This window comes from Cupriavidus sp. 05T42 (genome assembly GCF_056396345.1).
On the sequence record NZ_JBFTLH010000009.1, the window covers coordinates 1 to 57,671 of the forward strand.

The window sequence follows — 57,671 nt, forward strand, 5'->3', positions numbered from 1 at the left end:
CCCCGGCACCGGCTCCCGCGGCGGCTCCGGCCCCCGCACCCGCGCCCGCAGCGGCCCCGGCGCCTGCGCCGGCTGCCGGCGGTGGCGGTATCGTGGAAGTCAAGGTGCCGGACATCGGCGACTACGACGCCGTGCCGGTGATCGACATCCACGTGAAGGTGGGCGACACGATCAACGCGGAAGACGCGCTGGTCACGCTGGAATCGGACAAGGCGACCATGGACGTGCCGAGCCCGCAGGCCGGCACCGTCAAGGAAATCAAGATCAAGGTGGGCGACAACGTGGCCGAAGGCACGCTGATCGTGGTGCTGGAAGCCGCTGGCGCTGCCGGCGCTGCGGCGGCTCCGGCCGCCGCCCCGGCTCCGGCCCCGGCTGCTGCTGCCCCGGCCCCGACGCCCGCCGCGGCTTCGGCGCCGGCTCCCGCCCCGGCCAGCTCGGMACCCGCCCCGGCCGCCCAGGGCGTGACCGGCAAGGCCGCCCACGCCAGCCCGTCCGTGCGCAAGTTCGCGCGTGAACTGGGCGTGGAAGTGTCGCGCGTGCCCGGTACCGGTCCGAAGGGCCGTATCACGCAGGAAGATGTGCAGGGCTTCGTCAAGGGCGTGATGAGCGGCTCGACCGCCGCGCCGGCCGCAGCGGCTGCCGCTGGTGGCTCGGGCGTCGGCCTGGACCTGCTGCCGTGGCCGAAGGTGGACTTCACGCGCTTTGGCGAAGTGGAGAACAAGCCGCTTTCGCGCATCAAGAAGATCTCGGGCGCCAACCTGCATCGCAACTGGGTCATGATCCCGCACGTCACGAACTGCGACGAAGCGGACATCACCGACCTCGAAGCCTTCCGCGTGCAGCTGAACAAGGAAAACGAGAAGTCGGGCGTCAAGGTAACCATGCTGGCCTTCATGATCAAGGCCACCGTCGCGGCGCTGAAGAAGTTCCCGAACTTCAATGCCTCGCTGGACGGCGACAACCTGGTGCTGAAGAAGTACTTCAACATCGGGTTTGCGGCGGACACCCCGAACGGCCTGGTCGTGCCGGTCATCAAGAACGCGGACCGCAAGGGCGTGCTCGAGATCAGCCAGGAAATGGGCGAACTCGCCAAGCTGGCGCGCGACGGCAAGCTGAAGCCGGACCAGATGCAGGGCGGCTGCTTCTCGATCTCGTCGCTGGGCGGCCTGGGCGGCACCTACTTCACGCCGATCATCAACGCGCCGGAAGTGGCCATCATGGGCGTGTGCAAGTCGTACATGAAGCCGGTCTGGGACGGCAAGCAGTTCGCGCCGCGCCTGACGCTGCCGCTGTCGCTGTCGTGGGACCACCGCGTCATCGACGGCGCCGAGGCGGCCCGCTTCAACACGTACTTCGCCCAGCTGCTGGCGGACTTCCGCCGGATTCTGCTGTAAGCACGGCCCACGCGCGCKCCGGCGGCCTCGGTTGCCGGCGCGCGGGCCTGTACGAACTGCAAGGGGCGAACCATGACGACATGCGTAGTCGTAAGGAAGGGCGCCGAGGTAGCCATTGCGGCAGACGCGCTGGTTACGTTCGGCGACACGCGGCTGTCGCGTGCCTACGAGCGCAACCAGAAGGTGTTCCCGGTGGGCGAGAGCTTCGTCGCGCTGGCCGGCACCACCGCGCACTTTCCGGTGATGCGGGCGCTGCTGACCGGCATGGGCGACGAATGCCGCCTGCTGACCCGCGACGATGTGTTCCGGACCTTCCTCAAGGTGCATGAAAAGCTCAAGACCGAGTACTTCATCAACACCAAGGAAGACGAGGACGATCCGTACGAGTCGTCGCAGATCGTCTGCCTGATCGCCAATCCGGGCGGCATCTTCGGCGTCTATTCCTACCGCGAGGTGTTCGCGTTCGACCGCTTCTGGGGCATTGGCTCGGGGCGCAACTATGCGCTCGGGGCCATGCACGCGGTCTACGACCGGCCCGGCATCGGCGCCGGGGAGATCGCGCGGATCGGCGTGGACGCAGGCGTGGAGTTCGACAAGAGTTCGGCAGGTCCCATCGACGTGCATACCGTGCGGCTGCAGGCGCAGCCGGCACCCGCGCCAGTACCGGATGGTTCAAACGGTGAGAACGGCGCGGATGGCGGGGCGGCAACCAACAACGACGGCGCGGCCTGAGCCCCAGGCGGGCAGGGCGCGCATCCCAGGAGGAAAAGTATGAGTGTGATCGAAGTCAAGGTGCCGGATATCGGCGATTTCGACGCGGTGGAAGTGATCGAAGTACTGGTCAAGGCCGGCGATACGGTCGAGGAAGAGCAGTCGCTGATCGTGCTGGAGTCCGACAAGGCCAGCATGGACGTGCCGTCGTCGTCGGCCGGCAAGATCGTGGACATGAAGGTCAAGGTGGGCGACAAGGTGGCCAAGGGCACGGTGATCTGCACCGTGGAAGCCGGCGCCGCTGCTGCCGCTGCCCCGGCACCTGCCGCCGCTCCCGCACCGGCTGCTGCCGCCGCTGCACCGAAGGCCGCTCCGGCCCCGGCGCCGGCCGCCGCCACGCATGCGGGCAGCGCCGACATCCAGTGCGACATGCTCGTGCTCGGCGCCGGCCCCGGCGGCTACTCGGCCGCGTTCCGCTMGGCGGACCTCGGCATGAACACCGTGCTGGTGGAGCGCTACGGCTCGCTCGGCGGCGTCTGCCTGAACGTGGGCTGCATCCCGTCGAAGGCGCTGCTGCACAACGTGGCCGTGATCGACGAAGCCAAGGCGCTGGCCGCGCACGGCATCCTGTTCGGCGAAGCCAAGATCGACCTGGACGGCCTGCGCCACTACAAGGAAACCGTGGTCGGCAAGCTGACCGGCGGCCTGGCCGGCATGGCCAAGGCCCGCAAGGTGCAGGTGGTGCGCGGCATCKGCACGTTCCTGGATCCGCATCACCTCGAAGTGCAGGAAACCGAAGGTGACGCCAAGGCCCCGACCGGCAAGAAGACGGTGATCCGCTTCGAGAAGGCGATCATTGCCGCCGGCAGCCAGGCTGTGAAGCTGCCGTTCGTGCCGGAGGACCCGCGCATTGTCGATTCGACTGGCGCGCTGGAACTGCCGGACATCCCCAACAAGATGCTGGTGATTGGCGGCGGCATCATCGGGCTGGAAATGGCCACGGTGTACAGCACGCTCGGCGCGCGCATCGACGTGGTGGAAATGCTCGACGGCCTGATGCAGGGCGCGGATCGCGACCTCGTCAAGGTCTGGGACAAGATGAACAAGCATCGCTTCGACAACGTGATGCTGAAGACCAAGACGGTGGGCGTGGAAGCCAAGCCGGATGGCATCTACGTGAAGTTCGAGGGCGAGGCCGCGCCGGCCGAACCGCAGCGCTACGACCTGGTGCTGGTGTCCGTCGGCCGTGTGCCGAACGGCAAGAAGATCGGCGCCGAGAAGGCTGGCGTGACGGTGACGGACCGCGGCTTTATCGAGGTCGATAACCAGCTCCGCACGAACGTGCCGCATATCTTCGCCATCGGCGACATCGTCGGCCAGCCGATGCTCGCCCACAAGGCGGTGCACGAGGCACACGTGGCTGCCGAAGCCGCGCATGGCGAGAAGGCGTACTTCGACGTCAAGCAGATCCCGTCGGTGGCCTACACCGATCCGGAAGTGGCCTGGGCCGGCCTGACCGAGGAGCAGTGCAAGGCGCAGGGCATCAAGTACGGTAAGGGCACGTTCCCGTGGGCCGCCTCGGGCCGCGCCATCGCCAATGGCCGCGACGAGGGCTTCACCAAGCTGATCTTCGACGAGGAAACGCACCGGATCATCGGCGGCGGTATCGTGGGCACCCATGCGGGCGACCTGATCAGCGAAGTGTGCCTGGCCATCGAGATGGGCGCCGACGCCGTGGATATCGGCAAGACGATTCACCCGCACCCGACGCTGGGCGAGTCGATCGGCATGGCTGCCGAGATCTACGAAGGCGTCTGCACCGACGTGCCGCCGCCGCGCAAGCGCTAAGCTTCGGCCGCAACGAGAAAACCCGCCGCGATGGCGGGTTTTCTTTTGGATCGAAATTTAGCAATTAACCGCCAGGAAGGGCCGCCGACTGCCTGCCGCAAGCGGGTAGGGCTGGCAGCGGAGGGGTTGTCTATCCGGCATGGCGCTCCCGGGGCCGATCTCCTAGCATCGTTGGGTGAACACGATGCGGAAGACACACCTGCTTGCCGCCGCGCTGTGCCTGGTATTCCTGCCCGGCGCGGCCTGGGCGCAGTTCGAAGAACCGGGCGCCAGGCCGACCATGGGCCAGTCGGGCAAGGACGTGATCTGGATTCCGACGCCCCAGCCGCTGGTGAACCAGATGCTCGACATGGCGAAGCTGACGCCCCAGGATCGGCTCGTCGATCTGGGTTCCGGCGATGGCCGCCTGGTCATTACCGCCGCCAAGCGAGGCGCCACCGCGCGTGGCATCGAATTCAACAACGAACTGGTCGAGCTGTCCCGACGCACCGCCCAGGCCGAAGGCGTGGCCAGTCGCGCCACCTTCGAGCGGGCKGACATCTTCAAGTCGGATTTTTCCGATGCCACGGTCGTCACGCTGTTCCTGCTGCCAAGCGTGAACCTGCGTCTCCGTCCCACGTTGCTGGGGATGCGGGCCGGCACGCGCATCGTCTCGAACTCGTTCGATATGGCGGACTGGCGGCCGGACGAGTACGTGCCGAGCGTCGAGGCCTGCCCGGGGCCGTGCGGCGTCTACCTGTGGCTGGTGCCGGCGAGGGTGGCGGGGATATGGGCGATGGGGAACAAGCTGCTGGTGCTGTCGCAGACGTTCCAGAAGCTGGAAGGCGTGATGCGCGAAGGCGAGCGGTCGACGCCGATCTGGGACGGCCGCTTGCGCGGCACGGAGATCGTCTTCACCATCGACGACGAGCGCTACGTCGGCCACGTGGATGGCCGCGAGATGCGGGGCACCATCGAGGGTGGCGAGCCGTGGCGCGCCACGTTCCTCAAACCATAGAGACGAAAAAAAACCCGGCCCCTCGTCAGAGGGGCCGGGTTCTTGCCAACCCGTCGCAGCGGCCGGAGCCGATGCGCGGGGCGGGCGAGGGCGCTACCGCTCAGGCGGTGGCAGCCGGCTTCTTGGCAGCCGTGCGGGCCGTGGCCGAGGCTTGCTGAGCAGCCTTGGTTGCGGCGGTGGCGGCAGCCTGGAAGTTGGTTTCGGCCATTTCCACGGCTTGCTTCGTGGCCTTCTGGACCGACTCGTACGCGTTGTTGGCGGCCGAGATGGCCGACTTCACGATGGCGACGGTCGATTCCGAACCGGCCGGGGCGTTCTTGGCGAAGTTCTCGACGAGCGCTTGCACGTTCTTCGTGCCTTCGGCCAGTTGGGCTTCGGCCACCTTGGTGAACTCGCTCTGCGTTTCCRAGGCGATTTCATACAGGTKACGCGAGTACGCCAGGGTCTTTTCGGCAACCGGCTGCACCAGCGAAGCCTGGATGGCCAGCAGTTCCTGGGCATCCTTGGCGGACAGGGCCTTCTTGGCGTTGTYGACGTTTTCGGCAAAGGTGGCCTTGACCACTTGCAGGTTCAGTTCGACAAGCTTTTCAACGCCTTCGAATGCTTTGGTGGTCAGACCGAACAGGGTTTCCAGATTGGCTTTTTGTGCGGCTGCAACTTGTTCCGGGGTCAGGATCATTGCTGGTCTCCAGTGGTGAACTTCAAGGTCAAGCAAAATAGAAATTAAGCCGCCCGAATGTCAAAGCCATGAACGCGATGTCCTGGCCAGCCCGAGCGATATATTGGTGTGCGGTCGAATCGGACCTCGTAAAAAGCTTTGATGCGCCGCAACAATTCCTATTCTAAGGGCAGAAAAAAGCCTGTCAAGCAGTTTTGCTGCACTGCACAAAAAATAGCAGACATTGAGCAGACATATGCGTCGTAATGACCACGTATAGGGCGCCAGGCAAGGGTTTATCCCGATGCGGTCACCATGATGCAACGCGGGGAAGGTCTGCTGTTTGATACGTTTTCACGCAATGCGGAACGCGGTGCTACCATCGCAGACTGCCCGGTCGGTAAATGGTCACGCACCGTCACTTCCCGGGAATTTCCCGCCCGATCCTCGCCCGATCCGCCCCGATGCAAGCTTTTTACGCCGATCACTTCGTCCTGCCGCTGCCGCCCGGCCATCGCTTCCCGATGCGCAAGTACAGCATGCTGCGAGACGCCGTGGTGCGTGAGGTGCCGGGCCTGACCCTGCACGAGGCGCCCCGCGCCGACGACGCGGCGCTGGCACTGGCCCATACCGCCGACTACATCGCCGATGTCTCCTCCGGCCGGCTCGATGCCGCCCGTCAGCGCGAGATCGGCTTCCCGTGGTCGCACGAGATGGTGGAGCGCTCGCGGCGCTCGGCCGGCGCGACGATGGCCGCCTGCCGCAGCGCGCTGACGGAGGGCATCGCGGTCAACCTCGCCGGCGGTACCCATCATGCCTATGCCGACAAGGGCGGCGGCTTCTGTGTGTTCAACGATGCCGCTATCGCCGCGCGCCAGATGCAGCGCGAAGGGCGCGTAAGCCGCGTGGCGGTGATCGACCTCGACGTGCATCAGGGCAACGGCACGGCGTCGATCCTGCGCGACGACCCGAGCGTGTTCACGCTGTCGCTCCATGGCKAGAAAAACTACCCGTTCCGGAAGGAGGCGAGCGACCTCGACGTCGGCCTGCCGGACGGCTGTGACGACGACACCTACGCGGCTGCGCTGGCTGGCGCGCTGGACACGCTCTACGCGCGCTTCGATCCCGAATTGCTGATTTACCTCGCCGGCGCCGATCCCCATGAGGGCGACCGCCTGGGCCGGCTGCGCCTGACCTTGGCCGGCCTGGCCCGGCGCGACACGCTCGTGTTCGAATCCGCGCTCGCKCGGCGCCTGCCGATGGCCGTGGCAATGGCCGGCGGCTACGGCAACCAGATCGAGGACACCGTGGCCGTGCACACCCAGACCGTGCGGCTGGCCGCGCGCCACCACCAGCGCTACGGCGCCGGGGCGACCGCCGCTGCGGMGGCAGCTTTTTGAGATCGCAACAAATCCCAACAACAACGTCGATGCCGATGAAGCCACAACCGGACACCCGCAGCGCCTACGCGCATTTCCAGCCGATCACCACGCGCTGGATGGACAACGATGTCTATGGCCACGTGAACAACGTTGTTTACTACAGTTATTTCGATACCGTCGTGAACACCTACCTGATCCGCGCGGGCGTGCTGGACATCGAGGCGGGAGAGACCATCGGGCTGGTAATCGAGACGCAATGCAACTATTTCTCGTCGCTGTCGTTCCCGGACACCGTCGTGGCCGGCCTGCGCGTGGCGCGGTTGGGCAACTCGAGCGTGCGCTACGAGGTGGGCCTGTTCTGCAACGACGATGAGGTGGCCGCTGCGCAGGGCCACTTCGTCCACGTCTATGTGGATCGCGCGACACGCCGCCCGGCAGCGCTACCGCCCGCATTGCGCCAGGCGCTGACGCCGCTGGTGCGGCCGAGCGCGGCGTGATCAATAAAACACAATAACCCGGAGACCTTCGAAGCATGTCCAACCATGGCGCTGCCCCCCGCGACACCCTTGAAGTCACCTCCGCCACCGGCGATACGTCCGTGACCGATTCCGCGGCGATCGTCGATCGCGCCATCACCACGCGCCGCTCGATCCGGGCGTTCCTGGATACGCCAGTACCGCGCGAGACCGTCGAGGACATCCTCGCCGTGGCCAGCCGCGCGCCGTCCGGCACCAACACCCAGCCGTGGCGGGTCTACGTGCTCGCGGGCGACGCCAAGGCGCGGCTCTGCGCCGATGTGCTGGCCGCCTATGACGACCCGGAGCGCGACACCAAGTACCGCGAGGAGTATCCGTACTATCCGCGCGAGTGGGTCAACCCGTACCTGGCGCGCCGCCGCAAGGTGGGCTGGGACCTGTACGGCCTGCTGGAGATCAGCCGGGAAGACAAGGCGCGCATGCACGAGCAGCACGCCCGCAACTTCCGTTTCTTCGATGCGCCGGTCGGCCTGATCTTCACGATCGACCGAATCATGGAGCAGGGCAGCTGGCTCGACTACGGCATGTTCCTGCAAAGCATCATGGTGGCTGCGCGCGCCCGCGGGCTAGACACCTGCCCCCAGGCGGCGTTCACGCAATTCCACGGCGTCCTGGCCAGCCAACTGCAGCTGACCGAGAACGAGATGGTGGTGTGCGGCATGTCGCTGGGCTACGCCGACCCGGAGGCGACGGCCAATCAATTGGTCACGGAGCGTGAACCGGTGAGCGGGTTCGCGCGTTTCCTCTCATGACTTCGCGCCGGATTGAGGTTTCCCCTGATGAGGTTTTCACAAAAGCCACCGATATTGATGTTAGGGAAACTGTTTCTTATCTAGGTGCGAAGCGTTGTGCGCAGTTGTCGACAAACAAGTGCAAACGACAATCGCTGGCGCGAGAAATGGCCAATACGGCACATTTCCCGTAATGTGGAATTGTTTGCGAATCGAACTTTAAAGAGCCTTCGTAAGTCTTTAATCTTGCTAACAATTTCTTTATTTCCTAAACTAGCGCCATTCCACCAAATGCCGCGCTGAACAGATCATGTTCCGGTCCCAATCCTTTATTTCCCGACTCTTCAGCATGCCCCTGACCGCCATCGCCACTTCGGCGCTGGTGTCGGTGTCCATGCTGGCCGCGCCGGTGACGTACGCAGCGACGAAGTCGACTGCGACGAAAACCTCGGCCAAAAAGCAGGTAACTGCTTCCAAATCCACTAAAAAGGTCGCAGCCGCGAGCGAGAAACCCTCGTCATCGCGGAAGGTGATCGTGCTGCGCCACGGCAAGAAGACCGTCGTGGCCAGTCGAGCGCAGCCGGTTCGCGCGGCCTTCGTGCCGTCGAAACCGACGCTCGCAGAGTCCATGGGCCTGCGCGATACGGAAGACGCGCTCGCGCTGCGTTCCTCCGTGGCGCTGGTGCTGGACCAGAACACGAACGAAGTCCTGTTCCAGAAAAATCCGACGGCGGTGCTGCCGATCGCCTCGATCACCAAGCTGATGACGGCGCTGGTGGTCATGGACTCGCACCTGCCGATGGACGAAGTGCTGACGGTGAGCGAGGAAGATCGCGACACCGAGAAGCACAGCAGCTCGCGCCTGCGCTTTGGCACGCAGCTGACCCGCCATGAAATGATGCTGCTGGCGCTGATGTCGTCGGAAAACCGTGCCGCTTCGGTGCTGGGCCGCAGCTACCCGGGCGGCCTGCCGGCGTTTGTGGGCGCGATGAACCGCAAGGCGCGCGAACTCGGCATGAACGACAGCCACTTCGTCGATTCGAGCGGCCTGTCGAGCAGCAATGTGTCGAGCGCGATGGACCTGGCCCGCCTGGTCAACGCCGCTTACCGCAACCCGACCATCCGCGAATTCTCGACCCAGACCGAGCATGAAGTGAACGTGCTGGGCCGTCCGCTCCATTACGTGAGCACCAACCGCCTCGTGCKCGGCGGCAACTGGGAGATCGGCCTGCAGAAGACCGGTTTCATCTCGGAAGCCGGCCAGTGCCTGGTGATGCAGGCCCGTGTGAACGATCGCAACGTGGTGATGGTGTTCCTGGACTCCGTGGGCAAGCTGTCGCGCTTTGCCGATGCCACGCGCGTGCGCACGTGGCTTGAGCACCAGCCGTCGGTGCAGGGTCCGCAACGGCCGTTCCCCAACTCCCCAAACCTTACGCAGGGTCCTAGCGCGCCGCACGCGGCGCACGCGATCCTGGCCTCGCAGCAGGCACGCGGCACCTGATTCAGGTAGCCGCCGCCAATTGAAAACGCGCCGCGGGGCAGCCCGTCGGCGCGTTTCTTTTTGGGCGATACGCGCGTGAGGCGCGCTCGTGGCGCGATCAGGCCGACACGGCGTCCGCCACGTAGCCCATGCCGCGCGAGATCTGCAGCGCGGTGTCCCTGAGGTTCTGCAGCCAGCTGTCCTGCAGGCGGTCTGCCGGCGCGGACAGCGACAGCCCGGCCACCAGCCGGCGCGAGTCGTCATAGATGCCGGCCGCGATGCAGCGCACGCCCAGCTCCAGTTCCTCGTTGTCGCGCGCATAGCCGTTGGTGCGCACCCAGCTCAGTTCGCGCTCCAGCTTGGCGATGTCCGTGATCGACGTGCCCGTATGCCCGGCCAGCCCGGTGCGCGTGGCATAGCTGCGCACGCGCCCGGCCTCGTCGGCAGCCAGGAACAGCTTGCCGACCGAGGTCAGGTGCAGCGGGGCGCGGCCGCCGATGGCGCGCACCACCTGCATGCCCGAGCGCTCGCTGTAGGCGCGCTCGATATAAACGATCTCATCGCCCTGACGCACCGACAGGTTCACGGTCTGCCCGGTGACGCGGTGCAGCGCGCGCATCGGTGCGAGTGCGGCATCACGCACAGAGAGCCGCGCCTTTACGAGATTCCCGAGTTCCAGCAACCGCATGCCGAGCCGATAGCTGCCGGGGTCCGAGCGATCCACGAAACGGCACGCCACCATGTCATTGAGAATGCGGTGCGCCGTGGAYGGATGCAGGCCGGTGGCCAGCGACAACTCCTTGAGACTGACGGGATCCGCGTGTTGGGCGAGCGCATCCAGCAACGTCATCATGCGTTCGATGACCTGGATCGAGGTCTTGCCGGGTGCCTTGTCTGCTTCTGCCATAGGAGGAAATGTTGCCGTGCGGCAAATTAAGCGTTTGCCTGATTCTATCTCGCATTGTGAAAATTTCAATAGGTGAAATGCAATTACCGAGATTCCCTTCCAGTGGTGGCGCCGCTTTCGCATGAGCGGCATTGCGCGCGGAGATGAACAAGTTTGCGGCGCGTGCTGCCCGCAGCGGCGCGGTGGGGGCGCATAATTGCGAGGTTTCGGGTCTGGATAAAAGGAAGCGATGCGAATCGGACTGTTCGCCACCTGTCTGGTGGACCTCATGCGCCCGGAGATCGGGTTTTCGGTGCTGAAGCTGCTGGAATCGGCGGGTTATGAGGTCATGGTGCCCGAGGCGCAGACCTGCTGCGGGCAGCCCGCGTACAACTCGGGCGAGCGCGCCGTCTCGCGCGATCTGGCCGAAAAATTCCTGCGTGAGTTCGAGATGTTCGACTACGTGGTGATCCCCTCCGGTTCCTGCGGCGGCATGGTCCGCGCGCACTACCAGGACCTGCTGCGCGACGACCCCGAACTCCACGGCCGTTACGAGCGCCTGCGCGAACGCGTCTACGAACTGACCGATTTCCTGGTCAAGGTGGCCAAGATCGAGACCGTCGACTCGGCATTTTCCGGCCACGTCACCTATCACGACTCCTGCTCCGGTMTGCGCGAACTCGGCGTCAAGCAGCAGCCGCGCGCGCTGCTCGGCAAGCTGCCCGGCGTGCAGTTGACCGAGATGAAGGATTGCGAGGCCTGCTGCGGCTTCGGCGGCACGTTCTCGGTGAAATACGGCAATATCTCGACGGCCATCGTCGACGAGAAATGCGCCAACATCCAGGCCAGCGGCGCTGATGCCGTGGTGCTGGGCGACCTTGGCTGCATGCTCAATATCGAAGGCCGGCTGCGCCGGTCCGGCGATACGCGCACCCGCGTGCTGCACATCGCGCAGGTCCTGGCGGGCGACGCCTGACCGATCGAACCTCGGCAAAATACGATGCAAGTCCACAGCATGGAATTCAAGGCGCGGGCCGGGCAGAAGCTCGCCGACCAGCGCCTCCAGCAGAACCTCAAGAAACTGTCGACGAAGTTCGTGACCGCGCGGGCCGATGCGATCCGCGACATCGACTTCGACGCCACGCGCGCCGCGCTCAAGGAGCGCCGCAACCGCGCGCTGGAAAACCTCGACGTCTGGCTCGCCAAGTTTGAAGAAAACGCGACCAAGCGCGGCGCCACGGTGCTGTTCGCCGAGACCACTGCCGACGCAGCCCGTCTGGTGGCCGAAATCGCGCAGAAGCATGGTGTGAAGAAGGTCATCAAGAGCAAGTCGATGGTGACCGAGGAGATGCGCCTGAACCAGGTGCTGGGCGAGATGGGCGTGCAGAGCATCGAGACCGACCTGGGCGAGTACATCCTCCAGATCAACGATGCCGAGCCGCCGTCGCACATCATCGCGCCCGTGATCCACAAGGACAAGGACGAGATTGCCGACCTGTTCGCCAAGGTGCACCACAAGCCGCGCCTGACCGACATCCCGCAGATGACCCGCGAAGCGCGCGAGGTGCTGCGCCCCGAGTTCCTGTCCGCCGACATGGGCGTGACGGGGGGTAACTTCATCATTGCCGAGACGGGCTCGGTGGCCGTGGTGACCAACGAGGGCAACGAGGGCATGTGCACGGTCATGCCGCGCGTGCACGTGGCCGTTACCGGCATCGAGAAGGTGCTGCCGACGCTGGAGGACCTGGCTACGGTGATGCGGCTGCTGCCGCGCTCGGCCACCGGGCAGGCGATCTCCAACTACTTTTCGCTGCTGACGGGCCCGCGCGCCGAGGGCGAGCGCGACGGCCCCGAGCATATGTACTTCGTGATCGTCGATGGCGGCCGGAGCGGCCTGATCGGCGGCGAATTCCAGGAGATGCTGCGCTGCATCCGCTGCGGCGCCTGCATGAACCACTGCCCGGTGTACCAGAAGATCGGCGGCCATGCCTATGGCTGGGTCTACCCGGGACCGATGGGCAGCGTGCTGACGCCAAGTTATGTCGGCCTCGCCAATGCCATCGATCTGCCGCAGGCCGCCACACTTTGCGGCGAGTGCAACAGAGTGTGTCCCGCCTCGATCCCGCTGTCCGACCTGCTGCGCAAGCTGCGCGAGAAGCAGATGGAACGCGGCCTGCGCCCGTGGCAGGAGCGCCTGTCGCTGCAGGTCTGGGGCTATGTGGCGCGCCGCCCGGCGCTCTACGCCTTCGCCACGCGCATGGGCGCGCGTCTGCTGGCGCGGATGGGGGGCCGGAATCGGCTGATTGCCAGCCTGCCGATGGCGGGCAAGGGCTGGACCGACTCGCGTGACATGCCCGCGCCGAGCGGCCGGACCTTCCGCGAGTTGTACAAGGAGAGGAGGGCGCGCGCATGAGTACGCACCAGGACAACCAGCGCGCGCTGAACGCGATGCGCGAGGCTTTGGCCAGCCATGTGGCCGGCACCATGCCGGTGGCGGACCTCGTCGGCGCATGGCGCGCGGCGGCCACGTCGCTGACGCTGCCGCCGGTATTCGGTCAGGCGATGGAGGAGTTGCTGCGCCGCCTGGAGATGTCGGCGGTGTTCGCGCAGGATAGCTGCTCGTTCTCGAGCACGGCCGTCACGGACCAGCTCAAACGCTGGCTGGACAAGGCCGAGGCGTCGTAAGCGTCGTAAGCGTCGTAAACGACAACGGCCGGGGAGCGCCCCCGGCCGTTATTCCATCMCGTTCGACTTAGCTCAGCAGCAGCGCGTCGTCATCCAGCTGCTCGTGCCGGGTCTGCTCGAACATCCGCAGCAGGTCGGGCACGTCGAGGCCCTTGCGTTGGTCGCCCGACACATCGAGCACCACCTGCCCCTGGTGCAGCATCACCGTGCGATCACCGTAGTCCAGCGCCTGGCGCATCGAGTGCGTCACCATCATCGTCGTCAGCTTGCTTTCCGAGACGATGCGCGCGGTCAGTTCCAGCACGAAGGCGGCGGTTTTCGGGTCCAGCGCGGCCGTGTGCTCGTCGAGCAGCAGGATGCGCGACGGCTGGAGCGACGCCATCAGCAGGCTCACCGCCTGCCGCTGGCCGCCGGACAGCAGGCCGATCCGGTCCGTCAGACGATTCTCCAGCCCGAGGTTCAGCAGCCGCAGCTTGTCGCGGAACAGCTCGCGCGACGCCTTGTTCAGCGCCGGGCGGAAGCTGCGCCGCGAGCCGCGCGCCATGGCCAGCGCCATGTTTTCCTCGATGGTCAGCGCCTCGCAGGTGCCGGCCATCGGGTCCTGGAACACGCGGGCCACCAGATGGGCGCGGTCCCAGGCGGGCTGCCGGGTCACGTCGATGTCGTCGATGGTGATGCGGCCGCTATCCACCATCTGGTCGCCGCTGACGGCGTTCAGGAAGGTGGACTTGCCGGCGCCGTTGGAGCCGATCACGGCCACGAACTGGCCGCTCGGGATCTCCAGGTTCAGGCCGCGCAGCGCGCGGTTCTCGATCGGCGTGCCGGGGTTGAAGGTCAGCTTCAGGTCTTGTGCGCGCAACATCTCAGGCACCTCCGTTCTTGCGGCCAAACAGCTTCTTGCGCGTCGCCGGCAGCACCAGCGCCAGCGTCACCAGCGCCGCCGTCACCAGATTCAGATCCTGCGCCTTGAGGCCAATGAACTCCGTGTTCAGCGCCAGCGCGATGAAGAATCGGTACAGGATGGCGCCCAGCACCACGGCCAGCGTCACATAGACCAGACGCCGCGCCGGCAGGATGGTCTCGCCGATGATCACGGCGGCCAGGCCGATCACGATGGTGCCGATGCCCATCGAGATGTCGGACCCGCCCTGGGTTTGCGCGAACAGCGCGCCGGCCAGCGCCACCAGCCCGTTGGAGAGCGCCATGCCGGCCAGCGTGGCACGGCCCGTAGGCACGCCCTGCGACCGCGCCATGCGCGGATTGGCACCRGTGGCGCGCATCGCCAGGCCCAGTTGCGATGAGAAGAACCAGTCCAGGCCGACCTTCGCCACGATCACCACCACCAGCAGCACCAGCGGGCGCAGCAGGTAGTCGGGCAGCCACTCGGGCTGGAGCACCGTGAACAGGGTCGGCTCGGTAATCAGCGGCACATTCGGGCGACCCATGATGCGCAGGTTGACCGAGTACAGCGCGATCATCATCAGGATACTGGCCAGCAGGTCCATGATCTTGAGCCGTACGTTGAGCCAGCCGGTGATCCAGCCGGCCACCGCGCCGGCCGCGATGGCGGCGAGCGTGGCCAGGAAGGGGTCCTGGCCGGCGGAGATCAGCGTGGCCGCCACGGCGCCGCCGAGCGGAAAGCTGCCATCGACGGTGAGATCGGGGAAGTTGAGGATGCGGAACGAGATCAGCACCCCGAGGGCCACGAGGCTGAAGATCAGGCCGATCTCCAGGGCGCCCATAAGGGAAAAGAGGGACATGGGGAAATCCTGTTGCGGGGGACCGGCCGGGCTGTCGCGCGGCGGGTAGGCGGCGCGTGCGCTGCGGTCCGGAGGCCCCGGCCGGCCGGATAGGCCGGGCCGGGGCCGGAGAGCGTCAGGCCGCGCAACCCCTCGGGGGCGGCGCGGCCCGTTGCGGGTCTTACTTGATGACGGTCTTGGCTTCCTTGACCAGTTCCGGCGCCAGCGTCACGCCTTGCTTGGCGGCGGCGCTGGTGTTCACGAACAGTTCGAGGTTGTCCGAGGTCTGCGAGGCAATCGCGCCGGGCTTCTCGCCCTTCAGGATGCGCACGACGACCTTGCCGGTCTGGTGGCCCAGGTCGCTGTAGTTGATGCCCAGCGCGGCCACGGCGCCACGCTTCACGCTGTCCGTGTCAGCGGCCACCAGCGGAATCTTCGACTCGTTGGCCACCTTCACCAGCGCCTCGTAGGCCGAGACCACGTTGTTGTCGGTGTTCGTATAGATCACATCGACCGTGCCGATCAGGCTCTTGGCAGCCGGGCCGATGTCCACGGTACGCGGCGCGGCGGCTTCCTTGAGCGTCAGGCCCTGCTTGGCCAGCAGTTCCTTCAGTTCCTTGACCACCACCACCGAGTTGGCTTCACCGGGGTTGTAGACCATGCCGACGGTCTTGACCTTGGGCACCACGCGCTGGATCAGGGCCACCTGCTTGTCCAGCGGCAGCTTGTCCGAGACCCCGGTCACGTTGGTGCCAGTAGCGCCCCAGCCCTTGACCAGCTGGGCGGCCACGGGATCCGTCACGCCCGAATACACCACCGGCACCGTCTTGGTGGCGGCCACCACGGCCTGTGCGGACGGCGTGGCGATGGCGACGATCGCGTTCGGCTGGTCGCCGACGAACTTCCGGGCGATCTGCGCGGCCGTGCCGGTGTTGCCCTGCGCGCTCTGGTATTCCCACTTCAGGTTCTTGTCGGCGTCGTAGCCGGCAGCCTTCAGTTCGGCGCGCACGCCGTCGCGGATGGCGTCGAGTGCCGGGTGATCGACAATCGACAGCACTTTCACGGTCTGGGCCTGCACGGCGCCGCCGTACAGCACGGACAGGGCGACCACGCCGCCGAGAATCGTTTGGGTGGATGCCTTGAGGCGCGACTGAAGACGCTGCATGTAATTGTTCTCCCCCGAGGGTTCGGTACTTTGGAAGCCTGCGAGGATACCATTTTCGGGGCTCTCGCGGCTCCCTTTTAGTGCACCGGTCGGCCATATCCTGCTGTTAAACGCCTCGGGGGACAAGGCGTGCCGCAAATTATTGCGCCAGAAAGCCGATTATCGAGAATGTGTTGCGGTGCAGCATCCTCAGCCGGCAACGGGGTGGCGCAACGCGGCGGCACAGTCACGCACCAGGGAGGGGCCGCGATAGATCAGGCCGCTGTAGACCTGGACCAACTGCGCGCCGGCATCGATCTTCGCGCGCGCGTCGGCGCCGCTGAAGATGCCACCCACGCCGACGATGGGCAGGGCATCGCCCACCACGGCGCGCAGGGCGCGCACCACGCGGGTGGAGGATTCGAAGACCGGACGTCCCGAGAGGCCGCCCGCTTCCTCGGCATGGGGCAGGCCCTGGACCGCCTCGCGCGAAATCGTGGTGTTGGTGGCAATCACCCCGTCGATGCCGTGCCGCACGAGCGCATCGCCGATATTGCCGATCTGGTCGTCGTCGAGGTCCGGGGCAATCTTCAGGGCCAACGGCACGTAGCGCTTGTGCTGCTCGGCCAGGCGCTGCTGGGCGGTCTTCAGCGTGGAGAGCAGGCTGTCCAGCTCGCTGGCGCCCTGCAACTGGCGCAGGTTCTTGGTATTCGGCGACKAGATGTTCACCGTCACATAGCTCGCGTGCGGATAGACGCGCTCGAGGCAGTAGAGGTAGTCGTCAGCCGCGCGCTCGATCGGCGTATCGGCGTTCTTGCCGATATTGAGACCCAGCACGCCACCCTCGGCCTTCCAGCGCGACGCCTGGACGTTGGCCACGAAGGCATCCACGCCGCCATTGTTGAAGCCCATGCGGTTGATCAGCGCATCGGCCTGCGGCAGCCGGAACATGCGCGGACGCGGGTTGCCGGGCTGCGCGCGCGGCGTGACCGTGCCCACCTCGATAAAACCGAAGCCGAACGCGGCAAGGCCGTCGATGTACGCGCCATCCTTGTCGAGACCGGCCGCCAGCCCCACTGGGTTCGGGAAGCGCACGCCCATGACGGTGCGCGGATCGGCGGCGATGGTGTTGCCAAGGCAGCCGGCCAGGCCCATGCGCTGCGCGCGCATGAGGTTGTTCAGCGTGAAATGGTGGGCATCCTCCGCATCCATGGAGAACAGGGCGGGGCGAAACAGGGGATAGAGCGCGTTGAGCACGGGGAGGGGGCGCGGCCGGGGCCGGCGCGAAGTCGGTACCAGGGCGGCATTGTAGCGTGCGGCAGGCGCTACTCCTGGGCGGGCCCCGGTTGGGGTGGGGCGGCTGACGTGGTGACGGGCGCGGTGGCCTCGTCGTCGAACGGATGCCACTGGTTGCCCGTGAGCACCTGGAGCGGCCGGAAGCGCGCCTTGTAGGCCATCTTGCGGCTGTCGGCGATCCAGTAACCCAGGTAGAGGTGCGGCAGGCCCAGCTCGCGGGTCTGGTTGATCTGCCAGAGGATGTTGTAGGTGCCGTAGCTCGCGCCGACGGCCATCGGGTCATAGAAGGTGTAGACCGACGACAGGCCGTCATCGAGCACATCGATCATGCTGACCATGCGCAGGCGGCCCGCCTCGGGCGAGCCCGGCGGTTCGCGGAACTCCACCAGCCGCGAGTTCACGCGGCTTTGCAGCAGGAACTGCTCGTACTGGTCCCGGCTGTCCTGATCCATGCCGCCGCCTGCGTGACGCATCGACTGATAGAGCAAATACAGCGCGTAATGCTCCTCGACGTAGGTCAGCGGCGCCACCAGCGCCTGCAGGTTCTCGTGCTGGCGCCAGGCGCGGCGCTGGCTGCGGTCCGGACGGAACTGGTCCACCAGCACGCGGCACGGCGTGCAGGCGCGGCATTCGTCGCAATAGGGGCGATAGGTGAAGATGCCGCTGCGGCGGAAGCCGGCGCGCACCAGCCGGGAGTAGACATCGGCATTGATCAGGTGCGCGGGCGTGGCCACCTGCGAGCGCGCCATGCGGCCATCGAGATAGCTGCAAGCGTAGGGCGCCGTTGCGTAAAACTGCAACGCGGAGAGCGGAAGTTCCTTCAGCTTGCTCATGGCTCGCTCATGACAAAAAGACGGAGGCGGCGGACACCGCGTGGCAGCATCCTGTCTGGCAGTCTATCAGAGCAAGCCGGGCGGCGTGTGCAACGCGGTGCAGATCCGCTGGCGTTGCAATGGCCGGGCGATGTTCATATAGTGGTCGGGCCGCTTGAGAGGCGTCCCACTTTTCTCGACATTGGCGACCTTCACGGCCAGCGGAAGGTCCGGGAAGCCAAGCTCCAGATAGCGGCGCGGCGTGTTGCCGAGCCGGATGGCGAGCCCCATTACCGTGTTGGCCTTGTCGGTCAGCAGCGTGGCACAGGTGGTCTTGAGAACGAGATCGTAATTGGGGTCTTTCATCCGGCAGGTGAACGGCAAGACACGCGAAGTAGCGAGTGTCTGCCCACCTGCCTTCAGGCGGATTTGCGCTGCGTCAAATAGCTGGCGCCCAGCGCGCCAGTACCGACTTGTCAAACTGCCACGGCGCGATGTCGGGCTGGGCGGTGGCGGCCCGGACGTGGGCGACGAAGTCCGCGCGCGGGATCGGGCTGGCGCCGAGGGAGGCCAGGTGGTCAGTTTCCTGCTGGCAGTCGATCATCGTCACGCCGTGCTGGTCGAGGAAGGCACAGAGTGCGGCCAGGGCGATCTTGGAGGCGTCCGTGCGCTGCGCGAACATCGACTCGCCATAGAACATGCGGCCCAGCGCCACGCCGTAGAGGCCGCCCACACGCTCGCCCTGGTACCAGCTTTCCACGGAGTGGGCGCGGCCGGCGMGGTGCAGGGCGCCGTAGGCGTTGACGATGTCGTCGGTGATCCACGTGCCGAACTGGCCGTCGCGCGCRGTCATGGCGCAGGTGCGCATCACGGCGATGAAATCGTCGTCGACGCGGATTTCCCAGTCCGGGTCACGCAGGGTACGGCGCAGCGTCTTGCGCAGGGTGGCCGAGACCTTGAGCGCCTGCGGAGCCAGCACCATGCGCGGGTCGGTGCTCCACCAGAGCACCGGCTGTCCTTCGGAATACCAGGGGAAGATGCCTTGCCGGTAGGCCAGCAGCAGCCGCTGCGGCGAGAGTTCGCGACTGGCGGCGAGCAGGCCGGGCGCATCGCTGGCCGGGCCGAGCGCCCGCTCGACAGGCGGAAACGGGTCCTGTGGGTCCAGCCAGGTGATCATGGGGCGGGCAGGGCGTTGCCCGCGTTCAGGGGGTAACGGGCGGTGTGGCGGGCGACGTGGCCGGTGACACCTCGGTCGCCGGCAGCGGCGTGGCACGGCTGGTCAGCGGCCGCATCGGCTTGTCGATGTCCAGGCTGTGCAGCCGGAAGCTGCCATCGGCGATCCGGCCCGCCGCGCGGTCGGCGAAGAAGCAGCGCAGCGTGTGGATGACGGTGGGGAAGGCCAGGTCGTCCCAGGGCACATCGGCTTCATCGACCAGCTTGACCTCGAGGCTTTCCTCGCCCGGGGCGATGTCCAGGTCCTGCAGCGTCGCCAGGTAGAACAGGTGCACCTGGTGCACGTGCGGCACGTTGAGAATCGAGAACAGTTCGCCCACTTCCACGCGGGCGCCGGCTTCCTCGAGGGTCTCGCGCGAGGCGGCCTGGGCCGTGGTCTCGGCAATCTCCATGAAGCCGGCCGGCAGCGTCCAGAACCCGTAGCGGGGCTCGATGGCGCGCTTGCAGATCAGGATCTTGTCTTCCCAGACGGGGATCGTGCCCACGACGTTGCGGGGATTGACATAGTGGATGGTGCCGCAGCCGTCGCATACGCTGCGCGGGCGATTGTCGCCTTCGGGTACGCGCAGGACAACCGCATGACCACAGTTCGAGCAGAATTTCATGAGGGGCGTCCGGGAGGAATGGCGCCAAGTGTATCACCGCGCCGCCCGGCCGCTGCGGGCGCGATGTGCGCTCCTGGGGCGCACATCGCGCTGCCTCGGAGGGAGGTGGCTACTTGCGCTGAGTTGCCTTCGCGCCCCCCGTCGCGCCCGGGCTGGCGGTCGGCACCCAGTCCTCGGGGCGGTCTGGCGGCACGATGTCCGCCTTGCCCTTCCTGGGGTCCGGCAGGTTGACCGGCGCGGGCCGGTCGTTGCGGTGGCCCTTGGCGCCGTGTGCCGGCTTCTGGGCCGCCGGCTTGGCCGAGGTTTCGGCGAGGGCCGCGCCGCCCGCCAGCGTGGCACAGGCCGCCGTGCAAGCCGCCGCCCAGATCGCCATMGATTTCGCGCTACGCATGGTCATGTTGGGTTCTCCTTCCGTTGCGTGTGAGAAGCACCCTACGGACCTCGGGCGTCCGCCGCCATGGATTGACCTGGCGATGTGATGCAAGGTGCATCCTCGGCGCCATGAACATGATCGACATCAACTCTGTGGCGATTACGCCCCCTGCGACCTCGCCTGAACGGACCGCGATGCCTACCATCGGCCGCTCCTTTCCAACGCGGAGCAGAAAGATGAGAACAAGACACGTGGTGCGGTTGAGCGCAACCGCCCTGGCCCTGGCCATGTTCGTGGGGACGAGCATCCCCGCCATGGCCGTGACGGCGGCGAAGGAGAATGCCGCCACCCGCAGCAAGCCCCGGCCCAATCCCTTCCTCGCTGCAGAGGCGTACGCGGTGACCCATTTCGACCCCGCTCAGACCGATGTGATGCCTTACGCGCTCCCGCGCGGCACCTTCCATGTCGATCTGCGCAAGGCCCCACGCGTGCAGGCCGGGCCGATCAGCATCATGACCCTGGCCACGCCGTCGCCGCGCTATATGTGGGCGGCCTCGTCGGGCGGGGTTTCCTATGTGGATGTCAGCGATGGCGGCTGGCGCGAGGTGGCCAGGCTGCCCGATCCAGACGCGAAGCCGCTGCCCGCCGGCCTGCTCGACAAGATCCTCGCCGAACCGCTGGACGATGTCGCGCGCGTGGAGAAGGCGGTCAAGACCGACCTGGCGCTCGACCGCAAACGGATCAGCGCCAATATCTACGTGGTGTCCGGCAAGGATGGCGTGCTGTATGCGACCAATCGCTCCGCGGTCCGCGCCTATGGACTAGTCGATCCGAAGCGCCCGGAAGCGGGCATCAAGCTATTGCGGACGATCGATCTCAAGGATCGCCTGACGGCGGTGGAGAATGCCGGCGGCGTGATGCTGAACATGACATATGACGGCCATCTGGTGGTGGGCGCCGCGCAGTCCATCCGCGTGCTCGACCGCGACTTCAAGCCCGTCGGCGATGCGTTCCAGTTCCCGGAAGGCGAGATCGTCTCCAACGCGATGGCGGTCGACGAGAAGAACGGCATCTATATCGCCTCCGACAAGGTGATGCGCAAGCTTGTGTGGACCGGGAAGACGCTCTCCCGCGATGCCGCGCACGGCGCCTGGGAATCGGCCTATGACTCGGGCCAGACGCCGATGCCCAGCGTGAAGTTCGGCAATGGCACGGGCTCCACGCCGACCCTGATGGGCTTCGGCGACGATGCGGACAAGCTGGTGGTCATCACCGACGGCTCTGACCGCATGAAGCTGGTGGCCTTCTGGCGCGACGAGATCCCGGCCGGCTTCACGCAGCGGCCCGGCACGAAGTCGAACCGCATCGCCGATCAGATTCAGGTCACCTGCGGGCTGCCCGCCAGCACGCCCTACGTCCAGTCCGAGCAATCGGTGGTGGCGCTGGGCTATGGCGCGTTCGTCGTGAACAACATCCGGCCGAAGGGTGTGGCGGATCGACTGGTCGATGTGCTTGCGGGCGGCCCGGCGCTGACGCCGGCGGCGGGCGCGGAGCGCTTCGAGTGGGATACGAAGACCAAGGCGTGGCGCTCGGTGTGGACGCGCAACGATGTGGTGTCCACGAGCATGGTGCCGACCGTGAGCGGTCCGTCGCGGATCGTGTTCGTGAACGGCTATACCAAGGCGGACGGCTGGGAAGTGACTGGCATGGACTGGGAAACCGGCAAGACAGTCCATCGCTCGATCTTCGGTCAGGACAATCTGGGTAACGGCGCCTATGCACTGATCCAGTCCTTGCCGAATGGCGACCTGCTGTTCAACAGCATCGGCGGCCCGACGCGTGTGAAGTACCAAGCGACCGCCAAGTAAGAACGGCGGCCGGAAAACAAAAAACCCGCCTGATTGGGCGGGTTTTCTTGTTGCAGCGTGTTCTGCTGCGTATTCGTTCCGGCGGTTGGTTGCGGGGGCAGGATTTGAACCTGCGACCTTCGGGTTATGAGCCCGACGAGCTGCCAGACTGCTCCACCCCGCGTCCGTCGAAGCTGAGAGTATATGACAACCGTTTGCGCAATGCAACACCTTTGCCTCTCGCTTCTGATGAGTGCCGTGCAACCGGCACCCATCTTCCAGTTAGAGCACGCGAAGGGGTCCGTGGTTCAGGTCGATTTCGGGGTTTCGGTTGTGCGCTGCCACAGCGTCGCTTCGAACTCGAAGCTGTCGCGCTGCTGCAGGTCGTCGCGTTGCCAGATCACGCGGTCGGGGCGCACGGTCAGCATCCACGTGGTGGTGGCGAGCGGGTTCGGCTGGTCGAACGCGCGTGGCGTCAGCACCGCTKCGCACGGGCCGCGCTCGGGGTCGCGCACGGAGGTGTAGCGGATCAGGCCCAGCCCGGCTTCTCGCGCCAGACGGCCGAAGTCCTGGCAGGGCGCGTGGTCGTCGGGATCGGTCCAGCGCGGGTCGTCGTGGAACGGGGCGGCGTCCAGCGCCACGCCGTCGGTCTTCACGCTGACCTGGAACAGCGTCTGCGCGCGGGCGTCGATGCGGGGCAGCGCGGGGCTGTCGAGCAGAAAGCGCCAGCGCCAGTAGCCCAGTTCGGCACAGGCTGTGCGAATGGCGTCGGCGCCATAGAACACGCCCGGGTCCTGTCCGCCGCGAAAGCGCGAGCCCCAGGGCGAGGGGGGATATCGGAAGGGCGTGAAGATCAGATAGTGGAGGTGGCGCGCGTCGGGGGGTACTGCGGGTTTGCCGGCGTCGAGCACGGCTTCGAGCACGGCCTGTTCCTCGAGGCTGTCCACCAGGGGCATGGTCGAGACCACATGCTGGGCCTCCACCGCCCGCCACAGTTTGAGCGCGAACGGCTTGCGCTCAGATGCGACCGCGGGTGGCGTCCAGGTAGTGAACGACACGTACGAGCCCTTCAGTCGTGCGAATCAGCTCGAGCGGCTTGCCGCCAAGCGAGAGGTTGTCATGGGTGAGCCACAGCCGCGCCTGCTCGTCGTGGCCGAGGATGGCATCGAGCGAGCGGAACAGGCGCACGAACAGCACACCGAACTCCCACTCCTTGCGGTGCGCATCGAGCACATAGCCGCCGGACGCCATGCGCGAGACCGACGCCGTGCTGATGCCGAGCACGCTGGCCACGATGGCCTGGCTGATGCCAAGAAAGCCGGCCGCGCGCATCACGGCCTTGGTGAGCGTGGCGCCGGGGTTCACGCCGCCGGCGGGCTCGGTGTCCGGAATCTGATGAGATTGCATCGCCTTTGCTCCTTTCTTGGGAAACATTATAGGCGGTGTATTTCAGAAGGAAAGGCCGTGACATAGGCTGTAAAGTGCCTAATACGTCTCAATGTGGAGCCGTCCCTCCGCGCGCAGCGTGGCCTCCAGGTCCGTCCAGGACTGGCCCGCCGCCGCGCAGACCTCGCCGAAGGCGGCCAGCACGCCTTCCTCCATCCCCTTCAGGCCGCAGATGTACACATGGCCATGGGGGTCGGCAAGCAGCGCGGCCACCTGCGGGCTGGCTTCGCGGATCGCATCCTGCACATAGCGGCGCGGCATCTCGGCATCGCGCKAGAAGGCGAAGTGAATGTCGAGGAAGTCCTTGGGCAGCTTCAGCAGCGGGCCGAAATAGGGCAGTTCACGCTGGTTGCGCGCGCCGAAGAACAGCAGGCGGCGCCCATCGAAACTCGCCATATTGCGACGCATCCGCTCGGTCATCGCCCGCATCGGTGCGGAGCCGGTGCCCGTGCAGATCATCATCACGCTGGCCTCGCGATGGTTGGGCATCAGGAAAGTACTACCGAAGGGGCCGACGACCTGCACCGTGTCGCCCTTGGCCAGGTCGCACAGGAAGTTCGACGCCACGCCGCGTACCGGCTGCCCGTCGTGGTCCTGGTCCACGCGCTTCACGGTCAGCGCGAGGTTGTTGTAGCCGGGGCGCTCGCCGTCGCGCGGGCTGGCCACCGAGTACATGCGGATGTAGTGCGGCTTGCCCGACGCATCGGTGCCGGGCGGCACGATGCCGATGGCCTGCCCCTCCAGCACCGGGAAGAACTGGTTGCCGAAGTCGAGCACGATGTGATGGATGTCGCTCGACGCCTCTTCGGCCGTCAGCCGATAGTTGCCGGCCACCGTGGCCGACACCGGCGCGCGCACACCGTGCAGGTTGATATAGGGATGCGCGGCCGACCACGGCGCCTTGGGCGAGGTATGCCGGCTGGTTTCCACGGCCTGCACGTCGGTGGCGGGCGCCTTGCCAGTGCCGGCGGCGGCCTGGGCCAGGGCCTCGGCGGCCGTGGCGGTGGCGGACGTCGCCGCGTCGATCTCGGCCTCGGGCAGCGGCACCTGGGCTGGCAGCTCGTCCCAGAGCAGTTGGGCGTCGATCGGATAGGCCTCGCCGCGCAGCATCGTGCGCCAGTTGTCGATGGCGCCCGTGGGGCAGGGCGACAGGCACGCGTTGCAGCCGTTGCAAACCTCGGCCTTGACCACGTAGTTGCGGTCGTCGTGGGTGATGGCGTCGATCGGGCAGGTGTCTTCGCAGGTGTTGCAGCGAATGCAGATTTCCGGATCGATCAGGTGCTGCTTGATGATGTCGGGGGCGCCCATGTCGGCCTCTTATCCAGTGATTCAGCGATCTAGTTGAAACGGACGTATTCGAAATCMACCGGCTGGCGGTTCACGCCCACCGCCGGCGGGGCGATCCAGTTGGCGTAGCGGCCCGGCTCCACCACACGGCCCATCAGCGAGGCCACGAAGGCGCGGTCCGCGTCGGTGGCCAGCCAGGTGTCCGCGTTGGCCTGCCAGGCGGCTTCGCTCAGCACCTCGCCGGTCGGCGAGACATGCACATTGGCGAAGGTGCCGATCTTACGGTTGAACGCCTTGTGCGGCACGGTCAGCCGGAACGGAATGCCGGCCTTCTCGATMACCTTGTTCCAGCGCGCCACGCCGCCGACCGAATCCTTGATGTAGTCGTCGCGCAGCACCTCGTTCAGGGCGTTGAGCATCGGCACCTCGCGCTCGGCCAGCTTGCCGTCGCGCACGTCGAGGATCCGGTACACGTCGCCCTTGAGCACGTGGTCGTCGCCGCGCTTGCCTTCCTCGAAGCGGCCCTTCAGCCCGGCGCTGTAGAAGGTGGCCGCGTTGGAGGACTGGTCGGCGCCGAACAGGTCGATCGTCACGCTGTAGTGGAAGTTCAGGTAGCGCTGGATGGTCTCCAGGTCGATCACGCCGGCGGCGCGCACGTCGGCCGGGTCCTGGATGTCGCGCTCGCGCATGACCTCGCAGGTACGCTGGATCACGCGCGAGACGCCGCTTTCGCCCACGAACATGTGATGGGCTTCCTCGGTCAGCATGAAGCGCGTGGTGCGCGCCAGCGGGTCGAAGCCGGACTCGGCCAGCGCGCAGAGCTGGAATTTGCCGTCGCGGTCCGTGAAATAGGTGAACATGAAGAAGGCGAGCCAGTCCGGCGTGCGCTCGTTGAAGGCGCCCAGGATGCGCGGATTGTCCTCGTCGCCCGAGCGGCGGCCCAGCAGCGCCTCGGCTTCCTCGCGGCCGTCGCGGCCGAAGTGGCGGTGCAGCAGGTAGACCATCGCCCAGAGGTGGCGGCCTTCCTCCACATTGACCTGGAACAGGTTGCGCAGGTCATAGAGCGACGGCGCGGTCAGGCCCAGGTGGCGCTGCTGCTCCACGGACGCCGGCTCGGTATCGCCCTGCGTGACGATGATGCGGCGCAGATTGGCGCGGTGTTCGCCCGGCACCTCCTGCCACGCGGCCTGCCCCTTGTGCTCGCCGAAGTGGATCTTGCGCTCGGCGTCCGCCGGTTGCAGGAAGATGCCCCAGCGGTAGTCGGGCATCTTCACATGGTCGAAGTGAGCCCAGCCGGACGGGTCCACCGAGACCGCCGTGCGCAGGTAGACATCGTAATTGTGCGAGCCATCGGGGCCCATGTCGCGCCACCAGTCGAGGAAGGCGGGCTGCCAGTGCTCCAGCGCGCGCTGCAGGGCGCGGTCATCGGAGAGGTTCACGTTGTTCGGAATCTTCTGGCTGTAGTCGATGCTCATGGCCGGGGTCTCCTTGGGTCTGGTTGTCGTTCGGTCGAAGGGGGCGGTCAGACCCGGTCCCAGTCGAAGCGTGCCTTGTTGCCGGTGCCGAATACCTTGAGCGCGCCTTGCTCGCCCACGGCGTTGGGTCGATTGAAGATCCAGTTCTGCCAGGCGGTGAGCCGGCCGAAGATGCGTGTTTCCATGGTCTCGCGCGGGCCGAAGCGCAGGTTGGCTTCCAGGCCGGTGAGGGCGTCGGGGGAGAGGCTCGCGCGTTCCTCCAGCGCGATGCGGATCTCGTCTTCCCAGTCGATGTCGTCCGGCGCGGCCGTCACCAGCCCCAGCGCCTCGGCCTGCGCGCCGTCCAGCGGCTGGCCGACTTGAGCGCTCACGGCCTCGATGGCGGCGGTGTCTTCATAGAAGCGCGCGGCGAGCCGCGAGAGGCCGTTCGGCATCGGATATCGCCCGAAATTGGCGTCATGGGCGACCAGGCGCGGGGCGGTGTCGGGATCATCCGGCAGTTGGAGCATGTAGCTGCGGTCGGCGGCCAGCGCCAGTTCGAGCAGCGTGCCGGCGAAGCAGGAGGTCGGCTCGATCAGCGCGAACAGGCTGCGCGACGAGACGTCCAGCCGCGCCAGCGTCCGGCGCAGCATGCCGATGGTCTCGCGCACGAACCAGTGGCTGGCGTGGGCCTCCATCAGCGTATCGGCGGCCAGCACCTCGGCCGCATCGCCCTCGGTCTTGAGGATCCACATGCCGATGTCGAGATGATTGGTGCGCAGCGTGAGGATGGCGTCATCGAGTTCGCGCGCCATCTTGAGCGGCCACCACTGGGCGCCGGCGGCCAGGATCGCGTCGAGGTCGCGCGGCTGGTCGGCGGCGGGTGCCGAGACCGTCAGCGTGGCGCGGCGCGCCGTGGTGTCGATTTCCACGCGCACGGTGTCGTAGCGGTAGCCATCGGCGTTGTCTTGTCGGTCGAGGGGCGTCAGCGTCACGCCCTTGGCGTCGGCGGGGCGGTCGCTCTGGGCGGCCAGCGCCTGCGCCCGCTCGCGCACGTGTTCGGCGAAGCGCGCGGGTTTGACGACATCGTCCACCAGCTTCCAGTCCTTGGCGCGCTGGCCGCGCACGCCCTCGGTGGTCAGGCAAAAGATGTCGGCGTGGTCGCGGCGCACGCGGCGCTTGTCGGTCACGCGCGTCAGGCCGCCGGTGCCGGGCAGCACGCCCAGCAGCGGTACTTCGGGCAGGCTGACCGCGGAGGAGCGGTCATCCACCAGCAGGATTTCGTCGCAGGCCAGCGCCAGTTCGTACCCGCCGCCGGCCGTGGTGCCGTTGCAGGCGGCGATGAACTTGATGCCGGAATGGCGGCTGGCATCCTCGATGCCGTTGCGCGTCTCGTTGGTGAACTTGCAGAAGTTCACCTTCCAGGCGTGGCTGGACTTGCCGAGCATGAAGATATTGGCGCCCGAGCAGAAAATGCGGTCGCGGGCGCTGGTCAGCACCACGGTGCGCACTTCGGGATGCTCGAAGCGGATGCGCTGCAGGGCGTCGTGCAGTTCGATATCGACGCCAAGATCGTAGGAATTCAGCTTCAGCGCGTAGCCGGGCCGCAGGCCACCTTCCTCGTCCACGTTCATGGACAGTGTGGCGACGGGACCGTCGAAGGTCAGCAGCCAGTGGCGATACTGGGACGGATGGCGCGCAAACGTAACGGGGGCCGGGACCGACATGGGGCGTGTCTCCTTGATGCACTATAGTGCCTTCATCTTTGAGATGAAATATAGTGCATCGACGGAGGCGATGCAAGGCCCGATGCAGACCGGCTGGCTTGTCGACGTTCAGCCGATAGCGGGCATCTGCGCGCGCAGGGCCTGAAGTGAGCTGTTGGCGTCCTGGCCGCTGGTGTCGATCGACACATCGGCGCGCGAGTAGAGCGGCGTGCGCGCCTGGAGGATGCGGCGCAGGTCGGTCATKGCCTCGCGGTTGCCTTCCATCGGCCGCATATCGCCCTGCGCCACCACGCGCGCCATATGTTCCTCGGGCKAGGTGCGCACCCAGACCGTGTAGCAGCGCGCCAGCAGCAGGTTGAAGGTGGCCGGCTCGGAGACCAGGCTGCCCGGCGTAGCCAGCACCATCGTGTCGTGCTCGCGCAGCACACGCTCCAGCGCGCGCATTTCGTAGCGACGGTAGGCGGCCTGGCCGTAGAGCGAGTGGATTTCGGAGAGGCTCGCGCCGGCTTCCTGCTCGATCGCTGTGTTCAGTTCGACGAAGGGGATGCCCTCGGCCGCCGCCAGCGCCCGGCCCAGCGTGGATTTGCCGGCGCCGCGCAGGCCGATCAACGCGATGCGGCGATGCCGCGCATCGCGCGATTCCGCCGGGGACAAGGCGTGGCGGGCMGCTTCGCGCACGCGGGCGAGGTCGCMGGCAGGCAGTTGCGCCAGCCATTGCACGAGCTGCGAGAACTCGGCGGCGCGCTGGCTGCCGGGCTGCTCCGCGCCGCCCGCCGGATCGGCGTGGCCATCCACCTCAGCCAGGACCACGGGCAGCGGCACGTCCAGCGCGCCGGCCACGTGGCGCAGCAGCAGTACCGAGGCGTTGCCGGTGCCGGTTTCCAGATTGGCGAGGTAGCGTTCGGACACCCCCGCGCCACGCGCGAGGTCCTTGCGGGACATGCCGCGTGCCGCGCGCAGCGAGCGGATGCGCTCCCCGAGGTGCGTCAGATAGGGATCGCGCTCCGCGGTCCGGTTGTCKGCATTCGCTTCGGCATTCAGTGACGGTTCGGGGTCGCGACGCATGGGAAAAAGTTCGGGATGAGGCCAGCCAGGGCGGCATTATACGTGCGACAAAGTGCCGGTCGGCGGGTGCTGCATACTGTTATATAGTGCATACCCTCGCTTGCATAATAGTCGATGTGAAATAAAATGCATCGACATCGGCGGCGAAGACCGCCGGTCACGAGACAGCCAGAACAAGACCATCGCTGTAGCCGATCCCGCCGCACCCGTCGAGCCATCGCCGGGGCGGCCAGAKGAGTGGAGACATGACGCCCCCGACCCCCAGCGCCGAGACGGTCGTCGCCGCGCTGCCCGCCCGTTACAACGCGGCCGATGACCTGTTGTCGCGCCACCTCGCCGCTGGCCGTGGCGCCAAGGTGGCCTATATCGACGATACCGGCCCGACCACCTTTGCCGAACTCGACGCGCGCTGCCGCCGCTTTGCCGGCGCGCTGCGCCAGGCGGGCTTCCGGCGCGAGGAGCGCGTGCTGCTCTGCGCGCTCGATACCATCGATTTCCCGACCGTGTTTCTCGGTTGCCTGCTGGCAGGCGTGGTGCCGGTGGCGGTGAACACGCTGCTGACCGTGGACGACTACGCCTACATGCTCGACCACAGCGGCGCGCGGGCGGTGGTGGTGTCCGCGCCGCTGCTCGGCACGATGCAGGCGGCCATCGACAAGGCGGGCATCCACGTCGATGTGATCATTGCTGCACCTTATGTCGAGAGCACCGGCTTGCCGACCGTGGCCGCCATGCTGGATAGCGCGCCGCCGCTGACGGAAGCCCTCGCCACCGGCCCGGACGACATGGCGTTCTGGCTCTATTCCTCCGGCTCCACGGGCCGCCCGAAGGGCACGGTGCACACGCACGGCAACCTGTTCCACACCGCCGACCTCTACGCGCGGCAGGTGCTCGGCCTGCGCGAGGACGACGTGGTCTTCTCGGCCGCCAAGCTGTTCTTCGCCTACGGGCTGGGCAATGCGTTGACGTTTCCGCTGTCGGTGGGCGCCACGACCGTGCTGATGGCCGAGCGGCCCACGCCGCAGGCGGTGTTCCAACGCCTGGCCACGCACCGTCCTACCGTTTTCTGCGGTGTGCCGACGCTGTTCGCCGGCCTGCTCGCCGCGCCGGACCTGCCGCCGCGTGATGCCGTGGCGCTGCGCGTCTGCACCTCCGCCGGGGAGGCGCTGCCGCGTGACATCGGCGACCGCTTCCTGGCCCACTTMGGCTGCGACATCCTCGACGGCATCGGCTCCACCGAGATGCTCCACATCTTCCTGTCGAACCAGCCCGGCAGGGTCCGCTACGGCACCACCGGCCTGCCGGTGCCCGGCTACGAACTGAAGCTGCTCGACGAGCGCGGCGAGCCCTGCGCGGCGGGCGAAATCGGCGACCTCTATATAAAAGGGCCCTCGGCGGCGCTGATGTACTGGTGCAATCGCGAAAAGAGCCGCGACACCTTCGTCGGCGCCTGGACCCGCAGCGGCGACAAGTACCTGCGCGATGAAGCGGGCTACTACACCTACGCCGGCCGCAGCGACGACATGCTCAAGGTCGGCGGCATCTACGTCTCGCCGTTCGAGGTGGAGGCGGCGCTGGCCCAGCATCCGGCCGTGCTGGAAGCCGCCGTGATCGGCGTGGCCGATGCCGCCGAGCTGGTCAAGCCGAAGGCGTTCGTGGTGATGCGCCCCGGCCACCAGTGGCACGACGGCATGGCGGCCGAGCTGCAGGCCTTCGTCAAGTCGCGGCTGGCGCCCTACAAATATCCGCGCCAGATCGAGTGCGTGGACGAGTTGCCCAAGACCGCCACGGGCAAGATCCAGCGATTCCGGCTGCGCCAGCGCGAAGACGCCGCGCGGCACGCCTGAGGGGCCGCCATGGAGACTACCGTGGACACCGCGCTGGTCAAGGTGCCGTTCGACGGCCGCACACTCGACATCGAATACCAGTGGATAGCCGCGYGCCGGAAGCATCGGCCCCTCGTGGTCTTCCTGCATGAGGGCCTCGGCTCAGTCAGCATGTGGCGCGATTTTCCGCGCAAGCTGTGCGAGGCGGGCGATTTTCGCGGGCTGGTTTTCTCGCGCTACGGCTACGGCCGTTCCACACCGCGCCCGCCGGAGGAGCAGTGGGGCGTGGATTTCATGCACCGCCAGGCGCGCGAGGCGCTGCCGGCCCTGTTCGATGCCCTGGAGATCGGCCCCGGACGCCGCCACGGCAAGCCCTGGCTGCTGGGCCACAGCGACGGCGGCTCCATCGCCCTGATCCACGCGGCCAGCTTCCCGGACGATGTGGATGGCCTGACCGTGCTCGCCCCCCACATCATGGTGGAAGACATTTCGGTACACAGCATCGCCGCCACGCGCGAGACCTACCTCCACACCGACCTGCGCGCCCGGCTGGCGCGCCACCACGCCCACGTGGATTCCGCCTTCTGGGGCTGGAACGATATCTGGCTCAACGCCGATTTCCGCCACTGGGACCTGCGCCCGATGCTCGACCATATCCGCTGCCCGGTGCTGGCCGTGCAGGGCGAGGACGACGAGTACGGGACCATGGCGCAGATMGAGGGTATCMATCGATATGCCCCGCAGACCGTGCTGCTTAAACTCGCGCGCTGTGGACACTCGCCCCATCGCGACCAGGCGGGGGCGTTGACGGCGGCCTCGGCGGCGTTTATAACGGCACATACTTCAACCTTAAAATAATTCGACCCCGGGGAGGAAGCACCCATGCAACGCACCGCATTGCGCAGGCCGCTGTTTACATCGCTCGTCACCTCGATTTCCGCCACGCTGCTGGTCGCCGGGGGCAGCGCGCTGGCGCAGTCAGCCCAGCCGGCACAGCCGGCCCCGGGCGGCAAGATCAAGGTGGGCTTCATGCTCCCGTACACCGGCACCTATGCGGCGCTGGGCTCGGCCATCGAGAACGGGTTCCGCATGTACGTGCAGCAGCAGGGCGGCAAGCTGGGCGGGCGCGACATCGAATATTTCAAGGTGGATGACGAATCGGACCCGGCCAAGGCCCCCGAGAACGCCACCAAGCTGATCAAGCGGGATCAGGTCGACGTGGTGGTGGGCACGGTGCATTCGGGCGTGCAGATGGGCATCGTCAAGGTGGCCAAGGAAAACAACACGCTGCTGATCATTCCGAACGCCGGCGCCGACGAGGCCACCGGGCCGCTGTGCGGGGCCAATATTTTCCGTTCCTCGTTCTCGAACTGGCAGCCCGGCTATGCCATGGGGCAGGTGCTGGCCGAGCGCGGCATGAAGAAGGTGGTGACGCTGACGTGGAAGTACGCGGCGGGCGAGCAGTCCGTGAAGGGCTTCAAGGAAGCCTTCGAGGCCAAGGGCGGCAAGGTCGTGAAGGAGTTGAGCCTGCCGTTCCCGAACGTGGAGTTCCAGGCGCTGATCACCGAGGTGGCCTCGCTCAAGCCGGACGCCGTGTTCGTGTTCTTCGCCGGCGGCGGCGCGGTCAAGTTCGTCAAGGACTGGCAGGCGGCTGGGCTCAAGGACAAGATTCCGCTGTACGGCTCCGGCTTCCTGACCGATGGCACGCTGGAGGCCCAGGGCACGGCGGCGCAGGGGCTGGAAACCACGCTGCACTATGCCGATGGCCTGACCAACGCCCGCGACAAGACCTTCCGCACCGACTACGCCAAGACCTACAAGCTCCAGCCGGATGTGTACGCGGTGCAGGGCTACGACGCCGCGCAGCTGCTGGCCGCCGGCGCCAATGCCGTGAAGGGCGATATGTCGCGCAAGCCGGACGTCATCAAGGCCATGGAAGCCGCCAAGGTCGACAGCCCGCGCGGCGTGTTCACGCTCTCCAAGGCCCACAACCCGGTGCAGGACTTCTACCTGCGCAAGGTGGACGGCCGCGAGAACAAGGTCAGCGGCGTGGCGGTGAAGGCCCTGGCCGACCCGGCGCGCGGCTGCCGCCTGTAAGGCGCCGGCGCACCGCCGGCGTGAATCGAGACTGGCCCCAGCATGGACATCGTTTCCTTCCTCATCCAGTGCCTGAACAGCGTGCAGTACGGGCTGCTGCTGTTCCTGGTCGCCAGCGGGCTGACGCTGATCTTCGGCATCATGGGCGTGATCAACCTCGCCCATGGCAGCTTCTACATGCTGGGCGCCTACCTGGCGTTCACGCTGGCCAGTCTCACCGGCAACCTGTTTATCGCGCTGCCGCTCGGCATCGTGCTGGCCGTGGCGTTCGGCTACGTGCTCGAATGGGCGTTCTTCAGCTACCTCTACCAGCGCGACCACCTGCAGCAGGTGCTGATGACCTACGGCCTGATCCTCGTGTTCGAGGAGCTGCGCAGCATCCTGGTAGGCGATGACGTCCACGGCGTGACGATTCCCGGCCTGCTCGACGGCGCGCTGCCGATCGGCAACGACATGACCTATCCGGTCTACCGGCTGTTCATCTCGGCCGTCTGCCTGCTGGTGGCGGGGGCGATGTACTGGGTCATCCGCCGCACCCGGCTGGGCATGATGATCCGCGCCGGGGCCACCAACCGMGAGATGGTGCAGTCGCTCGGCATCAACGTGAACGTGCTGTACCGGCTGGTGTTTGCGCTGGGCGTGGCGCTGGCGGTGCTGGCGGGGATGATTGCCGCGCCGGTGTCGTCGGTCTACCCGGGCATGGGCGGGCAGGTGCTGATTGTCTGCTTCGTGGTGGTGGTGATTGGCGGGATCGGGTCGGTCAAGGGGGCGCTGGTGGCCTCGCTGCTGCTCGGCTTCGTCGATACCTTCGGCAAGGTGTTCTGGCAGGACGCCGCCGGCGTGCTGATCTACGTCTTGATGGCCTTGATCCTGCTGTGGAAGCCCCAGGGGCTGTTCCGGGCCGGCTGACCTGCGTGCTCCATCGATGAAACCGACTCTCTCCGCTCCCCCGCTGCAAGACGTGCGCCGGCCGCCCTGGCTGGCGGCGCTGGGCTGGCTCGTGGCGCTGGCCGTGCTGGCCGTGGCGCCGCTGCTGCTGACCGCCGACAGCCACAAGTTCTATATCGAGCTGCTGAGCAAGGTGATGATCATGGCGATCTTCGCGCTCTCGCTCCAGCTGCTGATTGGCTACACCGGGCTGGTGAGCCTGGGCCATGCCGCCTACTTCGCCGTGGCGGCCTATGCCACGGCCATGCTCGCGCCCGAGGGCGGGGCCGGCAACGGCTGGCTGCTGCTGCTGGGCGCGCTGGGCGCTGCGGGGGCGCTGGCGCTGGTGGTGGGGGCGCTGGTGCTGCGTACGCGCGGCGTGTACTTCATCATGGTTACGCTGGCCTTCGCCCAGATGGTCTATTTCGTGTTCCACGATACGAAGATCGCCGGCGGCAGCGATGGCACCTATATCTACTTCCGGCCCGAATTCAGCCTGCTGCGGGACCGGCCGCTGACCGTCAACGACCCGGTGAACTTCTACTGGCTGGTGCTGGTGGCGCTGGTGCTGACGGTGGTGGCGCTGGCGGTGCTGCTGCGCTCGCGCTTCGGCCACGCGCTGGTCGGCATCCGTCATAACGAGCAGCGCATGCGGGCGGCCGGCTATGCCACCTATCGCTACCAGCTCGGCGCGTTCGTGGCCGGTGGCGTGTTCGCGGGGCTGGCGGGCTATCTCTACGCCATCCAGTTCGGCTTCGTGAACCCGGAAATCGCCTCGTGGCACCAGTCGGGCAATGCCATGCTGATGGTGATCCTGGGCGGCGTGGGCAGCCTGGCCGGCGCGGTGCTGGGCGCGTTCTCGTTCGTGCTGCTGGCCGAATGGTTCAGCACGCTGACCAAGCACTGGCAACTGCTGATGGGCGGCTTCATCATCGTGGCCGTGGCGTTGCTGCCGCGCGGGCTGGTCAGCGTGCCGGCCGTGCTGCGCCAGCGTTCGCCGCGCCGGCGCGGCAATGGTGGGGCGGCAGGCGAGGCCGCTGCTGACAGCCACGCGCGCAGCCGGGAGGCCGTATGACGGAAGCCATCCCCGTGTTGCAGGCCGAAGGGCTGACGCGCCGCTTCGGCGGGCTGACCGCCGTGGACAGCGTGAACCTGACGCTGCGCCTGCACGAGATCCACGCGGTCATCGGCACCAACGGCGCCGGCAAATCCACCCTGATCAATATGCTGTCCGGCGAACTGCCGCCGTCCACCGGCCGCCTGCGGCTGCAGGGCGAGGACGTGACCGGCTGGAGCCAGCCCCGGCTGGCGCGGCAGGGCATCGGCCGCAGCTACCAGCGCAACAACATCTTCCTGCCGCTGACCGTGCGCGAGAACTGCCGGCTGGCGGCGCAATCACGCGCGCAGCGGGCCTGGCGGCTGTGGGAGCCGGCGCAGGCCTGCCGCACCAGCCGCGCGCTGGCCGACGAAGCCATGGAGCGCGCCGGCCTGGCCGCGCACGCCGGGCGTCTCGCCAGCGAACTCGCCCACGGCCAGAAGCGCCAGCTCGAAGTGGCGATGTGCCTGGCCACGCAGCCCGTGGCGCTGCTGCTGGACGAGCCGCTGGCCGGCATGGGCGCCGAGGAATCCGCGCGGATGCTGGACCTGCTGCGCGGCCTGCGCGACGGCCACGCGATCCTGCTGGTCGAGCACGATATGGAGGCGGTCTTCGCCGTAGCCGACCGCATCACGGTGATGGTCAACGGCGCGGTCATCGCCACCGGCGATCCGGCCGCGATCCGGGCCAACGAGGCGGTGCAGCTGGCCTACCTCGGGGAAGAAGAAGGGGCCCACGCATGAGCGCGGCATCGCCGGACATCATCGACGCCATCGGCGTGAACGCCTGGTACGGCTCCAGCCATGTGCTGCGCGGGGTGGACTTCCACGTCGGCGCAGGCGAGACCGTGGGCCTGCTGGGCCGCAACGGCATGGGCAAGAGCACGCTGCTGCGGACCCTGCTGGGCCATGTGCGCCAGCGGGAGGGCGATATCCGCGTGGCGGGCCGGGATGTGTCCCGCGCCCAGCCGCACGAGGTGGCGCGGCTCGGCATCGCCTACGTCCCCGAAGGGCGTGGCATTTTTCCGAATCTGTCGGTCCGGGAAAATTTGTTGATGGCGGCGCGGGCGGGTTGCCATGGCCGCAAGGACTGGGACGAGGCGCGCGTGCTGGACCTGTTCCCCCGGCTCAAGGAGCGGCTGTCCCATGGCGGGCAGCAGTTGTCGGGCGGGGAGCAGCAGATGCTGTCCATCGGCAGGGCGCTGATGACCAACCCGGACTGTCTGGTGCTCGACGAAGCCACCGAGGGTCTGGCGCCGAAAATCGTGCGGGAGATCTGGCACGTGATCGAGACGGTGCGGGCCACCGGCATCGCCTCGGTGGTGGTGGACCGCAACTACCGCGCCGTGCTGGCCCATGCGGACCGCGTGGTGGTGCTGGAGAAGGGGCAGGTGGTACTGGCCGGCCCCGCCGCCGATCTGGCCGCCGCGCCGGCTGCGCTCGACCGCTACCTYGGCGTTTGAACCGTCCTGCATCAAGTAACGCATCGATCTCTTTTGTGGTCGTGCCGCAACGGTGGTGCGCGGTGCGGCGCACCCTTCGGGGGCCAATCCGCCCGAATCCGCCTTGACCCGCCGCCGCTTCTTTCCCATCCTTGATCGGTCACCGAGCCCGCGATGGGCATCTTCCACAGTGGTCGTATTAGTTCACTTCATCTAGAATGCGCCCGTTTGTGCAATGCAATAGAGGCCACTAAGCCCCCGAGCGGCCGGAGCCGCTTGCGTGAGAGAACCCGTGCCCAGAACGTCACATTGTCTGGGGTGCCATCCATGGCCGGGGAGGCGCAAGCCGGTCCACCAGACCCAAAACAATGACTCAATCCGCAACCAGTCACTATTTCGTCGAGAGTCCGAGTACCCGGGCCCTCGTCATCGCCGCTATCGGCGTCGTCTTCGGCGACATCGGCACCAGCCCGCTCTACGCCCTCAAGGAGTGCTTCAGCAAGGAGCACGGCATTCCGTTCACGCCGGACGCCGCGCTAGGCATCATCTCGCTGCTGTTCTGGGCGATGATCATCGTGGTGTCGCTGAAGTACGTGGTCTTCGTGATGCGTGCGGACAACGATGGCGAAGGCGGCGTGCTGGCGCTGATGGCGCTGGTGCTACGCACCGCCACGCCGCGCTCGCGCAAGGCCCGCATGCTGATGATGATGGGCATCTTCGGCGCGTGCATGTTCTACGGGGATGCGGTCATCACGCCGGCCATCTCGGTGCTCTCGGCGGTGGAGGGCCTGGAGATTGCCGCGCCGCAGCTATCGCACTTCGTGATCCCGATCACGCTGGTGATCCTGACCATCCTGTTCCTGATCCAGCGGCACGGCACCGCCACCGTGGGCAAGTTCTTCGGCCCGATCATGACGATCTGGTTCATCACGCTCGGCGCGCTGGGTATCTACAACCTGATCCAGGCGCCCGGCATCCTGGCGGCGGTGAACCCGCTCTATGGCGTCAATTTCCTGATCGACCACTCGCTGCAGGCGTTCATCGTGCTGGGCGCGGTGTTCCTGGTGCTGACCGGGGCGGAGGCGCTCTACGTGGATATGGGCCACTTCGGCGCGCGGCCGATCCGCATCGGCTGGTTCATCCTGGTCATGCCGTGCCTGATGCTGAACTACTTCGGCCAGGGCGCGATGCTGCTCCAGAACCCGGCCGCCGCCGTCAACCCGTTCTACCTGATGGTGCCGGAGCCGCTGCTGATTCCGATGGTGCTGCTCTCGACCTGCGCCACCGTGATTGCCTCGCAGGCGGTGATCTCCGGCGCGTTCTCGCTGACCAGCCAGGCGATCCAGCTCGGCTTCGTGCCGCGCATGCGCATCCGCTACACCTCGGCGGCCGAGATCGGCCAGATCTACCTGCCGGTGATCAACTGGATCCTGCTGGTGCTGGTGATTGCCGTGGTGATCTCGTTCAAGAAATCGGAAAACCTGGCCGCGGCCTACGGCATTGCCGTGACCACGACGATGCTGATCACCTCGTTCCTGGCCGCCTTCATGATGCGCAGCGTCTGGAAGTGGAACCCGGTGCTGGTGGCCCTGCTGGCCGGTGGCTTCCTGCTGGTGGACCTGACCTTCTTCGCCGCCAACCTGCTCAAGGTGGCCGAGGGCGGCTGGTTCCCGCTGCTGATGGGCAGCGTGGCGTTCTTCCTGCTGATGACGTGGTACAGCGGCCGCAAGCTGCTGCGCGCGCGCAGCCTGGAGGACGGCATTCCGCTGGAGCCGTTCATCGCCGGCCTGCTGGCGCACCCGCCGCACCGCGTGGAGGGCACGGCCGTGTTCCTGACCGGCAATACCGAGTCGGTGCCGGTGTCCCTGCTGCACAACCTCAAGCACAACCGGGTGCTGCACGAGCGCGTGGTGTTCCTGAGCTTTGTCACGCGGGACATCCCGTTCGTGGATGACGACCATCGCCTGACCTGCAAGGATCTCGGCGGCGGCGTGTTCATCCTCAAGTCCGAATACGGCTTCAAGGAGACCCCGGACGTGCAGCGCGTGCTGGACCTCGCGCAGCGCAAGCTGGGCATGTCCTTCGAGCTGATGGAGACGTCGTTCTTCATCGCCCGCGAGTCGGTCATTCCGTCCAAACTGCCGGGTATGTCGATGTGGCGGGAAAGTCTCTTCGCGTGGATGCATCAGAACGGCGCCAAGCCGTCTGACTTCTTCTCGATCCCGGCGAACCGGGTGGTGGAGTTGGGGACCAAGGTCGAAATCTGACCGCTCCGGGGCGGCGCTTCGCCTATACATGAGAACCCGGCCAGCGGAGTAGGGCCCGCTGGCCGGGTTTCTTTTTGCCCCCGGGAGCCTCTCATGTTCAGATTCTGCACGGTACGCAGCTGGCGCCGGATGGCGGTCGCCATCGGCCTGATGACGGGCGTCGGCCAGTTCGCCAGCGCGGGCACGCCAGTGCCCAACCCCTTCCTGGCCGCCCCCACCTACGCCATCACCCATTTCGATTCGTCCCAGAGCGACACCTTCCCCTATGCGGTGACCGGCGGCTCGCGCACCGTGGCGCCACCGCCGCCGTTGCAGCTTTCCCAGGCGACGAACGGGCCGGTCAACATCATGACCTTCGCGTCGACATCGCCCAACTACATGTGGGGCGTGTCGCCGACGGGCGTGACCTATATCTCGGTGGCCAACGACGCCTTCACGCCCGTGGCGCGGGCGCTCCTGCCGGGCGCGACGGCCACGTTGCAGACCACCTTGCTCGGCCTGCTGACCAATCCGATCGGCACCATGGCCCAGGCCCAGGCCATCGTGGCGCAGTTGCTGCCCACCGGCGGCATCCCCAGCGCCTACGGCGTGGTGGACAACAACAACGTCCTCTATATCAATAGCGGCAACCAGATCCTGGCCCTCGCGCTGAACGTGCCGGCCGTGCCCCTGCTGGGGATCAGCGTGGTGCGGTCGCTGAACGCCACCACCTTCCTCCAGCCCGGCGAGAACCTGGCCGGCGTGGTGATGACCTATGACGGCAAGCTGGTGGTGCTGGGCACGCGGTCCGTGTCGATTGTCGACCGGTCGTTCACGGGGCCGGTGCATACGGTCACGCTCGGCGCGGACGAGAGCGTCAGCAATTCCGCCGCCGTCGACGAGAACAATGGGATTTATGTCGTTTCCGACAAGATCTTGAGAAAACTCGTCTGGACCGGCAGCGCGCTGTCCCAGAACGCGGCGGACGGCGCGTGGAGCAGCGCCTATCCCAGCGGCGACACCTTCCCGACCATCTTCGGCTCAGGCTCGGGCAGCACGCCGACCCTGATGGGCTTCGGCACCGATCCCGACAAACTCGTGGTCATCACCGACGGCCTCACACGCATGAGCCTGCTGGCGTTCTGGCGCGACCAGATTCCCGCCGGCTTCACCAACCGCCTGGCGGGGCAGATCCAGGTGAATTGCGGCTTGCCGGCCGGGTACGCCATCCAGACCGACCAGTCGGTCGCGGTGAACGGTTACGGCGCCTTCGTCGTCAACAACGTGTCTGCGGCGGACGGCAGTACCGGAAGCGGGACGAGTGCGATCGTGGATGGACTGATCCGGGGGCCGCTGCTGCCGTCGCCGATTGGCGTCGAGCGCTTCGCGTGGAACCCGCTGACCCATGCGTGGGCCTCGAGCTGGGCGCGCAGCGACATTTCGTCGAACTCGATGGTGCCCGCCATCAGCGCGGGCTCGAACCTCGTGTTCACGAACGGCTACTACCAGAACGGCTGGGGATGGGTGGTGACGGGGCTGGACTGGAATACCGGCGCCACCGTGCACCAGACCATCCTCGGAACCGGGATCTGGGGCAACGGCTTCTACGCGGTGATGCAGTTCCTGCCGGATGGCGACCTGCTGTTCAACAGCATCATCGGACCCACGCGGGTCCAGCAGCCCAGCGGGATCATCAATCCGCTGTGAGGGGGGGGGGGTGGGGCGGCCGGCCCGGTGTGTGGGGTGGCCGCCCGGGTGGATCAGCGCTTGAGCTTGGCGAAGGCTGCCGCCATGGCGCCGGCCACTTCGGGTTCGCGCTTGCCGCCGCCGAACCCCTTGCCGCCACCACCGCCACCGCCATGGCCACCGTGGCGCTGGCCGCCGCGGTGATCGCTCCGTTCGCCACCGGCGCGGGGCGCGGCCTGGCCCGGCTCGTCGTCCATACGCATGGTCAGGCCGATGCGGTTGCGCTTGACGTCCACCTCCATCACCTTGACCTTGACGATCTGGCCGGCCTTGACCACCTCGTGCGCGTCTTTCACGAATTTGGTGGAAAGCGCCGAGATGTGGACCAGCCCATCCTGGTGCACGCCGATGTCCACGAAGGCGCCGAAGGCGGCCACGTTGGTCACCACGCCTTCGAGCACCATGCCCGGCTGGAGGTGCTTGATGTCCTCCACGCCGTCCTGGAACGTCGCGGTCTTGAACTCGGGACGCGGGTCGCGGCCCGGCTTCTCGAGTTCGGTCAGGATGTCGCGCACCGTCGGCAGGCCGAAGGTCTCGTCGGTGAACTGCTGGGCGGTCACGCCGCGCAGCGCGTCGCGGTTGCCCATCACGTCGGGCAGGCCCTTCTTGATGTGATCCAGAATGCGCTGCACCACCGGATACGCCTCCGGGTGGACCGACGAGCGGTCCAGCGGGTTGTCGCCCGTGTTGATGCGCAGGAAGCCGGCGGCCTGCTCGAACGTCTTGTCGCCCAGGCGCGGCACCTTCTTGAGCGCATCGCGGTTCGGGAACGCGCCGTTGGCATCGCGGAATTCGACGATATTGCGCGCCAGCACCGTGTTCAGGCCCGACACGCGGGCCAGCAGCGGGGCCGAGGCGGTGTTCACGTCCACGCCCACGGCGTTCACGCAGTCTTCCACCACGGCGTCCAGCGCGCGTGCCAGCTCGCGCTGGTTCACATCGTGCTGGTACTGGCCCACGCCAATCGACTTCGGATCGATCTTCACGAGTTCGGCCAGCGGGTCCTGCAGGCGGCGGGCGATCGACACCGCGCCGCGCAGCGACACGTCAAGCTCCGGGAATTCCTTGGCGGCCAGCTCGGAAGCCGAGTAGACCGAGGCGCCGGCCTCGCTGACCACGATCTTGGTCAGCTTCAGTTCCGGGGCGCGCTTCATCAGGTCCTGCACCAGCTTGTCGGTCTCGCGGCTGGCCGTGCCGTTGCCGATGGAGGCCAGCGCCACGTTGTGCTGTTTCGCTAGGCGGGCCAGCGTGGCCAGCGAGCCTTCCCAGTCGCGGCGGGGCTCGTGCGGGTAGATCGTGGCGGTGTCCAGCAGCTTGCCGGTATGGTCGACCACGGCGATCTTGCAGCCGGTGCGGATGCCCGGGTCGATGCCCATCACCGACTTCGGGCCGGCCGGCGCGGCCAGCAGCAGCTCATGCAGATTGCGGCCGAAGATCTTGATGGCCTCGTTCTCGGCGGTTTCGCGCAGTTGCGTCAGCAGTTCGGTCTCGATATGCGGCTGCACCTTCACGCGCCAGCACCAGCGGCACACGTCGCCCAGCCACTTGTCGGCCGGACGGTTCCGGTTCTCGATGCCCACATGGCGCGCGATCATGCCTTCGCACGGGTGCGGCACCATCGCGTCCTGTTCCTCGCCCAGGCCCAGCTTCACCATCAGCACGCCCGCGTTGCGGCCGCGGAACAGCGCCAGCGCCCGGTGCGACGGCACGGTGCGGATGGTCTCGCTATAGGCGTAGTAATCGCGGAATTTCTCCTCCTCGGCGCCTTCCTTGCCTTCCATCACCGTGGAGGCGACCACGCCGTGGTTCCACAGGTGCTCGCGCAGCTTGCCTAGCAATTCAGCGGTTTCGCCGAACTGTTCGGAGAGGATGTCGCGCGCGCCGTCCAGCGCGGCCTTGACGTCGGGCACGCCGCCGTCGGCGGTGGGGTTGCCGTTGACGAACTTGGCGGCTTCGGCCTGCGGGTCCAGCGTGGGGTCGGCCAGCAGCGCCTGGGCCAGCGGCTCCAGGCCGCATTCGCGGGCGATCTGGGCGCGCGTGCGGCGCTTGGGCTTGTACGGCAGGTACAGGTCTTCCAGCGTCTGCTTGGTGTCGGCGGCCTCGATGGCGGCGCGCAACGCGTCGGTCATCTTGCCCTGTTCCTCGATCGACGCCAGGATCGTCGCGCGGCGGTCCTCCATGTCGCGCAGGTACAGCAGGCGCTCCTCGAGGTTACGCAGCTGCGTATCGTCCAGGTTGTCAGTCACTTCCTTGCGGTAGCGGGCGATGAACGGCACGGTGGCGCCTTCGTCCAGCAGCGCGACGGCTGCCGCCACCTGGCGCGGTTGCACGGACAGTTCTGCCGCGATGAGCGACACAATCTTTTGCGAGACGGAAGCAGGCAAGTTGGACATCGGGAAACTAGTCGGTCGAAAGCGGGGCATTTTGCCACAAGCGCACGGCGCTGCCGGTGACGGGAAGACGGCTTTTCACGTGCCTGTTCCGCGACACCGCGCCCGGGCGGGCCACCCAACCCCGCGCCAGCCCCGTGCCAGCCTCCCCCGGACCCCACCCTGGGCCCACCCCGGCCCCGGATCGGACACATGTTGCAACGTTTGCCGGTGGGGCTGACAAGGCCCCCGGATGCTAGAATTCGGCCATGATCGTCAAGCCCCGTTCGGCCGCCGTGGCCCATCTCGTCTCCACCCCCGTCCTTGCCGCAATGTGCGCCGCCCTGTTGCTGGCCGCACCGGCTCTGGCGCAGACCAAGAATCCGCCCCCGCGCGACTTCGAGGCCGAGCGCAAGGCGATTGGCGACTCCCGCGCGTGGACCAATTACCGCTTTGCGGAGGCCGAGCGCGCCTGCTACGGCAAGTTCCTCGTGAACAGCTGCATCGACAAGGCCAAGGACGTGCAGCGCGATGAACTCCACGTGCTGCGCGCCAAGGAGCTGGAAGTGGGCGACGCCGAACGTGCCTGGAAGGCCGCCGAGCGCGACCGCGAACAGGCGCTGCGCCAGGCCGAGTACGAGGCCGGCCAGCCGGGCCGCGCCGCCAACGAGGCCGCCAGCCGTGCCTCCTACGACCGCAAGCAGCAGGAACAGGCGCTGCGCGACGCCCAGCAGGGCGCCGACGCGCCCCAGCGCGCCGCCAACGCCGAAAAGTACAACCAGAAGCAGTCCGACTTCGACGCCAAGATGAACGAGGCGAAGCAGAAGGGCGCCGACCAGGCCCGCCAGCGACAGGAAAACACGCGGGCCTACCAGCAGAAGCAGGCGGACGCCGCCCAGCGCCAGAAGGACCTGGACGAGCGCCGCGCCAATGCCGAGGAAAAGAAAAAGCAGGGCCAGGGTTCCACCCCGAGCCCGTTCGGGTTCTGACCGGCGTGACAGCCCAGGCTGTCGGCGCAGGCCGGACGATCCACGGGGAGCCGCTACATGGATGAGAATCTCAACACACTGGCGCGGCAGATCATCGAACTGCAAATCGAGCATCGCGATCTCGATTTCCTGATCGATCACCTGTCCGAGGACGCCGCCCACGACGAACTGCAGCTGCGCCGGCTCAAGAAGCGCCGGCTCAAGCTCAAGGACGCCATCACGCTGTTGCAGCTTCAGCTCGAGCCGGACGTACCGGCCTGAATTCCCGCAGGCGCCCCCCGCGCGCCACGCCTTTGCAGAAAACTCATTTTGTCTGAACCGACCGACGACGCGCTTCCCGAATCCGCCGAAACGCCATCCCCTGAAGCGCTGCCGCAGGACGACCACACCTCGCTGAACGAGGCGGTGGCCGCCGCATCGGCCAACCAGGCGGCTACGCAGGCGGCGCAACTGGCGACGATCTTCGCCGATACCGGCACGCTGGCCACCGGCATTCCCGGCTACCGGCCGCGCGCGTCGCAGCAGAAGATGGCCGAGGCCGTGGCGGGTGCCATCGCCCAGAACGACTCGGTGATCGTCGAGGCGGGCACGGGCACAGGCAAGACTTTCGCCTACCTCGTCCCGGCCATGCTGTGGGGCGGCAAGGTGATCCTGTCCACGGGCACCAAGAACCTCCAGGACCAGCTGTACCTGCGCGACATTCCCACGGTGCGCAAGGCGTTGAACGTGCCGATCTCGGTCTCGCTGCTCAAGGGGCGCGCCAACTACCTGTGCCACTACCACCTCGAGCGCGCGCAGGCAAACGGCCGGCTGGCGTCGAAGCAGGACGCGGCGTGGCTGCGGGATATCGCCCGCTTCGCCAAGACCACGACCTCGGGCGACAAGGCCGAACTGGCTGCCGTGCCCGAAAACGCGCCGGTCTGGCAACTTGTGACCTCCACGCGCGACAATTGCCTGGGCAGCGAGTGCCCGCAGTACAAGGAATGCTTCGTGATGCGCGCCCGCAAGGAGGCGCAGCAGGCCGACGTGGTGGTGGTGAACCATCACCTGTTCTTTGCCGATGTGGTGCTGCGCGACACCGGCATGGCCGAATTGCTACCCGCCGCCAACACGGTGATCTTCGACGAAGCCCACCAGTTGCCGGAAACCGCGACGCTGTTCTTCGGCGAGACGCTCTCCACCAGCCAGTTGCTGGAACTGGCGCGCGATACCGTGGCGGAAGGGCTCTCCCATGCACGCGATGCCGTGGACTGGGTGGCGCTGGGCGGCCCGCTGGAGCGAGCGGCGCGTGACCTGCGGCTGGCCTTCGGCAGAGACAATTTGCGGCTGGCGCTGGGCCAGATCGAATCCGATCCGCGCACGCGCGAGCCGTTCTTCGAGACCCTCGACGCGCTGGACAGTGCGCTGTCCGATTTCGTCGAAGCACTAGAGAGCCAGGCCGAACGCGCGGAGTCGCTCGAACAATGCCACCGCCGGGCGGTGGAACTGGCCCAGCGGCTGGCCGCCTGGCGCGACGACCGAGTGGCGCCCGCTCCGGCCCCGGCTGCGCCGGCGGAAGATGAGGGCGATGGCGGGAGCGAAAGCACGCCGCCGCCCGCGCCGGTGTCCCTGGGCCCGGAAACCGTGCGCTGGGTCGAGGTGTTCTCGCATACCGTGCAACTGCATCGCACGCCGCTGTCCATCGCGCCGATCTTCACGCGCCAGCGCGAGGGCCAACCGCGCGCCTGGGTCTTTACCTCGGCCACGCTGTCCGTGAAGGGCAACTTCACCCACTACGCGGCCCAGCTCGGGCTGGACAAGGAGCGGTCGCTGACGCTGCCGAGCCCGTTCGACTACGCGAAGCAGGGCCTGCTCTACGTGCYGCGCAACATGCCGGCGCCGCAGTCGCCCCAGTTCACCGAAGCGGTGGTCCATGAGGCCCTGCCGCTGATCGAGGCCGCGGGCGGCCGCACCTTCCTGCTCTGTACCACGCTGCGCGCGGTGCAGAAGGCATCGGACATGCTGTACGAGCTGTTTGCCGAGCGCGGGCTCAACCTGCCGCTGCTGGTGCAGGGGCAGGCGAGCCGGACCGAACTGCTGGATCGCTTCCGGCAACTCGGCAACGCGGTGCTGGTCGGCAGCCAGAGCTTCTGGGAGGGGGTGGATGTACGCGGCGAGGCGCTGTCGCTGGTCATCATCGACAAGCTGCCGTTCGCCCCGCCCGACGACCCGGTGCTGGCCGCCCGGATGGAGGTCCTGCAGAAGAAGGGCCTGAGCCCGTTTGCCGTGCACCAGTTGCCGCACGCGGTTATCACGCTGAAGCAGGGCGCCGGGCGGCTGATCCGTTCCGAGTCCGACCGGGGCGTGCTGGCGATCTGCGATACCCGGCTCGTGGAGAAGCCCTACGGCCGCCAGATCTGGCAGAGCCTGCCGCCGTTCACGCGCACGCGGGAGGCAGACACCGTCATCCGCTTCCTGGAGGGTCTGCGCAAGGCCGAGCCGGCGCCGGCGGACGAGCCGGCAGACGAGCCAGCGGACGAATAAGCGCCAAAAAAAAGACCGACGATTCGTCGGGCTTTTTTTACCTGCGGGCGAGGCTCAGAACACTTCCCACCAGGACTTGTCTTTCCGGCGCGAGCCGTACTTGACGAAGTCGCTGTTCGGATAGTTGCGCTCCATCACGCGGGCCGCGTCGTCGCGCAGATCCTTCATGCCRAGCGAATCGTACGAGCGGACCATGATGTACAGCGCTTCCTCGTTGGCCGGCGCGCCGTCGTAGTCCTTCAGTGCCTGCTGGGCCCGGTTCACGGCCGCCAGGTAGGCGCCACGGCGATAGTAATAGCGGGCGGCATGCACTTCATGCTGGGCCAGCGCGTTGACGATGTACTGCATCCGCAGCGTCGCGTCCGGCGCGTACTTGCTGTCCGGGTAGCGCGTGATCAGGATCTGGAAAGCGTCGTAGGCGGCACGCGCGGCCTTGGGATCGCGCTCGCTCAGGTCCTGGCCGGAGAAGCGGCCCAGCCAGCCAAGGTTGTCGTTGAAGTTGATCAGGCCCTTGAGGTAGTAGGCGTAATCGATGTTGGGATGGCTCGGGTGGAGCTGGATGAAGCGGTCGACGGCGGCCAGCGCGGCGGCGGTCTCGCCATCCTTGTAGTTGGCGAACGCGGTGTCGATCTGCGCCTGCTGGGCGTAGCGGCCGAACGGGTAGCGGCCTTCCAGCTTTTCATAGAGCTTGACGGCACGTGTATAGTCGCCGCCATCCAGCGCATCCTTGGCTTCCGAATATAATTTGTTCGCCGACCAGCCGGCCGTTTCGTCGGGTTGGTCGCCAAGCAGGCCGCATGCAGACAGCATGAGGCAGCCGCCTGCGAGCAAAATCGCTCCAACTCTCGCGCGCCAGTTCGCGCGTTTCATGCTCTGCAATTGCATTGGGCAACCTGTTCCGGATGAAAAATAGCGTCAAGCATTATAGCCCAAGCCCTAAGGCCGAAAACGGTCCGGCGAACGATTCCCCGGCGGATGTCGATTCCCCGCTGGACACCGATGATTTCAACGACGATCTCGGCGATGTCAGCGAAGACGGCGGCGCGGTGATGGCCACGCCGGCCACCGCGCCGGACCAGCCGCCTTTGTACCTTGAAGTGGATAGTGCTGCACATGGCGAGCGGTTGGACAAGCTGCTCGCGCGGCATTTCAGCGAATTCTCCCGTAGCCGCATCCAGCAATGGATCGAGGAAGGCGCCGTGCGGGTGGATGGCGAGCCGAGCCGCGCCAAGGCATCGGTCCAGATGGGCCAGCAGATCGAGATCCAGCCGCAGGTCGCGCCCGAGTCGCTCGCCTTCACGGCCGAGGACGTGCCGCTGGACGTGGTCTTCGAGGACGCCACGCTACTCGTCATCAACAAGCAGGCCGGGCTGGTCGTGCATCCGGCCGCCGGCAACTGGAGCGGCACGGTGCTAAACGGCCTGCTGCACCGCGACCCGGCCGCGGGGCGGCTGCCGCGCGCCGGCATCGTGCATCGGCTGGACAAGGAAACCTCGGGCCTGATGGTCGTCGCCCGTACGCTTACCGCGCAGACCGACCTCGTGCGCCAGCTGGCCGCCCGGACCGTCAAGCGCACCTACCTCGCGCTGGTCTGGGGCGAGACGCCGGACGAGGGCACCATCGACGCCCCCATCGCCCGTGACCCGCGCGAGCGCACGCGCATGGCCATCGTCCATACGAATAGCGGCAAGCCGTCGCGTACGCACTTCAAGACGCTGGGCACGGTGCCGCTGGGCCGCGGCAAGGTGTCGATGGTGATGTGCCAGCTCGAAACCGGCCGCACGCACCAGATTCGCGTGCATTTMGAGTCGATCGGCCATCCGCTCGTGGGCGACCCGGTCTATCACAAGGCCACCAAGCGCGGCCAGCGCCCGGCCATCCGCGTGACGCTGCCGGTGCCGTTCGAGCGCCAGGCGCTGCATGCGTGCAAGCTGGGACTGGTGCATCCGGAGAGCGGGCGCAAGGTGTCGTGGGAGGTTGAGCCGCCCGAGGACATGCTGGACCTGATCGAGGCGCTCGACTTTGAAGGCTACGCCGCGCGGCCGGTCGAGGACGACGATGACGACTTCGACGACGATGACGACCATGACGTCGAGATCATCTACGTAAGGGATGACGATGACGCTTGAGCGGCAACCCGGCTGGATCGTGCCGGACTGGCCGGCGCCGGCCCGCGTGCGGGCGCTGTCCACGACCCGGCAGGGTGGCGTGAGCGTCGGCCCCTACGGGCTGGCCGATGGCAGCCCGCGCGGGCTCAATCTCGGTACGCATGTGGGGGACGACCCGTCCGCCGTGGCGGAGAACCGTGCCCGGCTGGCGGCGCATCTGCCTGCCATGCCGCGCTGGCTCGAACAGGTGCATGGCTGCGCCGTGGCGACCGCCGACGGGGTGGAAGACGGAGTGGAAGACGGGGAGGGCGGTGTGCCGCGTGCCGACGCCAGCATCGCCACCACTCCCGGCCACGTCTGCGCGATCATGACGGCGGACTGCCTGCCGGTGTTGCTGTGCGATGCGGCGGGTACGGTGGTCGGTGCCGCCCATGCCGGCTGGCGCGGGCTCTGCGACGGCGTGATCGAGGCCACCCTGGCGCGCATGGCCGCGCAGGCCGGCCCCGGTTCGGAATGGCTGGCGTGGCTGGGCCCGGCCATCGGCCCATCGGCATTCGAAGTGGGCGCCGAGGTTCGGGAAGCATTCCTGGCCCAGGCCCGCGAAGCGGAGCGGCCGGCCATCGAGGCGGCGTTCCGCCCCGGCGCGCCGGGCAAGTACTGGGCCGATCTGTACGCGCTGGCGCGTACGCGGCTGGCGCGCGCCGGCTGCACGCGGGTCTACGGCGGCGATGCCTGCACCGTGGCCGACGCCGCGCGTTTCTACTCCTACCGCCGCGACCGCACCACGGGTCGCATGGCCACGCTGGTCTGGCTAGCGGCCTGACCCTTCCGCTTCCTCGACGGGCTTCGGCCCGGCTTGCCCGGCCGCCTGTTCGGCCGCCTCGCGCGCCTGGCGCCGGCGCCGCCGGCCGGGCGTTCCCATGATGTAGATGATGATCGATACCGGCGCCACGCCGTAGCACAGGAACGTGGCGACCCCGGCCACGAGGTTCGTCTCGGTAATCGACATCATCAGGGCCACGTAGATCCAGCCGATTGCGACGATATACATCAGGCGTTCATCTCTATCTGTTAAAAGTACGGTGGCGTCACGTGGCAGCCGGAAATGGTCCTCGGACTGCCCGCGAACCCGCGTCAGGCTTACCGTCCGGTAGGTCGGGGATGCGTTTCCCGCACGCGCGTTCGCAATGCGGAATTCCGCATTGACAGCGTCTACATTGCAAGGCAACAATGCCTTCAAATGTATCGGAACCGAGGAAGTTCTCCAGGGTTTCGCCGGCAAGCATAGCGTATGACCTGGCGCCGCCAATGCGGCGTCCCGGTCTGGGTGACCAGATCATCCAGAGGCGCAACCCGGAATCGGGGCGGGTCGGGAGACAGTTACCCCGAGCCCGTCTACCCATCACGACGGCAGAGAGACGAATACATCATGGCGACCGGCAAAGGTGCGGCAGCTTCCAGCGCGGAAGACAAGTCCCAACCGTTTCAGTTTGCGCCGGGGCCATTCGATCCAGCTGCATGGCTGGAATGGTCCCGTCAGTGGGCTCCTGAAATCAACGGCAAGCTGCCGCCCGGTTTTCCGTCAGGCATGCCGAACGGCGTGCCCGGCGCGTTCCCGGGCTTTCCCGGCGGCGATGCATTTGCCAAGGCGTTCCAGGGTGCATTCCAGGGCCCGGCAGGCGCCGGCCTGAAGATCCCGCCGACGTTGCTGGCTCAGATCCAGGAACGCTACCTKAAAGACTTCTCCGAACTCTGGCGTGAAATGGGCGCGGCTGCCGTGCCGAACGGCGCAGCCGGTGGCAACAGCAACGGCGATGCCGAGGCCGCCAGTCAGCGGCTGTCCGATCGCCGCTTCGCCAGCGCGGCCTGGCGCAACAACGCGCCGTACCGCTACGCCGCCGCGTTTTACCTGCTGACCGCCCGCACGATGACCGAGCTGGCCGACGCCGTGGAGGCCGACGCCAAGACCCGCCAGCGCATCCGCTTCGCGGTGTCGCAGTGGGTGGACGCGATGTCGCCCGCCAACTTCCTCGCCACCAATCCGGACGCCCAGCAGCGCCTGATCGAATCGGGCGGCGAATCGCTGCGCACCGGCATGCGCAACATGCTCGGGGATCTGACCCGGGGCAAGATCTCCCAGACCGACGACACCGCCTTCGAGGTGGGCCGCAACGTGGCCGTGACCGAGGGCGCGGTGGTCTATGAGAACGAATATTTCCAGCTGCTCCAGTACAAGCCGCTGACCGACAAGGTCCACGCCCGGCCGCTGCTGCTGGTGCCGCCGTGCATCAACAAGTTCTACATCCTCGACCTGCAGCCCGAAAGCTCGCTGGTCCGCTACGTGGTGGAGCAGGGCCACACGGTCTTCCTGGTGTCGTGGCGCAACCCCGATGCGTCGATGGCCGAGCGCACCTGGGACGACTACATCGAGCACGCGGCCATCCGCGCGATCGAGGTGGCACGGGACATCAGCGGGCAGGACAAGATCAACGTGCTCGGCTTCTGCGTGGGCGGCACCATCGTCGCCACGGCATTGGCCGTGCTGGCCGCGCGCGGCGAGCGCCCGGTGGCCAGCCTGACGCTGCTGACCGCGCTGCTCGACTTCACCGACACCGGCATCCTGGACGTATTCGTCGACGAACCGCACGTGCAACTGCGCGAGGCCACCATCGGCGGCGCTGCCGGGGCCCCGTGCGCGCTGCTGCGCGGCGTGGAGCTGGCCAACACGTTCTCGTTCCTGCGGCCGAACGATCTGGTCTGGAACTACGTGGTCGACAACTACCTCAAGGGCAACACGCCGGTACCGTTCGACCTGCTGTTCTGGAACGGCGACGCGACCAACCTGCCCGGCCCGTGGTACTGCTGGTACCTGCGCCATATGTATCTGCAGGACGAACTGAAGGTGCCCGGCAAGCTGAGCGTCTGCAACGCGCCGCTGGACCTGGGCGATATCGACGTGCCGACCTATATCTATGGCTCGCGCGAGGACCACATCGTGCCGTGGACGTCTGCCTTCGCTTCCACCGGCCTGCTGAAGAACAAGCTGCGCTTCGTGCTTGGCGCGTCCGGCCATATCGCCGGCGTGATCAACCCGCCGGCCAAGAAGAAGCGCAGCCACTGGATCAACGAGGCGCTGCCCGGCTCGGCCCAGGAATGGCTGGCCGGCGCCGAGGAAAAGCCCGGCAGCTGGTGGCCGGACTGGATGGCCTGGCTCGGCAAGCAGGCCGGCGCCAAGCGCGCCGCGCCGGCCGACTATGGCAACGCCCATTACCGGGCCATCGAACCCGCACCGGGCCGCTACGTCAAGCAGCGCGCCTGAACGTTTTCCGCCGGGGCCGGTTCCGTGGGACCGGCCCGGGGTTTCGTACCGATTGGMTTCACGCTATCTCGAAAGGACTTCAAATGACCGACATCGTCATCGTTTCCGCAGCCCGCACCGCAGTTGGCAAGTTTGGCGGCTCGCTGGCCAAGATCCCGGCACCGGAGCTGGGCGCCCTCGTCATCAAGGCCGCGCTCGAGCGCGCCGGCGTGAAGCCGGACCAGGTGAGCGAAGTCATCATGGGTCAGGTGCTGACGGCTGCCGCCGGCCAGAACCCGGCGCGCCAGGCCTCGCGCAAGGCCGGCCTGCCGGACATGGTGCCGGCCATGACCATCAACAAGGTGTGCGGCTCCGGCCTGAAGGCCGTGATGCTGGCCGCCAACGCCATCATCGCCGGCGAGGCGGAGATCGTCGTGGCCGGCGGCATGGAAAACATGAGCGCCGCGCCGCACGTGCTGCCCGGCTCGCGCGACGGCTTCCGCATGGGCGATACCAAGCTGGTCGACTCGATGATCGTCGACGGCCTGTGGGACGTGTACAACCAGTACCACATGGGCATCACGGCCGAGAACGTCGCCAAGGAGTACGGCATCACGCGCGAGGCGCAGGACGAGTTCGCCGTGGGCTCCCAGAACAAGGCCGAGGCCGCCCAGAAGGCCGGCCGGTTCGACGAGGAAATCGTGCCGGTGCTGATTCCGCAGCGCAAGGGTGACCCGGTGGCGTTCAAGACCGACGAATTCGTGCGCCAGGGCGCCACGCTGGACAGCCTGTCCGGCCTGAAGCCCGCCTTCGACAAGGCCGGCACGGTGACCGCCGCCAACGCCTCTGGCCTCAACGACGGCGCCGCCGCCGTGGTGGTGATGTCGGCCGCCAAGGCCAAGGAGCTGGGCCTGACCCCGCTGGCCACCATCAAGGCCTACGCCAACGCCGGCGTGGACCCGGCCGTGATGGGCATGGGCCCGGTGCCGGCCAGCAAGCGCTGCCTGTCGCGCGCCGGCTGGGAAGTCAAGGACCTGGACCTGATGGAAATMAACGAAGCCTTCGCCGCGCAGGCGCTGGCCGTGCACCAGCAGATGGGCTGGGACCAGTCGAAGATCAACGTCAACGGCGGCGCCATCGCCATCGGCCATCCGATCGGCGCGTCCGGCTGCCGCATCCTGGTGACGCTGCTGCACGAAATGAAGCGCCGCGACGCCAAGAAGGGCCTGGCCTCGCTGTGCATCGGCGGCGGCATGGGCGTGGCACTGGCCGTGGAACGGAACTAAGTCAGACCGATCTGGCCGAAAACGAGTATTTGAGTTGCACTGAGGGGTAGCCGGCGGCAGGAGACATGGTTTTGGCCGTCGGCGTCTATAACAGAGATCGGTGCCCTTGCATCGATCAGCGAGCCAACAGGAGTGGATATGACTCAGCGCATTGCATATGTGACCGGCGGCATGGGCGGCATCGGAACCGCCATTTGCCAGCGCCTGGCCCGTGACGGCTACAAGGTGGTGGCGGGCTGCGGCCCGAATTCGCCGCGCCGCGAGAAGTGGCTCGAACAGCAGCGCGCGCTCGGCTTCGAGTTCGTGGCGTCCGAGGGCAACGTGGCCGACTGGGATTCGACCAGGACCGCCTTCGACAAGGTCAAGGCCGATGTCGGCGAGGTGGACGTGCTGGTCAACAATGCCGGCATCACCCGCGACGTGGTGTTCCGCAAGATGACGCGTGCCGACTGGGACGCGGTGATCGACACCAACCTGACGTCGCTGTTCAACGTGACCAAGCAGGTCATCGACGGCATGGCGGACCGCGGCTGGGGCCGCATCGTCAATATCTCGTCGGTGAACGGGCAGAAGKGCCAGTTCGGTCAGACCAACTACTCGACGGCCAAGGCCGGCCTGCACGGCTTCACCATGGCGCTGGCGCAGGAAGTGGCCACCAAGGGCGTGACGGTCAACACGGTGTCGCCGGGCTATATCGCCACGGACATGGTCAAGTCCATCCGCCAGGATGTGCTGGACAAKATCGTGGCGACGATTCCGGTCAAGCGCCTGGGTCTGCCGGAGGAAATCGCGTCGATCTGCGCGTGGCTGGCTTCGGACGAATCGGGCTTCTCCACGGGCGCCGACTTCTCGCTCAACGGCGGCCTGCACATGGGCTGACCGACCGCTGGCTGCGCGGCGCGCGGCCGGCCTGCTGCGGCGCACCGAGCGCGCTGCAGCAGGCCGGAAGCGTGCCACGGCGCACCTCGGAAAACGGGCCGCCTGGCTGCCAGGACGGCCCGTTTTGCATACGATGCTGCGGGTTTTCCTTAATCGGGGTGGCTTTTCTTAGTGCTTTCTTGAGCATAGAATCAGGTCAGCGGCGCCCCCGGCACCAAACTAGAGCGCGGCGCGGGCGCCCCCAATTGCGCAGTGCATCGCATGCGGTGCAGCAGCGCGCAGCAGCAGATGCGCACCCCCTGCATCAGCGACGACAAAGGATAGAGCACCGATGGCCACGACCAAAAAAGGCGCAGAGCGACTGATCAAGAAATACCCGAATCGCCGGCTCTACGACACGCAGACCAGCACCTACATTACGCTCGCGGACGTCAAGCAGCTGGTCATGGATTCCGAGGAATTCAAGGTCGTGGACGCCAAGTCCGGCGATGAACTGACGCGCAGCATCCTGCTGCAGATCATTCTGGAAGAGGAAACCGGCGGCGTGCCGATGTTCTCGAGCCCCATGCTGTCGCAGATCATCCGCTTCTACGGCCATGCCATGCAGGGCATGATGGGCACCTACCTGGAAAAGAACATCCAGGCGTTCATCGACATCCAGAACAAGCTGGCCGAGAACTCGAAGGGCCTCTACTCGGGCGAAGCGTTCAGCCCGGACATGTGGTCGCAGTTCATGAACATGCAGGGCCCGATGATGCAAGGGATGATGAGCAACTACATCGAGCAGAGCAAGAATCTGTTCGTGCAGATGCAGGAACAGATGCAGAGCCAGGCCAAGAACATGTTCGGCACGTTCCCGTTCAACCAGCAGGAAAAGAAGTAAGCCACCGCGAGACACCTGAGCCGGCACCGCCGGCCATCCGGATTCCCCCCCATCGCCGCGCGCGCCTGGAATGAGGCCCCACCTTCGGCCTTGCGCCGGCCCCCACAAGATGCAGTCAGGAAGTACAAGTGAAAAGTGACGAAAAATCAACGGCTTACGCGRCCGGCGTAGCCAATTCGCCCCGCGTGGGGTTTGTCAGCCTGGGCTGTCCGAAAGCGCTCGTGGATTCCGAGCAGATCCTGACCCAGCTGCGTGCCGAAGGCTACGCGATCAGCGGTACCTATAACGATGCCGATCTGGTCGTGGTCAACACCTGTGGCTTCATCGACGAAGCCGTGCAGGAGAGCCTGGACGCCATCGGCGAGGCCCTGACCGAGAACGGCAAGGTCATCGTCACCGGCTGCCTGGGGGCCAAGAAGGATGCGGCCGGGCATGACATCGTCTCGTCGGTCCACCCGAAGGTGCTGGCCGTGACCGGCCCGCATGCGCTGGGCGAGGTCATGCAGGCCGTCCACACGCACCTGCCCAAGCCGCACGATCCGTTCACGGACCTCGTGCCGCCGGCCGGCATCAAGCTGACGCCCAAGCACTACGCCTACCTGAAGATCTCCGAGGGCTGCAATCACCGCTGCTCGTTCTGCATCATCCCGTCGATGCGGGGCGATCTGGTATCGCGTCCGGTGGCGGAAGTGATGCTGGAGGCGGAAAACCTGTTCAAGTCGGGCGTCAAGGAACTGCTGGTGATCTCGCAGGACACCAGCGCCTATGGCGTGGACGTGAAGTACCGCACCGGTTTCTGGAACGGCCGTCCGCTCAAGACCCGCATGACCGAACTGGTCGGCGCGCTGGGCGAGCTGGCCAGCCAGTACGGTGCCTGGGTGCGCCTGCACTACGTGTACCCCTATCCGCACGTGGATGAGATTATTCCGCTGATGTCGCAGGGCAACGTGCTGCCGTACCTGGACGTGCCGCTCCAGCATGCCCACCCGGACGTGCTCAAGCGCATGAAGCGCCCGGCCAATGCCGAAAAGACGCTCGATCGCATCCGCGCCTGGCGCGAGATCTGCCCCGAGCTGACCATCCGCAGCACGTTCATCGCCGGTTTCCCGGGCGAGACCGAGGAAGAGTTCCAGACGCTGCTGGACTTCATCGCCGAAGCCGAACTGGACCGCGTGGGCTGCTTCGCCTACTCGCCCGTGGACGGCGCCACCGCCAACAACCTGCCCGGCGCGCTGCCGGACGCCGTGCGTGAGGAGCGCCGCGCGCGCTTCATGGAAGTGGCCGAGGAAGTTTCCGCACGCCGCCTGCAGCGCAAGGTTGGCCAAACGCTGCGCGTGCTGGTGGACGAAGTGAACCAGGATGGCGGCGTGGGTCGGTCGTCGGCCGATGCGCCCGAGATCGACGGTCTGGTCTATATCGACCCGGCCGCGAAGCCCTCGCAACGCTACAAGACCGGCGACTTCGTCCACGTGAAGATCACCGGTGCCGATGGTCACGACCTGTGGGGTGAAGTGGTCTAAAGATCACTGCCGGGTCCGGGACATTAGGTAAAAGTACGGTCGTTCGTTTTGGGGTGGCCGGGACTATACTGTGCGCCGCAACATGAACTCATGGAGACAAGACATGACGCGTGAAGTGGTGGTTGTCAGCGGTGTGCGCACCGCAGTTGGCACCTTCGGCGGCAGCCTGAAGGACCTGGCCCCGACCGATTTGGGCGCGCTGGTCGTGCGCGAGGCGCTGGCCCGCGCCAATGTGTCCGGCGATGACGTCGGTCACGTGGTATTCGGCAATGTGATCCAGACCGAACCCAAGGACATGTACCTGGGCCGCGTGGCGGCCGTGAACGGCGGGGTGTCGATCAACGCCCCCGCGCTGACCGTGAACCGTCTCTGCGGCTCGGGCCTGCAAGCCATCATCAGCGCTGCCCAGACCATTCTGCTCGGCGATGCCGACGTGGCCATCGGCGGTGGCGCGGAGAGCATGAGCCGCGCGCCGTACCTGGCGCCGATGGCGCGCTGGGGCGCGCGCATGGGCGATGCCAAGCTCGTCGACATGATGCTCGGCGCGCTGCACGACCCGTTCCACGCCATCCACATGGGCGTGACGGCCGAGAACGTGGCCAAGGAGTACGACATCTCGCGCGCCCAGCAGGACGAGGCGGCGCTGGAGTMGCACMGCCGCGCGTCCGCCGCMATCAAGGCCGGCCATTTCAAGGACCAGATCGTTCCCGTCACGCTGAAGTCGCGCAAGGGCGATGTCGTGTTCGACACCGACGAGCACGTGCGCCACGACGCCACCATCGACGACATGACCAAGCTCAAGCCGGTCTTCGTCAAGGAAAACGGCACGGTGACGGCTGGCAATGCGTCCGGCCTGAACGACGCGGCCGCCGCCGTGGTGCTGATGGAGCGCGCCGAAGCCGAGCGCCGCGGCCTGAAGCCGCTGGCGCGCCTGGTGTCCTACGGCCACGCCGGTGTGGACCCGAAGACCATGGGTATCGGCCCGGTGCCGGCCACCAGGATCGCGCTCGAACGCGCCGGCCTGACGGTCAAGGATCTCGATGTGATCGAGGCCAACGAAGCCTTCGCCGCCCAGGCGTGCGCGGTGACCAAGGCGCTCGG

Annotated in this window: 52 protein-coding genes and 1 tRNA gene (1 of these 53 running past the window's edge); 32 read left to right on the top strand and 21 right to left on the bottom strand. The window is 66.8% G+C overall.

Annotated features, from left to right (window positions below):
- The 4 genes from aceF to AC1EJR_RS14120 form a co-directional block, all read left to right on the top strand.
- Positions 1-1,394 (top strand): dihydrolipoyllysine-residue acetyltransferase (gene aceF, locus AC1EJR_RS14105; protein WP_477147234.1); only part of this gene is annotated, 1,394 nt, incomplete at its 5' end.
- Between the two features lie 72 nt (positions 1,395-1,466).
- The gene (locus tag AC1EJR_RS14110; RefSeq protein WP_092292849.1) at positions 1,467-2,126 is read left to right on the top strand and encodes an Ntn hydrolase family protein; all 660 of its coding nucleotides are present in this window, start codon (positions 1,467-1,469) and stop codon (positions 2,124-2,126) included.
- Positions 2,127-2,165: 39 nt separating this feature from the next.
- Positions 2,166-3,953 (top strand): dihydrolipoyl dehydrogenase, encoded by a 1,788-nt coding sequence (gene lpdA / locus AC1EJR_RS14115; protein WP_477147235.1) that lies wholly within the window; start codon positions 2,166-2,168, stop codon positions 3,951-3,953.
- Between the two features lie 184 nt (positions 3,954-4,137).
- Positions 4,138-4,950 carry an SAM-dependent methyltransferase gene (locus AC1EJR_RS14120; RefSeq protein ID WP_477147236.1) on the top strand — a complete coding sequence of 271 codons (813 nt, stop codon included), beginning with the start codon at positions 4,138-4,140 and terminating at the stop codon, positions 4,948-4,950.
- Between the two features lie 100 nt (positions 4,951-5,050).
- Here the strand turns inward: AC1EJR_RS14120 and phaP1 are convergent, their stop codons facing one another.
- Positions 5,051-5,629: a TIGR01841 family phasin PhaP1 gene (gene phaP1 / locus AC1EJR_RS14125; RefSeq protein WP_477147237.1), complete on the bottom strand. Its 579-nt coding sequence runs from the start codon at positions 5,627-5,629 to the stop codon at positions 5,051-5,053.
- Positions 5,630-6,072: 443 nt separating this feature from the next.
- On the opposite strand from phaP1, the gene AC1EJR_RS14130 reads away from it, so the two are divergent.
- The 4 genes from AC1EJR_RS14130 to pbpG all read left to right on the top strand — a co-directional run bounded on the left by AC1EJR_RS14130 (position 6,073) and on the right by pbpG (position 9,758).
- A complete protein-coding gene (locus tag AC1EJR_RS14130; RefSeq protein WP_477147238.1) occupies positions 6,073-7,008 on the top strand; it encodes a histone deacetylase family protein in 936 nt (311 codons plus the stop codon).
- A 35-nt stretch (positions 7,009-7,043) separates the two neighbouring features.
- Positions 7,044-7,487, top strand: coding sequence for an acyl-CoA thioesterase (locus AC1EJR_RS14135; protein WP_092293313.1), 444 nt, complete (start codon positions 7,044-7,046; stop codon positions 7,485-7,487).
- A gap of 35 nt (positions 7,488-7,522) precedes the next feature.
- The gene (locus tag AC1EJR_RS14140) at positions 7,523-8,278 is read left to right on the top strand and encodes a nitroreductase (RefSeq protein WP_255370746.1); all 756 of its coding nucleotides are present in this window, start codon (positions 7,523-7,525) and stop codon (positions 8,276-8,278) included.
- Positions 8,279-8,567: 289 nt separating this feature from the next.
- Positions 8,568-9,758, top strand: coding sequence for a D-alanyl-D-alanine endopeptidase (gene pbpG, locus AC1EJR_RS14145; RefSeq protein WP_477147239.1), 1,191 nt, complete (start codon positions 8,568-8,570; stop codon positions 9,756-9,758).
- Positions 9,759-9,855: 97 nt separating this feature from the next.
- Here the strand turns inward: pbpG and AC1EJR_RS14150 are convergent, their stop codons facing one another.
- Positions 9,856-10,644, bottom strand: coding sequence for an IclR family transcriptional regulator (locus tag AC1EJR_RS14150; protein ID WP_092292859.1), 789 nt, complete (start codon positions 10,642-10,644; stop codon positions 9,856-9,858).
- Between the two features lie 229 nt (positions 10,645-10,873).
- Between AC1EJR_RS14150 and AC1EJR_RS14155 the strand changes: the two genes are divergently transcribed.
- Genes AC1EJR_RS14155 through AC1EJR_RS14165 form a run of 3 tightly spaced genes read left to right on the top strand, consistent with a single transcriptional unit; the run spans position 10,874 to position 13,308 of the window.
- Positions 10,874-11,599, top strand: a complete 726-nt coding sequence (locus tag AC1EJR_RS14155; protein ID WP_477147240.1) for a (Fe-S)-binding protein — start codon at positions 10,874-10,876, stop codon at positions 11,597-11,599.
- 24 nt (positions 11,600-11,623) lie between these two features.
- The gene (locus AC1EJR_RS14160; protein ID WP_092292863.1) at positions 11,624-13,036 is read left to right on the top strand and encodes a LutB/LldF family L-lactate oxidation iron-sulfur protein; all 1,413 of its coding nucleotides are present in this window, start codon (positions 11,624-11,626) and stop codon (positions 13,034-13,036) included.
- Positions 13,033-13,308, top strand: coding sequence for a hypothetical protein (locus tag AC1EJR_RS14165; protein WP_092292865.1), 276 nt, complete (start codon positions 13,033-13,035; stop codon positions 13,306-13,308). Before AC1EJR_RS14160 ends, AC1EJR_RS14165 begins: the two co-directional genes overlap by 4 nt.
- Positions 13,309-13,375: 67 nt before the next feature.
- Here AC1EJR_RS14165 and AC1EJR_RS14170 read toward each other — a convergent pair whose 3' ends face one another.
- From AC1EJR_RS14170 to AC1EJR_RS14210, 9 genes are all read right to left on the bottom strand, one after another.
- Complete coding sequence (locus tag AC1EJR_RS14170; RefSeq protein WP_441591157.1) at positions 13,376-14,170, bottom strand: ABC transporter ATP-binding protein; 795 nt, start codon at positions 14,168-14,170, stop codon at positions 13,376-13,378.
- A gap of 1 nt (position 14,171) precedes the next feature.
- The gene (locus tag AC1EJR_RS14175; protein ID WP_092292869.1) at positions 14,172-15,068 is read right to left on the bottom strand and encodes an ABC transporter permease; all 897 of its coding nucleotides are present in this window, start codon (positions 15,066-15,068) and stop codon (positions 14,172-14,174) included.
- Between the two features lie 160 nt (positions 15,069-15,228).
- Positions 15,229-16,212, bottom strand: coding sequence for an ABC transporter substrate-binding protein (locus AC1EJR_RS14180; RefSeq protein WP_477112954.1), 984 nt, complete (start codon positions 16,210-16,212; stop codon positions 15,229-15,231).
- A 189-nt stretch (positions 16,213-16,401) separates the two neighbouring features.
- Entirely contained in the window at positions 16,402-17,448 is a 1,047-nt protein-coding gene (locus AC1EJR_RS14185) for a quinone-dependent dihydroorotate dehydrogenase (RefSeq protein WP_477147241.1), read from the bottom strand.
- A 68-nt stretch (positions 17,449-17,516) separates the two neighbouring features.
- Positions 17,517-18,320: an arginyltransferase gene (locus tag AC1EJR_RS14190; protein WP_092292876.1), complete on the bottom strand. Its 804-nt coding sequence runs from the start codon at positions 18,318-18,320 to the stop codon at positions 17,517-17,519.
- Positions 18,321-18,386: 66 nt separating this feature from the next.
- Positions 18,387-18,665, bottom strand: a complete 279-nt coding sequence (locus AC1EJR_RS14195; RefSeq protein ID WP_441644432.1) for a hypothetical protein — start codon at positions 18,663-18,665, stop codon at positions 18,387-18,389.
- 73 nt (positions 18,666-18,738) lie between these two features.
- A complete protein-coding gene (gene aat, locus AC1EJR_RS14200; RefSeq protein WP_477147242.1) occupies positions 18,739-19,476 on the bottom strand; it encodes a leucyl/phenylalanyl-tRNA--protein transferase in 738 nt (245 codons plus the stop codon).
- Between the two features lie 25 nt (positions 19,477-19,501).
- Complete coding sequence (locus AC1EJR_RS14205) at positions 19,502-20,137, bottom strand: NUDIX hydrolase (RefSeq protein ID WP_092292882.1); 636 nt, start codon at positions 20,135-20,137, stop codon at positions 19,502-19,504.
- 109 nt (positions 20,138-20,246) lie between these two features.
- On the bottom strand, positions 20,247-20,534 hold the full coding sequence (locus tag AC1EJR_RS14210) for a hypothetical protein (protein WP_092445153.1): 288 nt from the start codon (positions 20,532-20,534) through the stop codon (positions 20,247-20,249).
- A gap of 212 nt (positions 20,535-20,746) precedes the next feature.
- Between AC1EJR_RS14210 and AC1EJR_RS14215 the strand changes: the two genes are divergently transcribed.
- Complete coding sequence (locus AC1EJR_RS14215; protein WP_441591154.1) at positions 20,747-22,378, top strand: hypothetical protein; 1,632 nt, start codon at positions 20,747-20,749, stop codon at positions 22,376-22,378.
- An 86-nt stretch (positions 22,379-22,464) separates the two neighbouring features.
- Here the strand turns inward: AC1EJR_RS14215 and AC1EJR_RS14220 are convergent.
- The 7 genes from AC1EJR_RS14220 to AC1EJR_RS14250 all read right to left on the bottom strand — a co-directional run bounded on the left by AC1EJR_RS14220 (position 22,465) and on the right by AC1EJR_RS14250 (position 29,336).
- Positions 22,465-22,541, bottom strand: a tRNA-Met gene (locus AC1EJR_RS14220).
- Between the two features lie 124 nt (positions 22,542-22,665).
- Positions 22,666-23,415, bottom strand: a complete 750-nt coding sequence (locus AC1EJR_RS14225; RefSeq protein ID WP_477147243.1) for an RES family NAD+ phosphorylase — start codon at positions 23,413-23,415, stop codon at positions 22,666-22,668.
- Positions 23,375-23,764, bottom strand: coding sequence for an MbcA/ParS/Xre antitoxin family protein (locus AC1EJR_RS14230; protein WP_092292890.1), 390 nt, complete (start codon positions 23,762-23,764; stop codon positions 23,375-23,377). Before AC1EJR_RS14230 ends, AC1EJR_RS14225 begins: the two co-directional genes overlap by 41 nt.
- Before the next feature lie 78 nt (positions 23,765-23,842).
- A complete protein-coding gene (boxA, locus tag AC1EJR_RS14235; protein ID WP_477147244.1) occupies positions 23,843-25,111 on the bottom strand; it encodes a benzoyl-CoA 2,3-epoxidase subunit BoxA in 1,269 nt (422 codons plus the stop codon).
- A gap of 29 nt (positions 25,112-25,140) precedes the next feature.
- On the bottom strand, positions 25,141-26,565 hold the full coding sequence (boxB, locus tag AC1EJR_RS14240) for a benzoyl-CoA 2,3-epoxidase subunit BoxB (RefSeq protein ID WP_092292894.1): 1,425 nt from the start codon (positions 26,563-26,565) through the stop codon (positions 25,141-25,143).
- A 47-nt stretch (positions 26,566-26,612) separates the two neighbouring features.
- Positions 26,613-28,271 (bottom strand): 2,3-epoxybenzoyl-CoA dihydrolase, encoded by a 1,659-nt coding sequence (boxC, locus tag AC1EJR_RS14245; RefSeq protein WP_441591152.1) that lies wholly within the window; start codon positions 28,269-28,271, stop codon positions 26,613-26,615.
- A gap of 108 nt (positions 28,272-28,379) precedes the next feature.
- A complete protein-coding gene (locus AC1EJR_RS14250; protein ID WP_477147245.1) occupies positions 28,380-29,336 on the bottom strand; it encodes a helix-turn-helix transcriptional regulator in 957 nt (318 codons plus the stop codon).
- Between the two features lie 245 nt (positions 29,337-29,581).
- Between AC1EJR_RS14250 and AC1EJR_RS14255 the strand changes: the two genes are divergently transcribed.
- The 9 genes from AC1EJR_RS14255 (at position 29,582) to AC1EJR_RS14295 (ending at position 40,676) form a co-directional block, all read left to right on the top strand.
- The gene (locus tag AC1EJR_RS14255) at positions 29,582-31,183 is read left to right on the top strand and encodes a benzoate-CoA ligase family protein (protein ID WP_477147246.1); all 1,602 of its coding nucleotides are present in this window, start codon (positions 29,582-29,584) and stop codon (positions 31,181-31,183) included.
- A 9-nt stretch (positions 31,184-31,192) separates the two neighbouring features.
- The gene (locus tag AC1EJR_RS14260) at positions 31,193-32,020 is read left to right on the top strand and encodes an alpha/beta fold hydrolase (RefSeq protein ID WP_477147247.1); all 828 of its coding nucleotides are present in this window, start codon (positions 31,193-31,195) and stop codon (positions 32,018-32,020) included.
- A gap of 24 nt (positions 32,021-32,044) precedes the next feature.
- Positions 32,045-33,259, top strand: a complete 1,215-nt coding sequence (locus AC1EJR_RS14265) for an ABC transporter substrate-binding protein (RefSeq protein WP_092292904.1) — start codon at positions 32,045-32,047, stop codon at positions 33,257-33,259.
- Positions 33,260-33,301: 42 nt separating this feature from the next.
- Entirely contained in the window at positions 33,302-34,168 is an 867-nt protein-coding gene (locus tag AC1EJR_RS14270; RefSeq protein ID WP_092292907.1) for a branched-chain amino acid ABC transporter permease, read from the top strand.
- Between the two features lie 16 nt (positions 34,169-34,184).
- Positions 34,185-35,261: a branched-chain amino acid ABC transporter permease gene (locus AC1EJR_RS14275; protein ID WP_454756956.1), complete on the top strand. Its 1,077-nt coding sequence runs from the start codon at positions 34,185-34,187 to the stop codon at positions 35,259-35,261.
- Positions 35,258-36,025: an ABC transporter ATP-binding protein gene (locus tag AC1EJR_RS14280; protein ID WP_092292911.1), complete on the top strand. Its 768-nt coding sequence runs from the start codon at positions 35,258-35,260 to the stop codon at positions 36,023-36,025. The genes AC1EJR_RS14275 and AC1EJR_RS14280 overlap by 4 nt, the downstream gene beginning before the upstream one ends.
- Entirely contained in the window at positions 36,022-36,744 is a 723-nt protein-coding gene (locus tag AC1EJR_RS14285; protein WP_441591149.1) for a branched-chain amino acid ABC transporter ATP-binding protein, read from the top strand. The genes AC1EJR_RS14280 and AC1EJR_RS14285 overlap by 4 nt, the downstream gene beginning before the upstream one ends.
- Before the next feature lie 347 nt (positions 36,745-37,091).
- Entirely contained in the window at positions 37,092-38,990 is a 1,899-nt protein-coding gene (locus AC1EJR_RS14290; RefSeq protein WP_092292915.1) for a potassium transporter Kup, read from the top strand.
- Positions 38,991-39,083: 93 nt separating this feature from the next.
- Positions 39,084-40,676, top strand: coding sequence for a hypothetical protein (locus tag AC1EJR_RS14295; RefSeq protein WP_477112953.1), 1,593 nt, complete (start codon positions 39,084-39,086; stop codon positions 40,674-40,676).
- 53 nt (positions 40,677-40,729) lie between these two features.
- Here the strand turns inward: AC1EJR_RS14295 and AC1EJR_RS14300 are convergent, their stop codons facing one another.
- Positions 40,730-43,108 (bottom strand): Tex family protein, encoded by a 2,379-nt coding sequence (locus AC1EJR_RS14300; RefSeq protein WP_092292919.1) that lies wholly within the window; start codon positions 43,106-43,108, stop codon positions 40,730-40,732.
- A 245-nt stretch (positions 43,109-43,353) separates the two neighbouring features.
- Between AC1EJR_RS14300 and AC1EJR_RS14305 the strand changes: the two genes are divergently transcribed.
- From AC1EJR_RS14305 to AC1EJR_RS14315, 3 genes are read left to right on the top strand one after another with little or no spacing between them, the layout of a single operon-like run.
- Positions 43,354-44,073 (top strand): hypothetical protein, encoded by a 720-nt coding sequence (locus AC1EJR_RS14305; protein WP_092292921.1) that lies wholly within the window; start codon positions 43,354-43,356, stop codon positions 44,071-44,073.
- A 57-nt stretch (positions 44,074-44,130) separates the two neighbouring features.
- Positions 44,131-44,334 (top strand): DUF465 domain-containing protein, encoded by a 204-nt coding sequence (locus tag AC1EJR_RS14310; protein WP_092292923.1) that lies wholly within the window; start codon positions 44,131-44,133, stop codon positions 44,332-44,334.
- Between the two features lie 48 nt (positions 44,335-44,382).
- The gene (locus tag AC1EJR_RS14315; protein ID WP_477147248.1) at positions 44,383-46,596 is read left to right on the top strand and encodes an ATP-dependent DNA helicase; all 2,214 of its coding nucleotides are present in this window, start codon (positions 44,383-44,385) and stop codon (positions 46,594-46,596) included.
- 54 nt (positions 46,597-46,650) lie between these two features.
- Here AC1EJR_RS14315 and AC1EJR_RS14320 read toward each other — a convergent pair whose 3' ends face one another.
- A complete protein-coding gene (locus AC1EJR_RS14320; RefSeq protein WP_092292926.1) occupies positions 46,651-47,481 on the bottom strand; it encodes an outer membrane protein assembly factor BamD in 831 nt (276 codons plus the stop codon).
- 17 nt (positions 47,482-47,498) lie between these two features.
- On the opposite strand from AC1EJR_RS14320, the gene AC1EJR_RS14325 reads away from it, so the two are divergent.
- Both AC1EJR_RS14325 and pgeF read left to right on the top strand, forming a co-directional pair.
- Positions 47,499-48,725 carry an RluA family pseudouridine synthase gene (locus tag AC1EJR_RS14325; protein ID WP_477147249.1) on the top strand — a complete coding sequence of 409 codons (1,227 nt, stop codon included), beginning with the start codon at positions 47,499-47,501 and terminating at the stop codon, positions 48,723-48,725.
- Positions 48,715-49,527, top strand: coding sequence for a peptidoglycan editing factor PgeF (gene pgeF / locus AC1EJR_RS14330; protein WP_092292928.1), 813 nt, complete (start codon positions 48,715-48,717; stop codon positions 49,525-49,527). Before AC1EJR_RS14325 ends, pgeF begins: the two co-directional genes overlap by 11 nt.
- On the opposite strand, the gene AC1EJR_RS14335 is transcribed toward pgeF, so the two are convergent.
- Positions 49,516-49,755 carry a hypothetical protein gene (locus AC1EJR_RS14335; RefSeq protein ID WP_092292930.1) on the bottom strand — a complete coding sequence of 80 codons (240 nt, stop codon included), beginning with the start codon at positions 49,753-49,755 and terminating at the stop codon, positions 49,516-49,518. The genes pgeF and AC1EJR_RS14335 overlap by 12 nt on opposite strands.
- 378 nt (positions 49,756-50,133) lie before the next feature.
- On the opposite strand from AC1EJR_RS14335, the gene phaC reads away from it, so the two are divergent.
- The 6 genes from phaC to bktB all read left to right on the top strand — a co-directional run.
- Positions 50,134-52,023 (top strand): class I poly(R)-hydroxyalkanoic acid synthase, encoded by a 1,890-nt coding sequence (phaC, locus tag AC1EJR_RS14340; protein WP_092292932.1) that lies wholly within the window; start codon positions 50,134-50,136, stop codon positions 52,021-52,023.
- An 83-nt stretch (positions 52,024-52,106) separates the two neighbouring features.
- A complete protein-coding gene (locus tag AC1EJR_RS14345; protein ID WP_092292934.1) occupies positions 52,107-53,288 on the top strand; it encodes an acetyl-CoA C-acetyltransferase in 1,182 nt (393 codons plus the stop codon).
- A gap of 138 nt (positions 53,289-53,426) precedes the next feature.
- Positions 53,427-54,167 (top strand): 3-ketoacyl-ACP reductase, encoded by a 741-nt coding sequence (locus tag AC1EJR_RS14350; RefSeq protein WP_477147250.1) that lies wholly within the window; start codon positions 53,427-53,429, stop codon positions 54,165-54,167.
- A 331-nt stretch (positions 54,168-54,498) separates the two neighbouring features.
- A complete protein-coding gene (phaR, locus tag AC1EJR_RS14355) occupies positions 54,499-55,050 on the top strand; it encodes a polyhydroxyalkanoate synthesis repressor PhaR (RefSeq protein ID WP_092292938.1) in 552 nt (183 codons plus the stop codon).
- 128 nt (positions 55,051-55,178) lie between these two features.
- On the top strand, positions 55,179-56,570 hold the full coding sequence (rimO, locus tag AC1EJR_RS14360; RefSeq protein ID WP_477147251.1) for a 30S ribosomal protein S12 methylthiotransferase RimO: 1,392 nt from the start codon (positions 55,179-55,181) through the stop codon (positions 56,568-56,570).
- Between the two features lie 103 nt (positions 56,571-56,673).
- A protein-coding gene (bktB, locus tag AC1EJR_RS14365) for a beta-ketothiolase BktB (RefSeq protein WP_477147252.1) crosses the window boundary here: on the top strand, positions 56,674-57,671 show its 5' portion. 187 nt of this gene lie beyond the right edge of the window; 998 of the gene's 1,185 nt are visible here — the first part of the coding sequence; the start codon lies at positions 56,674-56,676; its stop codon lies beyond the right edge, outside the window.

Coding starts and splice junctions, on each gene's coding strand:
- AC1EJR_RS14205 (WP_092292882.1), bottom strand. CDS start 20,137: ATGAAATTCTGCTCGAACTGTGGTCATGCGGTTGTCCTGCGCGTACCC.
- AC1EJR_RS14280 (WP_092292911.1), top strand. CDS start 35,258: ATGACGGAAGCCATCCCCGTGTTGCAGGCCGAAGGGCTGACGCGCCGC.
- AC1EJR_RS14165 (WP_092292865.1), top strand. CDS start 13,033: ATGAGTACGCACCAGGACAACCAGCGCGCGCTGAACGCGATGCGCGAG.
- AC1EJR_RS14265 (WP_092292904.1), top strand. CDS start 32,045: ATGCAACGCACCGCATTGCGCAGGCCGCTGTTTACATCGCTCGTCACC.
- AC1EJR_RS14140 (WP_255370746.1), top strand. CDS start 7,523: ATGTCCAACCATGGCGCTGCCCCCCGCGACACCCTTGAAGTCACCTCC.
- AC1EJR_RS14195 (WP_441644432.1), bottom strand. CDS start 18,665: ATGAAAGACCCCAATTACGATCTCGTTCTCAAGACCACCTGTGCCACG.
- AC1EJR_RS14135 (WP_092293313.1), top strand. CDS start 7,044: ATGAAGCCACAACCGGACACCCGCAGCGCCTACGCGCATTTCCAGCCG.
- AC1EJR_RS14290 (WP_092292915.1), top strand. CDS start 37,092: ATGACTCAATCCGCAACCAGTCACTATTTCGTCGAGAGTCCGAGTACC.
- AC1EJR_RS14275 (WP_454756956.1), top strand. CDS start 34,185: ATGAAACCGACTCTCTCCGCTCCCCCGCTGCAAGACGTGCGCCGGCCG.
- boxC (WP_441591152.1), bottom strand. CDS start 28,271: ATGTCGGTCCCGGCCCCCGTTACGTTTGCGCGCCATCCGTCCCAGTAT.
- AC1EJR_RS14310 (WP_092292923.1), top strand. CDS start 44,131: ATGGATGAGAATCTCAACACACTGGCGCGGCAGATCATCGAACTGCAA.
- AC1EJR_RS14295 (WP_477112953.1), top strand. CDS start 39,084: ATGTTCAGATTCTGCACGGTACGCAGCTGGCGCCGGATGGCGGTCGCC.
- AC1EJR_RS14335 (WP_092292930.1), bottom strand. CDS start 49,755: ATGTATATCGTCGCAATCGGCTGGATCTACGTGGCCCTGATGATGTCG.
- AC1EJR_RS14180 (WP_477112954.1), bottom strand. CDS start 16,212: ATGCAGCGTCTTCAGTCGCGCCTCAAGGCATCCACCCAAACGATTCTC.
- AC1EJR_RS14110 (WP_092292849.1), top strand. CDS start 1,467: ATGACGACATGCGTAGTCGTAAGGAAGGGCGCCGAGGTAGCCATTGCG.
- AC1EJR_RS14305 (WP_092292921.1), top strand. CDS start 43,354: ATGATCGTCAAGCCCCGTTCGGCCGCCGTGGCCCATCTCGTCTCCACC.
- AC1EJR_RS14190 (WP_092292876.1), bottom strand. CDS start 18,320: ATGAGCAAGCTGAAGGAACTTCCGCTCTCCGCGTTGCAGTTTTACGCA.
- AC1EJR_RS14170 (WP_441591157.1), bottom strand. CDS start 14,170: ATGTTGCGCGCACAAGACCTGAAGCTGACCTTCAACCCCGGCACGCCG.
- AC1EJR_RS14160 (WP_092292863.1), top strand. CDS start 11,624: ATGCAAGTCCACAGCATGGAATTCAAGGCGCGGGCCGGGCAGAAGCTC.
- pgeF (WP_092292928.1), top strand. CDS start 48,715: ATGACGCTTGAGCGGCAACCCGGCTGGATCGTGCCGGACTGGCCGGCG.
- AC1EJR_RS14215 (WP_441591154.1), top strand. CDS start 20,747: ATGAGAACAAGACACGTGGTGCGGTTGAGCGCAACCGCCCTGGCCCTG.
- phaR (WP_092292938.1), top strand. CDS start 54,499: ATGGCCACGACCAAAAAAGGCGCAGAGCGACTGATCAAGAAATACCCG.
- AC1EJR_RS14300 (WP_092292919.1), bottom strand. CDS start 43,108: ATGTCCAACTTGCCTGCTTCCGTCTCGCAAAAGATTGTGTCGCTCATC.
- AC1EJR_RS14230 (WP_092292890.1), bottom strand. CDS start 23,764: ATGCAATCTCATCAGATTCCGGACACCGAGCCCGCCGGCGGCGTGAAC.